This window comes from uncultured Chloroflexus sp. (assembly GCF_937951745.1).
Classification (GTDB): Bacteria; Chloroflexota; Chloroflexia; order Chloroflexales; family Chloroflexaceae; genus Chloroflexus.
Window position 1 is genome coordinate 1 of sequence record NZ_CALFBQ010000019.1, and the last position, 57,671, is coordinate 57,671.

Below are 57,671 nucleotides of genomic sequence, written 5' to 3' on the forward strand. Positions count from 1 at the left end.
AGGGGCATGGTGCGTGCGTCAAAGATCACCGCGCGCGGAGCAGGCGTCCGCCCTTTGATTTCGCACAACCGCGTGCGCAGATTATGGACGAGCGCGACGTGCTGAGCCTGTTGAAGCGTCGCAAAGACCCCAGCCTTCAGCTAGCGCTGGGTTTGCTGATAGATGGCGTACCACGGCGGCAGATCGTTGGGCATCATGCGCTAGGGCGCTTCCGTGCGATGCGCTAAGGCTGCCGAAGCGCGGACGATCCAGCGCAATCCGTTCAAGACCTCGCGCAGCGAGTGGGTGCGCTGCGGGGCATCATCGGTCATGAAGGTCGGGGAGGGAGCGCGGTGCGCTGAGCCTGTCGAAGCGACGATGGCCCACTCCGCGTCGCTCACATCGCTTGGATAGGGTTTGCGTGTCATGCTGAAAGCATACCACGTTTATTTCCGAAGTGCATAACAGACTCTAGGGGCCGATTTCTATGGTGGCAATTGCCACAAATGGCTGTGCGCGCCGAAGGGAGCCGGCTTTCTTTATGTCCGCCCTGAACACCAAGCCAGCCTTGAGCCGCTGGTGGTGAGTTGGGGCTGGCAACCGCCTACCCCGCTCCAAGGCAGTTTTCTCGCTTACCCTGAAGGCCGCCCGCTCCAAGCCTATTACGAGTGGATGGGCACCGATGATCCGTCAGCCTTTCTCACCGTGCCGGCAGCGATCGAGTTCCAGCGCCAGCATGGCTGGCCGACGGTGCGGCAAGCGTGCCACGAGCTGTTGCAAACTGCTTCACAACAGATCTTAGCGCTCAGCGACTTGCCACCGCTGACTCCCGCTGATGCGGGTTGGTGGGTGCAGATGCGCGCGCTGCCCTTACCACCGTGCGATCCGGCACAGGTGCAGGCGCGTCTGTGGCGCGAGTGGCGGGTCGAAGTGCCGTGTTTTAACTGGGAAGGCCGCCCGTTGATCAGGGTCTCGGTGCAGGCGTATAATGCTCCGGCAGATATTGAGCGGCTAATGGCGGGGTTACGGGCGGTGTTGTGAACCTTTGGGGGCTGGTACCACCGAGGGAGCGGAGGCGGTAGGGGCCAAGAGGAGGGGCGGCCAGCCGGAGCCGATGCCTCGCGCTTGCCCAGATGGAAGGGACAAACCCCCATACTCCCGTTCCTCAGCGGCACTCCCCTCTCGCCGTCAAATGGGAGCGAGGTTAGGGGTGAGAGCCTCCTCCATCCCTCACTGAGGGAAGGCTGGGGTAGGGGTTGGTACCACCGAGGCCACCGGGAATAGGTTTCAACCAGCAACAGCGCACCTTTTCGCATTGCTTTTGCAATATGCAGAAACATGCAAACCTATGATCGAACTCGACCGCGTCACCTACACCTACCCCGGCGCCGGCGCGCCGATCCTGCGTGATCTGAGCATACGGATCGCTGATGGCGAATTGTTGCTCGTCTGTGGGCCGAGCGGCGCCGGCAAGAGCACCCTCTTGCGCCTGTTCAATGGCCTCGTTCCCCACTTTTACGGCGGGCGGCTCAGCGGGCGAGTGCGCGTGTGGGGGCGTGATACACTCGCCCATCAGCCGCGCGATCTGGCCGATCTGATCGGTTTTGTGGTGCAAGACCCCGAAAGCCAGTTCGTCGTTGAGCGGGTCGAAGACGAGATCGTCTTTGCAATGGAAAATCTGGGGGTGCCACCGGCAGTGATGCGCCGGCGGGTGGAAGAGGTGCTTGATCAGTTGGCAATTGCCCATCTGCGCCACCGCCACGTCGCCACACTGAGCGGCGGCGAACAACAGCGAGTGGCGATTGCCGCCGCGCTCGCCGCCCAACCGCGTGCGTTGGTGCTCGATGAACCGACCAGCCAGCTCGATCCGCACGGCGCGGAAGAGGTCTTGACCGCGTTGCAAAAGCTCAACGCCGACCTTGGCATTACCATTGTGCTGTGCGAGCACCGGCTGGAACGGGTGGTGCAATACGCCGACCGCATTCTCTACCTCGCACCGGGTGGAAGGGTTGAGGTAGGTGCGCCGCGCGAGATGCTGGCTCGCATCGAGCTACGCCCGCCGCTGCAACAGCTTGGCGTTGAGTTGGGTTGGGAACCCTTGCCGTTGACGATCAAAGAAGGCCGGCGTTTTGTGACTGCTGATCTGCCTGTCTCACCACCATCTGCCCCCACGCCGCTGGAACATCAGCCACTAGCCCGTTTGCGGAACGTCACCGTGCAGTACGGCCAGCACGAGGCGCTCTATCGGTTGAATCTCGATCTACCGCGGGGTGCGCTCATTGCCCTTATGGGCCGCAATGGCAGCGGCAAGAGCACGCTGCTCAAGACGCTGATCGGATTGGTGCGGCCCGTTGAGGGGAAGATCGAAGTGGAAGGCCGTGATATTGCCCCTATTCCGGTGGAGGAGCTGGCTCGCCGGGTGGCGTATGTGCCGCAAGATCCGCGCAGTATGCTCTTTCACGACACCTTGCGCGAAGAGGTGGCATTCAGCTTGCACGGGCGCGGGTTGCAGCCATCGCCTACTACTATTGCCGAGGTCTTAGCGCGTTTTGACATTCATCATCTGGCCGAGCGCTATCCGCGCGATCTCAGCGGCGGCGAAGCACAGCGAGCGGCGCTGGCCGCCGGTTTGGCCGGCGACCCATCGCTCATCTTGCTCGATGAACCGACCCGTGGCCTTGATTATCACGCCAAGGCCAGCTTGATCAGCATGTTGCGCCGCTTGTGCGACGAAGGGCGCACGGTGGTAATGGCGACCCACGATGTCGAGCTGGCCGCTGCATGCGCTGATCGGGTAGTGTTGCTTAGCGAAGGCGAGGTTGTGGTCGAAGGCCCGGCTACCGAATTGCTCGGCAACAGCCTGATCTTCTCGTCGCAGGTCGCCAAACTCTTCCCCGGTCGCGGCTGGCTGACGGTCGCGCAGGCGCTGGCTGGATTGCGGGGTGGATGTATGTTTACCGCAGGGGACGCAGAGAGTGGGAAACATTAAAACCTTCGCTCCCTCTGCGCTCTTTGCATCTTGACGTTAGGAGCCTTGCGTTTCTTCGCGTCCTTGTGTCTTGGCGCTATCCAACTTTGCGTCTCTGGGCAGTCTTCGCGCCTTAGACCCCTTTGCGCCTCTGTGTGAGTCCGCCTCGTGTCTTCTTTACCCTCTCGCCACTACGGTGCTTGCCAACAGTGCCTTCACGCCGGCTTGCAGAGTGGCAAACGAGCGCATCCCATTCCACGTCGATCCAGTATGGATCATGACCTCGGCCATATCGGGCCGGATGCCGCACAATGCCACCTGCGCCCCCATCAACCGCGCCCCATCGCTCAGGTGGCGCAAGGCGCGGGCAAGGTCTTGATCGAAGACGGTCAGCCCGGTCAAATCCACCAGCACTGTGCGCGCATTGCGTTCAGCAATTTCCGGCAGAATCAGGGTAACCAACGTTTGGCAACGAGCCGCATCAAACGCTCCGATCAGTGGTACAAGCAACACCGTTTCGCTCAGCGGGATGATCGGCAAGGTTAGCCGGCGCAACAACTCATCGCGCTGCTGCAACTCGGCCAGCGAACGCTCGAGTTCGGCGGTGCGTTCAGCCAGTGCTGCCCGTGACGTTAGCAACTCGGCTTGCTGCCGCTCCGAACGGGTAACGTCGCGCATCAGTACCACGCTTGACTTGCCCTGTTCATCGTTGATCGCCACTTCTGACACCAAGACAATCTTGCCATCGGTTGCGTGTGCAAACCGGCGCCGGCCCCGCTCTTGATCCTCAGCCGTTGTCTGCTCGTGAAAGCCACTCTCGGCCAGCATCCGCTCAAACGCCTGTCCATCTCTCACGCAAGCCGGCACGAGCCGCTGCGCCGCGCGATTAGCAAACCGCACATGACGGCCAGCATCGAGGATGAGCACACCGTCGGGAAGATTCTCGATAGCGGCTTGCAAGGCGATTTGTGAAGGACGGAAAACTCCGTAGCGCAATGTCACCCAGCCGAAAGAAAGATGGAGTGGCAGCAAACTAACATAGGTGACTGCGACTAATCCCAGTTCACGAAACATATAGCCCATCAAAAAGGTAAACACCGCTCCGGCGGTTAGCCAAAGCGCCGGTGTGCGCATCACCGGATGGCGAATAGCAATCGTCACCAACATGGCGAGCGGCGCGAGCAGACAACCGATAATGTAGAGCGCAAACACCGGCCAGAATAGCGGGCCGCGCACAAAGCTGAGCACGCCCGTCTCAGCGCGAAAGACATCGCCACCCACGATATTCAACCGCCCATACCAATCTACGGCGAGAAAGACCGTCATAAAGGCATACGGTGCGATCATAGCCCAGCGCACCACTGGTTGCTGATAACGGTGCGGCATGAACAATATCATGATCAGCCAGACCAAAAAACCAAAGATCGCCGCAAGCAGTGAAGTGAGCAAGCCTGAGAGTAACCAAATTTCATCCGCGTTGCGGCTGGCAAAACGCACCGCACCGGCGCATGTCAACACCAACGAGCAGCCGGTAAAGAGAGCGAAAAGCCGGTTCGCTTGACCGCGCCAATCTTGCAGCAACACGTAGACGATGCTGGCAGCAAGGATGATGAGTGTAAAGAGCACGAGGAGTAGTTCCATGACAGCCTTCCTCGGTTCCTAAAACAGTGACTGTTTTGCGAGCATTTCGGAATCGTGGGTAGTATTGCGGCGCTGCAATGATGGCTCAAGCGGGAAGTATATATCTGCCATTATTATGGCCGTTTCGCAAGTGATTGTCAAAAATAGGTGAAAGAAAATTAGTTGCTGCTTAGCGAACGCTGTGACGAGATAACATTGCCTAGCAGAACATAAAAATTTGCTCGGTACCCAACTGGAATGCGAGAAGTAGCAGCTCTTCTCGCTACAACCTGCGCTAATGGTTTGGATACCGTCGTGAGATTCTCACGTCAAAAGCCCGCCAACCTTTGGTCTGACACCGATTATCGCGTGTGCTCGTACATCCCTCGATACACCCCATAAAACGCATATACTGCCCACACATAGTTGCGCGTTTCGCTAAAATCGATTGTTTCGACAAAGCGGTCGGGATCAGCAACTACATTGCCGCCGGCCCAGCGTTGCGCGTTGCCTAAGCCACCGTTGTAGGCTGCCAACGCCCCGTGCAAGCTACCATTCATGTCCTTGATCCGGCGGCCAAGGTAGAAGGCGCCAAAGCGAATGCTAATGTCGGGCCGGTAGAGATCGTCGAGCTGAAAGTCGCCGATGCCGAGGTTTTGCGCGATGCCGCGCCCGGTGTCGGGCATGATTTGGGCTAAGCCGCGCGCACCGACCCACGAGGTCGCCGCTGGATTAAAGAGACTTTCTTGGCGGATGAGGGCGTAGAACAAGAGCGGATCAACGCCGAATGCGGCTGCTTCCCGCTGCACGAGTTCAGGGTAAGGTGTCGGAAAACGCAGGCGGAGCAGAGCAGGTGGGAGTGGGTTAGCTGCCGGCGGCGTTAGCCGCGCCAGCCGCTCGGCGGCCAGCAGCGCCGGGTAGGTTGCGCCGGCCTGATAGGCACGCTGGGCCAGATCGAGCAAGCGCAGCGGTTGCTCGCCCGCTTGCCGCAACCCATCAAGCCATTCGCTATCGGCTTCGTTGTACAAGCCTACTTCACGCAAGAGACGCGCTCGTTCAGCGACACCGGCCAGCGCCGGTTGACCCTCGCTCGTGCTCCAACTCTGCACCCATTCGGCGAGCGCAATCCACTCGGAGGAATCGATCGGCGCTCCGATCGGCAGTGAGCCAGTCGGGATTTCGCCTAACTCTTCAGCGGCCCGCACCGCATAGTAGCTATCTGGCGCGGCAGCTTGCGCTTGCCGGAAGTAGTCAACCGCTGCCGGATCAGCGAGCTGCTGCGCCGCTTTACCGGCCCAAAATGCGCCGAGCGCCTGCCCGATCCCTTGCCCGCGTTGGGCCAGCGCACGCCAAAGTTCACCGGCGCCAGCGATGTCGCCGCTGTCAAAGCGGGCTAACGCCACCCGATGCAACGCGGCAATGCCGAGGGTTGTGGTTGGGTAGCGTTGTCCTAGTTCGAGCCGCACTTCAATCGCGGTCGTGCCGTCACCCAACCGGTCGTACAACTGGGCTGCCCGGTCGAGCGCCACTGGCGCGCGTGGTTCGTCGGGCCATGTCACGGCGTATTGCCGGTAGAGTTCGGCTGCTTCGGCCACCATCCCGCTCTGGCCGTAGGTCTGGATCCAATCAAGCGCTGCTTGCCGCCCGGTGTCGCTATTGGGATCGCGATCACGGGCCACAGCCAGATCAGCCAGCGCCCCGGCAAAATCTCCCAAGGCGCGCCGGGCTAGCCCGCGCTGGCGTAGCGCCTCGGCTTCGTTTTGCCCGGCAGCAATCGCCAAATCAAGCATGGCGATCGCATCGTTCCACCGTTCTACCGTGCGGTAGGCTTGGGCGGCAGCAAACGGATCGAGCGCCGGGTCATTGCCGGCCCGGAGGGCATCGGCGGCCAGCGCGGCGCTTACTCCGGCGTGAGTTGCAATCGCTTCGCGGCGCAGATCGCTGGCCGTGGCCGGGTCGCCGGCCTCGGCAGCTAAATCCGCCGCCCACGTCAAAATCCGGGCTCGGTAATCAGGCTGGGTGGCAAACGCGAGGATTTGGCGCGCATATTCCACCCCATCTGCCGGACGGCCCAGTGTAGCCGCTAACACCAGCGCTTGTTCATACGCAGCGGCACGCTGGCCTGCCGCCATCTCACCGGTGGCGGCGCGCAGGTAACGTGCCTCCGCTTCCGCTAAACGCCCCAACACGCGCAATTGGGCCGCCGCCCGCAGCGCCGCATAGGGCGCGAGCGGCGTACCGAGCTCTTCGTATTGGGTGTAAGCGACTACCGCTTCGGCATGCAGACCAGCCGCCTCGTGAGCGCGGGCCGTGAGGAAGAGCGCCGGGGCGTAGAGCGGCGTCGCTGGATCGGCCAACAATGGCCGCACCAATTCCGCCGCCGATGTCCAATTGCCGCGATCGCCATACGAGCGAGCCAGTAACAGACGGGCAACTGGCGCTTCGGCGGCAGCAGGAAAGAGTTGTAACAACTGACTGAGTAAGCCAGCCGCTGTATCATCGTCGCCAATCTCACTAGCGACTAACGCGCGCTGCCAGAGTTCAGTCGCCGTGATCGGCGGTGGAGTTGGCGTAGCCGGCAGAGAAGTGGGGGGGACCGTCGGTGATGGTTGCGCTACCGGCATCAGGCAGCCCGCCAGCATGCAGCAGAGAAAGCAAGCGAGCCACACTGCGGCGCGCTGCCGGGGCAACTGCGTAAGCGCCATACATGCTCCTTTCGTCACGAGAGCAGTATAGCATGGTGTGGTGGGCGTGGGCGGCTCTCAGATATTGTGTACTTCGACAAATCGCATGGCAATGTGGTGGTTCCACCCGCCCTAGCCCTCCCTCTTCGACAGAGGATACAGCACCCCTCTCCATCCAAAGCTTAAAAATGGACAGAACACCTAAGCGGGGCACTATAGGTCATTGCGAGGGGACGGGACGATCCCGCTCGGCGGGGCGTCTTGCCCCCGAAGCAATCCCCCGCTGTAGCGGAACGTATGCCTAAGCGGGTATCTTGCGTGCTCGTGGGAGATTGTTTCGCTGCGCCGGGGGCAGAGATGCGCGACTCCGTCCTTGCTCTCCCCCGCTGGGAATTCACGGGCGGACAGAACGCATACGTACCGGTACCGTTGATCGCCTTGGGATGCGCCGGTTCACCCTCACCCTCAACCCCACCCCCAAGGCGGAAGGTGAGGGTCGATCACGCCGGCGCAAAGGTCTTCAACGCCAAGCCACAAAGGGTGCAGCGGGTTGGGAATGGAACGGAGGAAGGAAGTAGCCTTTCTGATCGCTCCTCCCCATTCCCTATGCGCTATCGCTCACACTTGCGAGGGCGGGGGCAGGGGAGTGATGGTCATCAGCCCGCTGCGCGGGCGGATAACCAAGTCGCATCGCTCGGCTTTTTAGCCATGCTGGCAGGGGAGTGATGGTCATCAGCCCGCTGCGCAGGCTTCGTAAGCCTAGCCCGGCCCTGAAGGGCCGGATTCCTTATCTATCGCGTCAAACCGGCTGCGTATCTCCCCCCGTTCATATTGCTGATCAACGCCTGCGCTTCCGCCTCACTCAAGGCCGGGGCAAACAGCCAGCCTTGCCCGTGACTGCACGCTAATTGTTTCAACTGCTCGAACTGTTCCGGGGTTTCAATCCCTTCAGCTACCACTTCCATATTGAGATTGTGCGCCAATTGAATGATCGTCTGCACAATGTCACCTTGGCTCGATTTCACATCGAGCCGGTTGACAAACGAGCGATCAATCTTAAGTACATTCACCGGAAAGGTATGGAGATAACTTAATGAAGAATAACCAGTACCAAAATCATCAATACACAATTCAACGCCTAAACTACGAATACCTTCGAGTAAATGATTGGTGAAATTACCAAACTCAATAAAGGTATGTTCGGTGATTTCTAGTTTCAAATACTGAGGTGGCAAACCGGTTTGATGGAGAATGTACTGCAGCCGGTCGATGAGATCGGGCTGGGTAAAGATCCGTCCACTCAGATTCACACTAATCGACAAGCGCGGTTCGGTAGGATTCTGCTCATGCCAGCGCTGCATCTGCCGACAAGCTTCTTCCAATACCCACCAAGTCATCGGCACAATCAGGCCGGTTTCTTCGGCCAGCGGCAAAAACTCACCGGGAGCCAGCAAGCCGCGTTGCGGGTGTTGCCAACGGATGAGCGCCTCAAACCCGACAATCGCGCCGGTACGCAAAAGTACAATCGGTTGGTAAAAGAGACGGAATTCGTTTCGTGCGAGTCCGAACCGCAAGTCTTGTTCGAGTTGCAATTTGGCCAGCGCTTCGGTATGCATCGAGGGATCAAAGCGCACGTAGCATGCTTTGCCGCGTAATTTGGCGTGGTACATCGCAGTATCAGCATCGCGGATCAGGTCGGCAGGTTGGGCATAACCACTGCTGCTATAGGCAATCCTGATGCTTGACGAAATAACTATCTTGTGGCCTTGCAAGTAGAGCGGCGCTGACAAAGCGTGCTGGATGCGTTCGGCCACCTGCTCGGCTTGTTGTTCGTGCTCGATCGGCTCGAGCAGAATGGTAAACTCATCACCGCCAAGCCGGGCCACCGTATCATTAGGCCGCACCAATTCTTGTAGCCGCACGGCTACTGCTATGAGCAACCGATCACCGAATTCATGGCCAAGGCTGTCGTTAATAACTTTAAACCGGTCGAGATCGAGAAAGAGCACCGCGAAGTGGCGCTGCGGCTCACGGCGCAAGCGTACAATCGCGCGTTCAAGCCGGTCGGTAAACAGCACCCGATTGGGCAGACCAGTCAAGCTATCGTGTAGCGCATCGTGCTGAAGTTGCTGCTCGGCCTTTTTGCGATCGGTAATATCAGTCTGTGAACCGGTAATCCGCACTGCTTGGTCATGCTGATCCCAAACCGCTAACCCGCGGCAGAGCATCCAGCGATACGAACCATCACGATGCAGAATCCGGTATTCATGCTGGAAATTCGAGATCAGGCGACGGAAGTGGGCCATCAGCCGCACCTCGAACAACTCGCGATCATCTGGGTGGATGCGGTCAAACCACTCACTCGGCGTATCGCCAATCTCGTCTTCAGCGTAGCCAAGCATCTCTTTCCAACGCGGCGAAAAATAGATTGTACCCGCAGCAATATTCCAATCCCACAAACCATCGTTAGCGCCACGCGCGGCTAGCGCATAACGCTCTTCGCTGATACGCAAAGCTTCTTGAGAACGTTCGAGATCGGCAGTGCGTTCAGCAACCATCCGCTCAAGTTCGAGCCGATAGCGCCGCTCGCGGTCGCGCAACCGCTTGCGCTCCAGACTGGCATTGATCCGCGCATTCAGCAGCACAATATTGTACGGTTTGAAGACATAATCATCGGCCCCATTACCGATACAGGTGACGATATGATCAATATCAATATCAGCCGAGACGACGATGACCGATAGATCGAAGAGATCAGGGTCGCTTTTCATGTGGTTCAACACCTGTATCCCATCCATCCCGGGCATCATAATATCGAGCAGGACAATATCAAAGGCGTGCTGCCGCAGCATTTGCAACGCCGTTGGCCCATCGGGCGCCTCATCAATCGTGTGACCAAGGGCAGTAAGCTCACGCCGCAACAGAAAACGCAGCACTTCCTGATCGTCAACAATCAGAATCCTGCCGGGTTGCGTCTCAGCAACATCCGACGGGGGGCATTGGACGTGATTCATAGCCTACTCATCCTAAGCAGTGCGGCTAAGGAGGGCTTGCACTTTTTCTCGGAAACGTCCAAAATCGATCGGTTTGGTGTCGAAGTCATCACAGCCGGCAGCTAACGAGCGCAGCCGATCTTCATTCAGAGCGTAGGCTGTTAGCGCCAACACCGGAATGTGGCTCGTTCCCGGTTGAGACTTGATGCGATGGGTTGCCTGCCAACCATTGAGCACCGGCAAACCCATATCCATGATGATCAAGTCAGGTTGCATGCTACGTGCTAGCGCCACTCCTTGCGCACCGTCTACCGCCAGTATCGGTTCGTGCCCCATTAATTCCACAATACGCGCGATAAGATCGCGATTATTGGCATCATCTTCTACGATCAGAATCTTAGTCATAGCTGTAGCGCCCACCTCATCATATAATCCTTAGTCATGCAACCCGTTTAGTTTGAGGTAGTATTAGCAACAGACGATGCCGGATTGCGTTGCATCATCTGCTGGATGCGGATGACGATCTGTTCTAGATCCAATTCTGCCTTGCGTTGGATCGCACTAACGGCTTGGGCCAGCCGTTCGCGATCGTCGGCTGTCAGATCGCGGGCAGTCATGAAAATCACCGGGATGCTCTGCCCTACGGGATCGGCCCGCAAATGTTCAAGCAGTTGCAAACCATCCATCTTCGGCAGCATATAATCGAGCAAGATCAAGCCCGGTGGACGGGTAAGAGCATCCGTTAGACCAGTCTCACCATCAAACGCCACCTCAACCGGCCAGCCAGCGGTGCGCAGCGTGCGCGCCACGAGTTCGGCGAGCGCCTGATCGTCCTCGATGATCAGAATGTGGGACGGTGTCCCTTCCTCTGGGCGGCGGCAATAGCGTTTGACCACCGTGAGCAATTTCTCTGGCTCAATCGGCTTAACTAAATATTCGGCCACTTCCAACGTCAAACCACGTCGTGCCTGATCGTCAATCGTCAAGACCACGACCGGGATAGCAGCCACTTCAGGCGTTTCGCGGAGTTGGGCTAACACTTCGATCCCATTCAAATCAGGCAGTTTCAGATCAAGCACGATCAGATCGGGCAGCAGATCGGTTGCCAAGCGCAACCCTTCCGCGCCGGTCTCGGCAGTTACTACGTAGACCTCATTGCTTGGCGCTATCCGTCGGATCAGATCGCTAACTGTCGGATCGTCATCAATCACCAGCACGATAGCATTGCTAACCGGCACGGCAGTATCAACCGCCACCTGTAACGGCTCCCTCGCAACCTCTGCTGGCGGCAGATCGGCTAAGCTCAGGGTTGGCGCGGGCAACACATGACCCAGCTCAGCCGGTATCTCCATCGTGAAGACCGACCCTTTACCAACGGTACTTTGAACCGTGATCCGCCCACCGATCAGTTCGCACAAACGCTGGCTGAGTGCCAAGCCCAAGCCGGTACCGCCATACTTACGGGTCGGCGAGTCATCAACTTGCGAGAAGGCTTTGAACAGCTTACCGAGTTTGTCAGGGGATATGCCAATCCCGGTATCGGCCACTTCAAAGCGAAACCACGTCTGATCATCTTGCTCGTGGCGCGTGACGGTCAACGTCACGTCGCCGTCTTCGGTAAACTTGGCCGCATTGCTGAGCAGGTTGATCAACGCTTGTCGCACTTTGGTGGCATCGCTATTGAGCAGCCCAATATCAGACGGACAATCGACTTGGAAACGGTTGCGGTTTTTATCCATCTGGGGCAACACCGTATTCACCGCAGTGCGCACCAGATCGGCCACATCGGCATACTCAGCGCTGATCGTCATCCGCCCGGCCTCAATCTTCGAGATGTCGAGAATATCGTTGATGAGGGACAACAGATGCATGCCAGCGGCCCGGATGCGTCCCACATCGTGAGTCACGGTCTCGTAGATGTTCTTGTTGACCAGTTGTTCCATCAGTTGGCTATAGCCAATGATCGCCGTCAACGGCGTGCGCAGCTCGTGACTCATGGTAGCAAGGAAGGTGCTCTTGGCGCGCGAGGCGGCTTCGGCAGCATCGCGCGCTTTGATCAATTCTTGTTCAACCCGGCGACGCTCTTGAATCTCGGCTTTCAAACTCTCAGTCTGTTTGGCAATCTCAGCGTTGCGCATGCGTAGTTGATGCATCATGGCATTAAAAGCACGCCCCACCTCTGCCACTTCCCGCTCCGAGCGCACCAGCAGCGGGTGCGTTAAGTCGCCGCTGCCGATCCGTTCGGCGCCTTGGCGCAACTCGTCGAGCACGCGGAAAACAAAGCGGTTGAGCAAATAGTTGGTAGCCAGCAAAAGGAGGAGGCCAAACACAATCAGGCTTAAGGTAAAGGTTACTCCCGCTCGCGTTGACAGCTCGGTCGCTTCAGCTTCGGGCACTTCAGTGAATAAGCGCCACGAAGTGTCGGGGATATTGAGGGCAACACCAAGTGTCTCTTTACCAGCGAGGTTAATATAATATTGTTGGCTACCGTCGGGGGGAAGCGTGCGAAATTCAGGCCGATTGCCGATAGTGGTGTAGGCGAGCACCACTTGAGGATCAGGGTGAGCAATAATGACCCCATCCTCATTGACAATATATGCGCTGCCAGTGCGGCCAAACCGGATCGTCGCCACCGTTTCCCACAGCAGGTTCATGCGCAACCGTCCGGCTACTACCCCACCATCGTTGGTTGGGATGGCCATAATAATGTACGGCTCGGTATCTGCGGTAATAAAGAGCGGGCCAAGGTAGCGTTGGCCGGCCCGCGCTTGCTGAAACCAGTTGGACAGCGGGATCGTCACTAAATTACCGAGCAGAGGGCGATCACGGGTTATTTCCGCTATGATGCGGCCATCGCGATCAACCCGCACGATCTCGATCCACGCCGGTACCCGGTTCAAAATCTCTGGCAACAGATCAGGCGAGCGTTCGACTTGTTCGACCGACAACGCACCTACCAGCGTTAAGGTATCTTCGATGCGCAGCAGAAAATCGTCAATGGTGCGCACGGCGTTCTGGGCCGCCTCACGTTGGCGGCCAGCCCAGCCCTCATGTTCAATCGACTCGATGAACAGGAAGACGCCATACGCTGCTACCAGCAAGATCAAGGCTAGCATCAAGCTCAGAAAGAGCGTCAGCTTAGCCTGCAAGCTCGTATTGAGACGGTGCTCAAGAGAACGCAGCCAAATCTGCAAACGTCGCACGAATCACCTCTCCATTGCTGCCAGTAGTTGCTCCCACAACTGATGCCGGTATGCGGCTAGATCAGCCGGCAGTTCCAGCATATATTCCGCTCTCAACAAAGCTTCCCCGTTCGGAAAGATCCACGGGTGATGCTGCAAAGCCGGATCGATCAACGGCATTGCTTGATCGTTCGCAGTCGCCACGTAGATTTCATTCGTAATCAGCGCACACATTTCCGGCTGCAAGACAACATTGATGAATTGGAAGGCAGCCACTTTGCGCTCGCTTTGCGCCGGCACAACGAACGTGTCAATCCAAAGCAGTGCCCCCTCTTCAGGAAGAACGAATGTTACCGCCGGATTGAGGGCATAGGCCGCGAGCGCATCATACGACCAGCCGTACAACACCGGATAGTCGCCGTTGGCAACCAGCTCGGCGGCATTGGGCATTGACAGGTCAAGCTCCGTCACATTCGGCAAGAGCTGGCGCAACCGTTCGGCAGCCTGATCGAACACAGCCGGGTCGGTAACTGTGAGAGTCTGGCCCATTGCCTTCAGTGTGATCATGAAGAGTTGGTCTTCTTCGGGCCACATCGCTATCTTGCCGGCCAAGGCCGGATCCCACAGATCGGCCCAGCGCGTAATCGGGCGGTCGAGCAGATCGGGCCGCACCACCAGCCCGCCTACGCCCCATTGATAAACGACTGAATAACGGCTACCCGGATCGTAGGTCAGATCGCGAAAATTGGCGCTGACATAACGAAAATTCGGGATTTGGCTGTAATCAATCGGGGCCAGCAGCCCTTCCGCAACCAAGGTTGGAATCAGCGTATTACCCATTACTACAACATCGTATTCGGCGCCAGCGCGCAATTGGTCAATAACGTCAAATTGGCTTTCGTAGCTGACATATTCCACCGCGATCCCCGTTTCGGCGCGAAAGGCGTCGAGTACCGCTTGCGGCATATACCCGGCCCAGCCGGCCACAATGAGCTTTTTCAGTGCCGGCGTAGCGGATGGTTGCGTGGCCATTGGCGTGGCGCTGCACGCAGTAAGGAATAAGAGCAGGATGAGGTGCAAGGAGTGACGCATAGATTATGGTTTAGCAACGAAAAATGCATTCCAAATTTCATCGTACTTTGCCTGCGTTTCCGGATCAAGGGGCAATTCCAATTCAGCCCGTTGCAAGGTAGTAAGCGAAGGGAAAATGATCTCGCTATCGCGAAATTCTGGCTTAACGAGGGGCCACGATGCTTCATTCGCGGTTGCCGTCGCTAGTTCATTCGTCACTAACGCGCTGATATCCGGTCGCAAAAAGAAATCAATAAATTGTTCGGCGAGCGCCTGCTGCATGCTAACGGCTGGAATCACAAAACTGTCAACCCAGAGAATTGTCCCTTCACCGGGAGTAATGTAGGCGATCTGGTCGCTTTGGCGTTGCGCATCGAGCGCATCATACGCCCAGCCTAACCCTACTACGTATTCGCCGGATACGAGGTATGGGGTTACGGTTTCGACCCCTTCCCCAACCCAGCCAACCCGGCGGGCAAAATCGGGCGCTCGTTCAAGCGCGGTGGCAAGATGGGCAGGATTCGTGGTATTGATGGAAAAACCGAGCGATTTCAGCAATACGTTCACCGCATCGCGCGGTATTGGCCAGAGCAGAATTTTACCGTCAAGCGCTGGTTCCCACAAATCAGACCAGCGCATAATTGGGCGGTCGAGCAGATCAGTGCGTATGAGCAGGCCAGTGGTGCCCCACTGGTAAACCACCGAATAGCGATTGCCCGGATCGAACGCCAAATCGCGGAAGTTGGCGCTCAAGTTGCGCGTGTTGGGGATGTTGGCGTAGTTAATAGGGACGATCGCACCGCTGCTGATCAGATCAGGAATGAACTGGTAGCTGACTATCATCAAATCATACCCGGCGCCCTGTTCAAGCGCAGCAATTGCCGCTTCGGTGGTGTCATACCCGATATATTCCACCACAACACCCATTTCGGCGCTGAATGCGTCAAGCAGCTCTTGCGGCATATAACCAAGCCAGCCAGTAATAGTAAGTTTTCGTGCTTCGGGCATGGGTGTTAGTGGGGGAATGAACGAACATGCCATAAGAAGCAATAAACATATAGCTACAAAATTTTGAGTTCTCATCTTGACCCATCTTTAATAAACTATATTATGACATAGAAAGTGTACCATACCATTATTACCAATACCTCTTCACTAGCAACTAATAACCGTTGGCTAAGATGACAATTTGTTCATCAGGACAAGATTGGGTTAGAAATAAACAATGGTGGGGTGCGCGCCCCCACCATTAGGACATTATTTAACAAAACAGCTATCAATCGGCATTATCAATCTGCGCCCGCTGCAACGCGCCGCTGTAATCGATATACACGCTCTTCCACTCCGAGAAGACGTCGAGCATGGTCGGGCCGGCTTCGCGATGGCCGTTGCCGGTGGCTTTGACGCCGCCGAAGGGCAGGTGAATCTCGGCGCCGATGGTGGGTGCATTGATGTAGACAATGCCGGCTTGCAGCGCCTGCATAGCGCGGAAGGCGGCGTTGATATCGCGGGTGTAGATCGCCGAGCTGAGACCGTAGGCCACATCATTCGCCACTGCCACCGCTTCATCGAGACTATCCACCTCGATCACGCTTAGCACCGGCCCGAAGATCTCTTCGCGAGCGATGCGCATCTGCGGCGTGACGTTGGTGAAGACAGTGGGGGCAATGAAATGGCCGTAGTCGTAGTCACCGCCGGTCAGCCGGTAGCCGCCGCATAGCAGGGTGGCACCCTCTTGCTTGCCGATTTCGATGTAGTTGAGCACACGCTGCATCTGCTTCTCATTCACCAGCGGCCCCATCTCGGTCGCCGGGTCGAGACCGTTACCAATCCGTAACGATTGAGCGCGGGCGACGATCCGATCCACGAGCGTTCTGGCCACGGCTCGGTGGACGATCAGGCGACTGGTGGCGGTGCAACGCTGGCCGGTCGTGCCAAAGGCCGCCCACACGACACCATCGAGCGCCAGATCGAGATCGGCGTCAGGCATAACAATCAGCGGGTTCTTGCCGCCCATCTCAAGACTGACTCGCTTGATCCGTCGCGCACCGAGTTCATACACGAGCCGACCGGTCTCGGTGCTACCGGTGAACGAAATGACCGGTACATCGGGGTGTTCGACCAGCGGTTGGCCAGCTTTGGGGCCATAGCCGGTAACGATGTTGACCACACCGGGCGGCAGGCCGGCCTCCATCAAGCACTGAACCAAATTGTAGGTACTGACCGAAGCGTCTTCTCCCGGCTTGATCACGACGGTATTACCGCAGACAATCGCGGGGAGCATTTTCCACGACGCGATCGCCATGGGGAAGTTCCACGGCGTGATCAAACCCACTACGCCAATCGGCTGGCGAATGCTCATCTGAAACTTGTTGGGCAGTTCCGAGGGGGTGGTGACGCCGTGCATGCGGCGGCCCTCACCGCCGGCGTACTGGGCCATACCGATCGCTTCCACAATATCGCCGCCGGCCTCGAAGAGCGGCTTGCCCATTTCGCGGGTCAGATCGCGGCTGTACTGCTCTTTGCGCGCTTGCAGCAACTCGGCGGCGCGGAGCAGAATCTCACCGCGCTTGGGCGCCGGCACTTTGCTCCACGTGGCAAACGCCACCTTTGCGGCTTCAACTGCTGCGTGAACATCACGCTCATCGCTGTCGGCAAATACTCCCACCACATCACGGGTATCGGCAGGGTTGCGGCGCTCGAAGGTCTTGCCGCTCTGGGCAGGCACAAACTCGCCGCCGATGAGATTGTGAAAGATCCGCGGTGCGGACATCTTCGTCCTCCTTGTGTCAAGAACTGGTAACGCTCTGAATTATAGCACGGGGCAACTTGTGGTATGCTGTAACGGATATTGGGCGATCAAGAGGGGAAGCGGGCAATGGCAGAGTTAGAGATGCGGGTCGCAATTGCGAAAGTGCCCCGCGCTGGCGAGATCGAGAGCGGCGACACACTAGAGATGATTGAGCGTCCGGGAGGCGGGTTTTCGTTTGTGCTCGCCGATGGGCAGGGTAGCGGGCGAAGCGCCAAAACGTTGTCGCATCTGGTAGCTACGCGGGCAATTGCGCTGCTCAAAGATGGCGCTCGGGATGGAGCCGTTGCGCGCGCTGTCCACGATTACCTTTATACCTATCGGATGGGGCAGGCAGCAGCGACGCTCAATATCCTTTCGGTCGATTTTGCCGCGCACAAAATCTTGGTGACACGCAATAATCCAGCACCGTTTTTCGCTGTTACGCCGCAGGGCTTGCGCAGCTTTAACGCGCCCTCGGCGCCGATCGGCTTACAGCCGCTGATTCGGCCCCAGATCAGCGAATTGCCGATTACGGCCTACACGTATGTCGTCATGTTTACCGATGGCCTGCTACGGGCGGGTGAACGATCCGGCGAGGATTTGGGGCTGCCGAATTACCTTGCCGCGTGGCCGGCACGCGAGGGGCGTGATCCGCAAACGCTAGTGGATAGCGTGATGCAACGGGCGCTCGAGCTTGATGATGGCCAACCCAGCGATGATATGAGCATCGTGGTGCTGGCGATCTTGCCGCGCAGCGATGCCCCCGGCTTGCGACGCCTAATGGTGAGTGCGCCGATCATTGCTACCGGCCATTACGAACCGCCCGATGAGCCGGAGATTGAAGAATAACAGGGTACGGCGGCGATGGATTGGCAGGATGATGAGCGACGACAGCCACGGGTGAGTGCGCGCGAACGGGTGGCCGCTCTGCGCGCGCAACGGCGACGGGGCTGGTGGCGCTTCCTCAGGTTTGGCGGTTTGGCGCTGGCAGTACTGGTGACGGTGTGGGGCTTGGGATGGCTTTGGAACGCCTTCGCCGCCAGTATGCGTCTGAGTGATCCGCGTCCGGTGACTGGTGGGGCGACGCCGGCGAATACCGTCTTTCGCCAGCCATTTACTGTCTTGCTGCTTGGCATTGACCAGCGCGACGATGGCGCTGAAGGGGTGCGTAGCGACACCCTGATCTTGGCCTACGTTAATCCGAATGAACGCTGGGTCAGCCTGCTCTCGATCCCACGCGATACGGTGGCTGTGATCCGCGGGCTGGGCGAGCAGAAGATCAATGCGGCGTATAGCTACGGCTATCACCATGCCGCCGATCTGTACGGGCGCGGGGTTGACCCGGCGGCGGCTGGGGCGGCGCTCGCTACCGAGACGGTGGCCACTCTGCTCAATCTACCGATCGATTATGTCGCCCAGATTGATTTTGCCGGCTTCGAGCGGCTGATTGATGCGATCGGTGGCGTGGTCATCGATGTGCCTTACCCCTTGCTCGATAGTAGTTTCCCGACCGCTGATTATGGGTACGAACGGATTTTCATTCCTGCTGGCTTGCAAGTGCTCGACGGCGCGACAGCGTTGCGTTATGCCCGCTCGCGCCATGGATCGAGCGATTTTGACCGCGCCCGCCGCCAGCAGGCCATTGTGCGCGCGGCGCTGGCGACAGTGCGCTCGCGCGGGATGCTCGATCAGGCCAGCGCTCTGTCAGCATTGCTAGCCGAAGCCCGGCGTAGCATCAAGACAACACTGCCGATTGACGATCCAGCGGCGTTACGCGAACTGATTGCACTGGCCCAGTCGCTCGAGGCCGATCGGATTGCAACCTTCAGCATTAACCCGCGTGAGGTGGCAGTTGTGGCCGAAATCGGCTCAGACATCTACTGGAACCGGCGCGATTTGGCGGCGTTGGTCGAGCGGGTGCGGGCCGGGCCGCGGCTCGATCATGAACCAGCGACAGTGCAGGTGCTGAATGGGACGCCGGTGAATGGGCTGGCGGCGCGGGTTAGCCGGGCGCTGGATAATGCCGGCTTTCACACCTTGCCGCCTGCTAATACCGAGCGCCGCGAGACGACAGTCATTATCGATTATGCCGGCAAACCGACGGCGCTCGCCCGCTTGGCCGCTCATCTGGGGTTGCCGGCGACGCAGGTCTTTGCCAACCCGCCGGCTGATGCGCCGCCCCAACCGCTCGGAGCCGATATTGTCTTGCTGTTGGGGCGTGATTACAACCCGGCGTGGGCCTTGACCCCGTGATATGGGGAGCCGCACGTCCGTGCGGGTGCGCCCCAATCGCTGCGGGCCGATATGCGCGCTGACCATCTGGCGTGGGCCGTGACGCCGCGATCTGATGCTGGGCTTAGGCATGATAGGCGGGGACATTGATGATGGGGAAGCGCACGGCCGCGCGGCTCTACGAGGATATACATGGTGTTATCGGAAACAATGCTGTGGTTGTTATTGGCGCTGGCGCTGGTGGCGCCACCGATCGGCGCTATCATCCTACGGCTGCTGCAAAACCGCATCAGCAATGCTGGGATGGCGGCAGGGGCAGGCTTGTTGCTGCTCATCGCAGCAGTGGCATCGCTGACCATCGCCCGTTCTTCGTTGCCGCCATTGCGGATCGGCGATCTGACTTTGCTACCGGCGTGGTCACCGCCGGTCATCGAAGCAATTGAAACTCAAGAAGCGCCTGATCTGCCAACCGTCACCCCGCCGCCAGCGGTGCCAACCTCAACCCCGCGGCCAACGCAGACCCCAACCCTGACGGCAACGCTGGAACCAACGCTAACTCCGGAACCGACACCAACGCCGGAGCCAACGCCAACACTGGAACCAACGCCGGAACCAACCCCGACACCGGAACCACCTGCCGCCGGGCCGCGCCGTTATACGGTGCAGGCTGGCGACACCCTCCGCGCTATTGCCGAACGATTTGGGGTTACAATTGAAGCGATCTTGCAGGCGAATAATCTGACCCCGGCGCAAGGCGACAACCTGCGCGTCGGGCAAGAATTGGTGATTCCATGACTACGATTCGCACCGTTGAACGGCGCCCGCTAGTCGAGACCGGGCCGGCGCCATTGTTGCTGATGTTGCACGGATTTGGTAGCCACGAACGCGATCTATTTGAGCTGGCCGATTTGATCGACGACCGGATGCATATTGTCAGCGCGCGTGCGCCGATTGCACTGCCGTGGGGCGGGTTTGCATGGTACGAACTGAGCGGCGCTCCCGGTCGCTTGATTCCCGATCCGGTGGGGAGGGCGCGAGCGGTTGAACTGTTGATTAAGTTCGTCAGCGAATTGCCGGGCCGGATCGGCACCGATCCGCAGCGCACCTATCTGTTTGGCTTCAGCCAAGGCGCGATCCTTAGTCTAGCGTTGGCGTGGCGCATTCCCGAAAAGCTAGCCGGCGTGATAGCAGCTAACGGTTATCTCGATCCGGCCTTGGCAACCGATCCGCCAGCGGCAGGGTTGGCCCGGCTGCCGATCTTGCAACTGCACGGCAGCTACGATGATGTTATCCCAGTCGAACAGGCCCGCGCCACCCGCGATCTGTTGGCTCAACACGCACCGCGCCACCATTACCACGAAGACCCGGTCGGGCATAGCCTGCACCCGCACGGGTTGAACCTGATGCAGCGCTGGCTAGCCGAGCAGCTCGATGGCCCGCCGCCGCACGAGGGGTAAGACAAGGGTGCGAAGGGTATAACGCAAAGGCGCGAAGAGTAGGGATGCATCCCTGCTATGGAGTACGAAGCTTGGAAGTTGGGAGTGTAAGGTTGGCTGTGTACCTTAGCGTCTTTGCGCCTTTGCGTTATGATATCTTTAGCGTCTTATTGTTCATTTAGACAAGGTGCGCGATGCCGGTTGATCTTTCGCACTGCGCCAGTTGCGGACAACCGTTAACGAATGGCTATTATGTCTTGATTGACCGACCTGACCGGTTTTGCCCGCAGTGCATTGCGACCCGGCCCCGTTGCGACACCTGCGGCGCGCCGCTCGGTAATCGCTTTTGGAATTTGCACGATGGCCGGCGGCAGTGCGACACTTGCTATACGGTTGCGATCTACGATCCGGCGCAGGCGCAGCAACTCTTTCAGCAGACGGCCAGTATGCTGACCGAAGGGCTAGGCTTACGCCTGAATGTCGGGGTAGCTTTTCGGTTAGTCGATGCCCCCACTATGACTCGGCTGCGCGGCCCGGTGCAGCCCGGTTTACATACGCTTGGTCTCTATCAGCGCCAGAACCATATTCGCGTCATTTATCTGCTCTATGGGCTGCCAAGGCTGGTATTTCGTATTACCGCTGCTCACGAATATGCTCATGCGTGGCAAACCGAACATTGTCCGCTCTTACGCAACGAGTTTTTGCGCGAAGGGCATGCCGAATGGGTGGCGTATCGGCATCTGTTGCAGCTCGGTAGTCAAAAAGCAGCCGCCCGCATGCTCGATGAAAACCATCCGTATCATCAACCGCTGCGCCATCTGTTGGCCCTTGAGGCACAATTAGGCGTGGCAGGGGTGAATGCGTATTTGACGCGGGTGGATGGGTGATAGATGCGCGGCGAGAAGATGTCCTATCATCGCTATCCGGCCAACGCGGTGAAGGATGATTGACAAACAATGAAAGGAAAGCGCATATTTAGCACTCTGTGATCGAACTGAAAAAAATATGGAGACTAAAGGTTGTCCAAATAACAAAAGAGACGATTTTGAAATAAACAGACAAAATGCAGCTCAACATGTTGCTCTAAATATTGCGTGATTTCTACTCGTACATTCCGTTGTTTCTCATATACTCTTCATATTTTTACTTATGCACATCTGGTGGCTTGATCCCTTTCACGGCGGTTCACATGCGGCGGTCGCTAGCGGTTACGCCGCGCACAGCGCGCACCACGTGACACTGATTACGCTCAGCCAAGCCGGCGGTTGGCGTTGGCGCATGCGGGGTGGAGCGGTGACGCTCGCCCGGCAGGTGGCCGAGCGCCGCGATGCGCCTGATCTGATCGTGACCACCGATATGCTCGATGTAGCTACTTTTCGGGCCTTGACCCAGCGCCAGGTGGGGCATGTGCCGGTAGTAGTCTATTTTCACGAAAATCAATTGACCTACCCACTACCGCCGGGCCGCAAGCGCGACTACACGTTCGGGTGGATCAACTTCACCAGCGCACTGGTCGCCGATGCCGTGATCTTCAATTCTGAGTTTCACCGCCGCGACTTTTTGACGGCGCTGCCGGCTATGTTGCGGCGCTATCACGATTATCACGAATTGCAGACGGTTGATCAGATTGCAGCCAAAGCGCAGGTGTTACCACCCGGCCTTGATCTGCCGTCGCTGCTGCCGCGCCCGCCGCGCGATCCCGCCACGCCACCAGTGATCCTGTGGAATGCGCGCTGGGAATACGATAAGCAGCCGCAGGTGGTGATGGCGGCGCTGGAATATCTGGCGGCGCAAGGGATCACCTTCCGCCTGATTGTGACCGGTGAGCATATTGACCCCACGATGCCTGATTTGGTGGCCGCGCGCGAACGGTGGCAGGCGCAGACGATCCATTGGGGCTATGCCGCCAACCGCGCGGCCTATCTCCAATTGTTGCTACAGGCTGACATTGTAGTCTCGGCGGCGATCCAAGAGTATTTCGGAGTAGCAATCGTCGAGGCAATTGCCTGCGGCTGCATCCCACTTTTGCCGGCGCGGCTCAACTATCCCGATTTGATCCCGCCAGCATGGCAGAACGACTGCTTATACGCTACCGATGACGACTTGCCGGCGGCGCTCGCTCGGCTCATCACTAAGCTGCCGGAGTTACGACAACGCGATTGGCCGGCGCTAGCCGCGCCGTACCGCTGGGAAACGCTGGCGTCGCGCTATGATGCGGTGTTGAATGAGATCTGGGCTAAACAATCTTTTGGCAAGGGGTCGCGTTGATGCGCGTTGGTGGAGGAGATTGCGGCGGCTTCCTGCTCCTAAACCCTAGCGGGGAAGTTGGGAGAGAGCCAGATGTGTACCAATTAGAAAGAGGTAACTTCATGCGACATGAAGATCAGGTGGCGCTGCGCAAGCTTATCGACGAAAGCCATACCGCCGCGCTTGGCACTGTTACCGGAGACGGTGCGCCGTTTGTTTCGTATGTACTGTACGCCGTCGAGCGGCGCGACGGACATGCGCCAACCCTCTTGCTGCTGCTGAGCCGGTTGGCAGCGCATACGGGCCATCTGCTGGCCGAACCGCGCCTCTCGTTGCTGATCACCGCTGCGCCGGGCAGCGTCGCCGATCCGCAGGCGCTGGCGCGGGTAACGCTGCAAGGCACGGCGCAGCCGGTTGGGCGCGAGGCGCCTGATTATGCGGCAGCGCAAGCATGTTATCTAGACCAACTGCCCGGCCAGCAGCATCTCTTCGCCTTACCCGATTTCACCCTGTTTCGGGTTGAGCTGCGCGAAGCGCGGTATGTCGGTGGTTTTGGCCGCGCCTTTACCCTCGACGCGGCTAAGCTGGCGGCAGCGTTGACGGTAAGTGTAGCGAACCCGGCGTAAAGGGCGATCATCAGTGCGTATCCGTGGTATCATGGAAAAAGTAGGCAGAGATCAAGGCATCGGGCCGCAACCCCATCTTGCCATAGTGTCAGCGACGACGCGAACTGCTGGGACAAGCTGACCTCGGCTACGATGCTCTTCAATATCATTGAAAGACATAGGTGCAGTTGTGCCAGACCAAGAACGCCGTTCGACCACCTTGCTCTTAATCCGCCATGGCATGAATGACTGGGTGCATGGTCGGTTAGCCGGTTGGTTGCCGGGGGTGCATCTGAGCGAAGAGGGCCGGCGGCAAGCGGCGGCGCTGAGCGAACGGCTGGGCGATTTGCCCATCACAGCTCTGTATACCAGCCCGCTCGACCGTTGTATCGAGACGGCGCGTGCGATTGCCGAACCGCGCGGGTTACCGTTGCGGATTGTCGAGCAGATCGGTGAGGTACGGTACGGCGAGTGGGAAGGGGCCGAATTGAAAGAGCTGTACAAGCACGAGCTGTGGCCCGGAGTACAGCACTATCCGAGTGGGACGCGCTTTCCTAAAGGTGAGACGCTCGGTGAAGCACAGATGCGGATGGTGAGTGCGCTTGATCAATTGCGTGCTCGTCATCAGGGTGAGCTGATTGCCGTTGTGTCGCACGCCGATCTGATCCGGTTGGCGCTGGCGTATTATATTGGTATGCACATCGATTTATTTCAGCGGCTGGTCATCAATCCGTGCTCGTTGAGCGCCGTCGCCTTCGAGCCGATGGGGCCTCGCCTGCTGGCCTACAATGAGACCGGGTCGCTTGAACATCTTCGCCCTAAATCACCCACACCGCCGGCCGAACCGGCGGCAACGTCCCCGTCGTCAACGGAGGCAGTGTAGGATTATGGCAGAGTTTACGTTTGACTTGGAATCGGTGCATCGCATCACCGCTGGTGCGGTCGGGCCGCGTGGCCGGCGCGTCTTCTACTTGCAGGCCCGGCGTGGCAGTCGGTTAGTCACTTTGTTGGCCGAGAAAGAGCAGATCCGCGAGTTGGCCAACGCGATCAACCGCTTGCTCGAAACAATCGGCGAACGGAATCCCCGCTTAGCAACCTCTGACGATCTGATCGTGGCCGATATGAGCCTCGAAGAGCCACTTGAGCCGGAATTCCGCATTTATCAATTGGGCTTGGGCTACGATAGCGAGCGCGATCGGGTGGTGTTGCTGGCGCAAGGTATGCCAGAAGGCAACGACGAAGAACCGCTCTCGGCCCGTTTTTACGCCACCCGCGAGCAGATGAAGGCGTTGAGCATTCACGCTGAGCGGGTCGTCGCCGCTGGACGCCCGATCTGCGGTAATTGCGGTCGCCCGATCGATCCGAGCGGTCATTTCTGCCCGCACCGCAACGGCCATGGGCCGGTGTATAGCTGAGCCGCTGTTGCGTCTTGGCGTTGAGCGGCCAATCCATCAGACGGCAAGGGGACGGTATGGAGCTTGATCGCAGCCACTCGCGTGAATTGAGCGTCGCCCGCGTGTTGACGGCGCTAGCGCAGGGTGAGATGAACATCGAAGCGGCGATGCCGTACAGCAGCAACTACACCTTGCTTACCAGCATTGTGTACGAGGACCTGCATCTGTTGGCGGTGTATAAGCCGCAGCGCGGCGAGCGCCCGCTGTGGGATTTTCCGCGTGGCACACTCTACCGGCGCGAGGCAGCGGCGTATGTGGTCAGCGAGGCGCTCGGCTTTCATTTCGTACCGCCGACTGTGGTACGCGATGGGCCATATGGGGTAGGTATGGTGCAGCTCTTCATTGACAATGATGAGGAGGTGCATCTGTTTACGATGTTGAAGCAGGGCGGTTACGAGCAGGAGATTAAACAGCTCTGCGCGTTTGATTGTCTGGTTAACAATGCTGATCGTAAGAGCGGCCACTGCCTACAAGGACGTGATGGTCGGTTATGGGCAATCGATCACGGTATCTGCTTTCATGTCGAACCCAAGCTGCGCACGGTGTTATGGGATTTTGTCGGTGAACCGTTGCCTGATGAGGTGATGGCAGCGTTTACCGCCTTTCGCCAGCAGCTCGAGCAGAATGATCAGGTGGCGCAAGCGCTGCACATGCTGCTCGATCGAGCTGAGGTGCGCGCATTGCGCCGCCGACTGAACAACTTGCTTGAGAGCGGTCGCTATCCGCCGCCCGGTCCCGGCCCGCACGTGCCTTGGCCGCCAGTGTGATGATTTGGCTCCCCTCCCAATCCCCCCGCTAGGGAAGTGGTGCTGTTTACCGCCGAGGACGCGGAGGACGATCACTATCCCAATGATGCCGTGCCCTTGGTGGGGCCAGACGGCCGTCCGGCGCTAGGGCGGCTTGGTCCCCTTTGCGGCTTTGCATTAGACCTTCTGCACCCTTAGCGGGGCCGGACAATCGTCCGGCCCTATGGTGTCTTTGCGTTACCCTACGCCACCAGCTCGAAAGGCGCGCTCAGCCGGATGTCTGCCGCCGAACGGCCCACCAACGCCACGAATGCACCCGGTTCGGCTACCCACCCCGGCCCTGCTGGATCGTAGTAGCTCAGCGCCTCGCGATCAATGGTGAACGTGACCGTTGTCGTTTCGCCGGGTTGCAGCGCGATCTTAGCAAAGCCTTTCAGCTCTTTGTCGGGGCGCATCAGCCGCGCTACGCTGTCACGCACGTAGAGTTGCACCACGTCCGTGCCGGGGCGTGAGCCAGTATTGGTGACATCAACGCTCACGGTGATTGTCTCGTCGGGTCGCATCGTTGTGGCTGAGAGGCGGAGATTGCGGTAAGCAAATGTGGTATAGCTCAACCCAAACCCAAACGGGAAGAGCGGTTCGATGCCTTTGCGGTCGTAATAGCGGTAGCCAACAAACAAGCCCTCGCCGTACAGGACGTGGCCGTTTTCGCCGGGGTAATTGATGTAGGCCGGATTGTCGGCCAGCCGCTTGGGGAAGGTGGTGGGCAGGCGTCCACCCGGATCGGCTACTCCAAAGAGGACATCGGCAATCGCATTGCCCGCCTCTTGGCCGCCATACCACGCGAGTACCACAGCTGCTACTTCGTCGAGCCAAGGCATGCGCAATGGAGAGCCAGCATTCAGTACCACGATAGTACGTGGATTGACCGCAGCTACTCGCTGAATGAGTTCGTTCTGTCGGCCCGGCAGCTCCATATCGCTGCGATCAAAGCCTTCGCTTTCCCACTCTTTGGTCAAGCCGGCAAAGACGATTGCCACCTGCGAGCGGGCGGCCAACGCCACTGCTTCCTCAATCGGATCATCCTCCCGTTCCGGCCAGAGACCAACCTGCACCGCGCGCCAGTTGCCGGGCGCTGGCCAGCGGTACTCGACCACCAAGCGGTAGCGCCGACTCGCCATCAGCGTTACCGTCTGGCGTTGCTCGTTGCCGTCCATCAGCTCTTTGTTCCAGCCATCTAGCACCAGCTCATCATCGAGCCAGAGCCGGGCTTGCCCAATGCACGACAGCCCTAGTTGGTAGCGTCCACTCTGCGGCGGCAGTAAATCACAGCTTAGCCGGGTCGCGAAGGTGGCAAGGTTCAGATATTCGATCTGGTCGCCAAACCAACTCGCTTCGAGGGTCATCAGGCGATCGGTACGCACCGGCGCGCCGCTGAGGTCGAGATCGGTAAAGTAGTCGATCCGTACCCCGGACTGGTTGCTGCCGGGCACCCGAATCCACTCCGGATCGAGGTTGGGCAAGCGGCGGAAGATCGGCGTGCCGATGGCATAATCAATGACGCATTGCGCGCCGGCGCGAGCGCGGATGCCCTGCAACGGCGTGACGACATAGTGCGGCGCGACTTCCGAGCTGCCACCGCCCATGATCGCAGCCCAATGCGCATTGGCCCCGATCACGGCAATCGTTTGCGGGAGTTCGGGATTGAGCGGCAACACCTGCCCGTCATTCTTGAGCAACACGATCGACTCGACGCCGGCCCGCCGGATAAGCGCGCGGTGTTCAGGCCGGTCGTTAGCCTGTTCCGCCGCCGGCGTAGGGTTGGCAAAGCCGCCGACCCGCTCAATGGTACGCAACAACCGGCGCACCTTATCATCGAGGTCAGCCTCGCTCAGATCTCCCCGCTCAATCGCCGCCAGCACATGCTCACGGCTTAGCCAGCGCGCCGGCCCCGGCATCTCTAGATCAAGACCGTTGCTGGTGGCGCGCTCGCTGTAGGTGCCGTACCAGTCTGACATCACCAACCCATCGAACTGCCATTCGCCCTTGAGAGTCTCCACCAGCAACCGACGGTTTTCGCTGGCCCAGACACCGTTGATCCGGTTATAAGCCGACATGATCGTCCACGGCTTGGCCTGCTTGATCGCCATCTCGAATGGGCGCAGATAAATTTCACGCAGTGGTCGCTCACCCACGTCAGAACTCATACTAAATCGCTCGAATTCCGAATCGTTGCAGACGAAGTGCTTAATGCACGCCCCCACACCTCTGCTCTGCAAGCCGGTGATGTAGGCCGAAGCCATCACGCCGGTGAGGTAGGGATCTTCGGAAAAGCACTCGAAGTTACGCCCGGCTAGGGGCGAGCGATGAATGTTAACGGTTGGCGCGAGCAAAATGTGTGCGCCCTTGTCTTTCGTTTCGGTGGCCAGCGCCTCGCCGATCTCGCGTATCAGTTCTGGGTTCCACGTTGCGCCCATCGCCACGCCGACCGGGAAACAGGCCGAAGGATGGGAGCCGTTACGGCTAGCGCCGCGTGCGCCGTTAGGGCCATCGGTAACTTTAATTGCCGGAATGCCGAGGCGCGGGATTGCGACGGTGTGCCACGCATCGGCCCCGGCCACGAGCGCAATCTTCTCGTCGAGTGTGAGTTGCGCAAGGAGTGTTTCGGTGTGATTAGTCATGATGTTCCTCTGGGTGAATGTTAAGGATAGCCGCAAAGAGACGCAAACAGATCTTGATGTCGATGCTCGCCGATCCGCCGGCGCCCATCGATTGTCATCGCTAGAGCGCGGAACGCCCGCAATCTTGCGCATCATGGCGAACAATATGCACCCGCTAGCCGCCTGTCAACCAACTCAACTATGGCGCGGGCCGTTCACCCGTTCTTTTGATACACCCGTACATAATCAATCAACATCTGCTGCGGGAAGACGGTTGTTTCATCGGGATACCCCGGCCAGTTGCCGCCTACCGCCAGATTGAGAATGATAAAGAACGGATGATCGAACACCCACTCGCCCGGCGTTTGATCGCGGCGCAGGGTATGGTAGAGCTGGTCGTCAACGTACCACCGGATTTCGTCCGGCTCCCATTCCACAGCATAGAGATGAAAGTCATCGGCTAACGACACTGGGCTGGTAAACGATTTGGTAATCGCGTTGCCGGCGGAATAGCCGGGGCCATGCACCGAGCCATGCACGGTCATCGGGTCGCCAATGTTCTCCATAATGTCAATCTCGCCGCAGTTGGGCCAGCGCGCCGTCGCAATATTCTCGCCGAGCATCCAGAAGGCGGGCCAGATTCCTTTGCCGCCGGATGGCAGCTTGATGCGCGCCTCGATCCGGCCATACGTCCATGCGTGTAGGTAATGGGTCTTGATCCGGGCGGACGTATATTCCCACGCTAGATACTCTTCGTTACGGGCCTCGATCACCAGCGCGCCGTTTTCGATCCGCGCGTTTTCAGGCCGGTCGGTGTAAAATTGCAACTCGTTATTGCCCCAGCCACCGGCGCCCTTGTCAAACAGCCAATTGCGCGGATTGAGCGCCTCGCCGTCGAACTCATCACTCCAGACCAGCGTCCATGGCGAGACGGTTGGCACCGGTTTCAACGGGGCTGGCGCTGTCGGCGCGGTCGCGCATCCTGCCAGCAGCAGCACCAGCCAAAGCAAGCAGAGATGTTGAGTTATTTGCATTCGTAGGTACAACACCGTCGTATTCCTGTGTAAACGGGTTACTGGCTAAGGAGTCAAGCCAAATCCATACGGAAAGAGCGGCTCGCCATTGCCGCTTCCCAACGGCAATTGGTCTAGACTACGCGGCCAAGTCACCGGCAAGCGTCCGCGGAAGGGCCGGTCGCCGAAGAGGACATCGGCCACGCCGGCGCCTTCACTACCCGGCAGCCACGCGACGACTAAGGCGTCCCAACGGGGTAGCGAATCGGTAACGATGAGCGGTCGTCCGGCAATGAGCACTACCACCAAGCGCGCACACGTTTCTTCCATGCGGTACAACACTCGTTGTTCGTTGATCGGGAGGCTCAGGCTGGCGCTATCGCCGCGCCCTTCGGCGTAAGGCAACTCGCCAACCACGGCGATGCATACCGCATCGGCGGCGCCCGGATCACCCGTAAAGCGACCGTGTTCGTTGTATTCAACGACTGTCTGCGGTGAGACCGCAGCCTGAATACCGGCCAAAATAGTGGTGCCGGGAATAATAGAACCAACCCGTCCCTGCCACTCGATCGTCCAGCCGCCAGCTTGGATGCCGAGATCGTTGGCAGCTTGACCACCAATGTAAAGGTGTCGAATATCTTTAGTCAACGGGAGCAGTTGCTGTTCGTTTTTGAGTAACACCAGCGACTCGGCGACTGCTGTGCGGGCTAGTTCGCGGTGCATGGTGCTGCCGATCTGCGGTAGCAAATTGGTCTGAGCAAAGGGCTGCTCGAACAGACCCATCGCGAACTTGACGGTCAAGATGCGGCGCACAGCGTCGTTGATCCGCTCTTCGCTCACTGCTCCCGCCTCTACCGCCCGCGTCAAAGCGTTGATAAAGCGCCGAGCATCGTAAGGAACCATGTTCATATCAATCCCGGCATTGATGGCGGTTATCACAGCGCGATCGTAGTTGGGGTCAATCTGGTCGATGGCTGCCCAATCAGAGACGACAAACCCACTGAACCCCAACTCTTGCTTGAGCACATCGCTCAGCCAATACGAGCTAGCATGCATCTTTTGACCGTTCCAGCTCGAATATGACGCCATGATCACCTGTGCTCCGGCTGCGATGGTGGCGCGGTAGGGCGGCAAATGCACAGCGCGCAGGATGGCTTCGTCACCCATCGTTTCACCCTGATCAAGCTGGTAGTTTTCGGTCGTTGATGACCCCCACGCCGTGCCGCCGTCGCCGAGGTAGTGCTTGGGAGTTCCGATCACCCGATTAGGGGCAGCGATGTCAGGGGCTTGCAACCCGCGCACGAAAGCGGCAGCCAGTGTGGCCACGTGGTCAGGCCGTTCGGCATAACCCTCATACGTTCGCCCCCAGCGCACATCTCGCACGACCATGACGCCCGGTGCATAGTTCCAGAAAACCCCGGTTGCCGCCATCTCGGTAGCGGTAGCTCGCCCAATCTGCTCAACCAGCACCGGATTGTTCGCTGCCCCTAGCCCGATGTTGTGTGGAAAAATCACCGCACCGTAGAGATTGTTATGTCCATGCACGCCGTCAGCGCCATAGATGATTGGAATGCCGAGCCGCGTGCTCAGTGCTGCGTGTTGAAAGGTATTGACCATCTCGGCCCATGCTGCCGGTGAGTTGTCGGTGGCGGGGTAGCCGCCACCCCCACTGAGCACACCGCCAATAAACAGATCGCGCACCTGATCAGCCGTAAGACTATTTTTCTCGATCAGGGTCATCTGCCCAATCTTTTCGGCCAGCGTCATCCGTTGCAACAAATCTTCGACCCGTGCAGGAATAGGTACTGCCGGATCACGATAGATTGCGATGGTGACGGTTGGCGAGGGGGCCGTCATGGCTCCACCGCATGCGCTGAGCATTGCCAACATCCATGGAAGCAAGAGGAACGATCGCCATCGCATACGCTGCCTACTTTTCAATATTGGTAATCACCACACCTTCGAGGAAGATGCGCTGGGCAAAGAAAAAGACGACAATGGGAATGACTGCCGAGATGAGCGATGCCGCCTGAATCAGGTTGGCCGACTGCGAGTAGAGATTGTTGAACGCGGTCAGGCCAACGGTAATCGGGAACTTATCAGGATGGCCGGCCAGATAGATCAACGGGCCGAAGAAGTCGTTCCACGCCCAGAAGAAGTGGAAGAGGGCGACGGCGGTGAGGGCTGGACGCGACATCGGCAAGATAATCGAGAAAAAGATACGGAGCGGGCTAGCGCCGTCGATCTGAGCTGCCTCTTCTAGATCGCGCGGAATGCCAAGGAAGAACTGGCGCAGCAAAAAGACGTTGGTACCCCACGAGAAAAACGCCGGCACAATCAACGGTAACCACGTGCCCACCCAGCCGATCTGCAAGAAGACAAAGTAGGTGGGAATCAATGTCACTGCGCCGGGCAGGATTACCGTCGAGAGCATAATCATAAAGAGAATGTTCTTACCGGGAATGCGAAACCGGGCAAAGCCGTAAGCGACCAGCGCCGCCGACAGTACTGCGCCAAAGGTGGTGATACCGGCGTACATCAGTGTGTTGCGCAACAGGTTCGGAAAGTTGATCGTGTTCCATGCCCGGGTGAAGTTATTCCATTGAATATCGAGTACCCATGAACGTTCGAGTTGTCGCCACTGCCCTTGCCATTCAAACGGCCCTGCCGCCGGATTTTCTGGATCGACAAACAAGCTGCTTTGGCGGCCGGGACGGTAGAGCGCCAATTCCCGAATCTCGCCATCAATCGGGACGAGATACACGTCATACGCCTTGCCTTCGTATTCGAAGGTACGTTCGCGAGCCGGCCACCACGGCGCGCCGGTTTTGGCGATCTGGCTGTCGGTTTTGACGGCCGTGGTGATGCCGTAGACCATCGGGATCAAGAACAGGGTCAGCACTGCGATGGTAAGGCTGGTCAGGGCGATACGTGTAAGCGCGACTCGCGTCGCTTTGGGCAAGGTCGTCAATTGTTGTGCGCGTACCATCACCGTTCCTCCCCTGCGTAAAAGACCCAGAAGCGCGAGGTGCCAAAGAGCACGATCGTAATGATCATGGCGATAATCAACATGAGCCATGCCAGCGTCGCGCCGTAGCCCATGCTAAAAAAGCTGAACGACTGCTTGTAGAAGTAGACCATAAAGAAGCGGGTCATGCCTTCAGGGAAGCCGGTGCCGCCATTGAGGACGAAGGGGGCGAGGAAGTATTGCAACGAACCGATGACCCCTAACACCAGTTGATAGAAGATGACCGGTGTAATTAGCGGAATGGTGATAAAGATCAGGCGTTGAAACCAGTTGGCGCCGTCAATCTGGGCTGCTTCGTAGAGTTCGGTTGGCACGCCTTGCAAGCCGGCCAGAAAGATGATCATCGCATTGCCGACACCCCATAACCCGAACATCGTGTAGGCATAATAGACCAGATTAGGGTCGGCCAGCCAGCGTAAGCCTTGCGTGCCGGTAGCGCGAATGCCGGTTAGTCGCTCGATGATCACATTGATCCAGCCGGTCTGTTCATTAAGGACGCCATTCCAGATGAGCACTGTTGCTACGAGCGGGATCATGGTCGGCATGTAGAACAGCGTGCGGTAGACGCTCTTGCCCAAGACGTGCTCGGAGTTGAGCAACACCGCCAGAAAGAGTGAGAAGAGTAACGAGATTGGTAATGAAATGGCGGCAAAATGAAATGTGCGGCGCAGCGACAGCCAGACCTCGGTATCTTGAAACAACGCCCGCTGCCAATTGGCAAAACCGATAAAGCGCGCTTGATCAGGTGTGGCTGGGTTGAAATCGTAGAGCGAAAAACCGAACGATGCAATCATTGGCAATAGGTAAAAGAGCAGAAAGCCAACGATCCATGGACTAATGAAGAATAAGCCCCAACGGATCTCTTTCTTTTCTAATCTGCTCAGCCGACGCCGTTTCGTTGTGGCGGTCTGCTTGCGTAATATGCCGCTGAGTTCTGGTAAGGGAGCCATTGTCACGCCTCCTTGTCGGCAGGGTGGGGCAGGGTGGTACGAGTATACCGTTCTACCTTCAACCCAACACCTTCCTCATCTTGCGCCGTTGATATAGTGCGTCAACGTGGTCTCGTCATTGATGACGGCCCTGCGACTGCCTAGCAGGGCCGCCGTCGTGTAAAGTGATTATCGCTTCGCCGCGTCGAAGATTTTTTGCAGGTCGGCTTTGAGCTTGGCTACCTCGGCGTCAAAGTCGGCATTCGGCGTGTTGGCAAGGTAGTTCCAGAACTCGTTGTAGCGGTCGGTCGTCTCTTGGAAGCTCGGCATCCAGCTCTCGTGGTTGGGATTGTCGGCATACGCCATCGCCTCCACCACCACATCCCAGTTAATATCGGTCTTGTTGGGGAAGCTGGTTTGATTATATCGGGCGAAGTAGTTGTCTTGCAGCGAGAGCCGGGCCGGCATACCGCCGTAGATAGTCAGTAGTTCGTTGACGTGCTCGGCGCTCAGCATGTAGCTCAATACCTCGAAGGCAGCGTCGGGGTACGGGCACCCCTTGAGAATACCGAAGGTATCGGCATGCATCTTGGCCGTAATGGTGCCTTTGTAGCTCGGCGTCGCGGCCAGATTCCAGTCGAAGTTAACATTGCCTAATGCCCACGGCGCAACGTACCACATATGAATGTGGATCATCGCCAGATTACCCGATGAGAAGGGACCGCCGGGGCCTTGCAGGAAGTCAGCGCCGCTGTAAGGGCCATTCGGAATGAACCAATCTTTCCACCAGCCGTCATACGTCCACTTCCACGCTGCCTTCCAGTGCTCTGGAATCTGGGCATTGCCATTCTCATCAACCAGCGAGCCTGAGCCAAAGAAGGTACCGATACCGCGTAGATCTGTCCACTGGTTCATCCAGCCAAACTGTACGATCTTTTCAGGGTTGAAGTCGGGCGATGTCGCATCGTTGCCATTGACGTCCACGGTCAGCTTCTTAGCCAGTTCCGTAAGCGTTTCGATGTTCCACTCGCGTTCAACCCCGTTCTCGTCAATCCATGGCGCACCGTGGGTCGCCGGTGGATACGGCAGGCCGGCCTCGTCAAAGAGGTCTTTGTTGTAGATGATGAACGAGGGGAAGATCGCGAATGGAATGCCGAGCTGGCCCTCTTCTTTGACCTGATAGAACTTGACCAGATTCGGGTCGAAATCACTCAGATCGTAGTTGTATTTCTCGATCAATGGTTGCAGGTCGAGCCATGCGCCTTTGAAGCTGTCGCGTCCCCGGATGCCAACCGGACCAACGAGACAGGGAGCGTTGCCGGCAGCAATCTGAGTGGCGAGCGTATCGAAAGCGACGTTGTTGTCAACGATCTCAAGCAACAGTTCGATCTTGTCTTGACTGGCGTTAAACCGCTCGACGAAGGCATTCTGCGGCGGGATAGCGCCTTCATCGGTGCCAGCACCCAAGCCAACAAACCAACGTACTTTGACGCGGTTGGAGGTTGAGGCTGTGTTTGGGGCGGGAGCGGTAGTAGGCGCGACTGCGGCAGTTGGTTCGCTGGCTGCCGGAGCACTGGTTGATTGGGCCGGCGTCGTTGCGCCACCGCTGCCACAGGCGGCATTGACCAGTGCAGCCACGATCAACATGAGACTAACAAGTAACGGTTTCAGCGATTTCATTGAATCTCCTCCTCTGGAATGAGTACGCCATTGCTATTTACGTGCCGAAATGGGTTTGAACTGATGGGGAGTTGGGCGGCTGCAACGACTGGAATGCATGGTGCTCTTCCCGCATCCCCGGCGCTGGATTCATTGCCTGATCGCTTGCACCTCCTTTCAACGTTGGCGAACGCAACTGTCGCGGATCACCAATTCGGTTGGCAACATCACCCGCTGGGTCACGGGTGCGAGAGGAGCGGTCACGAGCCGGTCGAGCAGCAACCGGGCTGCTGTCTGACCCAATTCGCCGATCGGCTGACGCACGGTAGTGAGCGCCGGGGTCATCGCTGCCGCCAGCGGAATATCGTCAAACCCGGCCAAGCCAATGTCACCGGGAACGCTGAGGCCAGCGGCCCGCAACGCCTTCAACGCGCCGAGCGCCATCATGTCACTGGCGGCAAAGACCGCATCGGGGATCGGCACAAGGCGCAAGAGCGTCTGCATCGCGCTAAACCCACTCTGCTCGCTGAAATTGCCTTCGACGACGAGTTCGGGCATCACCGGCAACCCGGCGGCGTACAGCGCATCGCTATAACCGGCAAACCGGTCACGGCCAGCCACAATATTCATCGGGCCGGTAATGGTCGCGATCCGGCGATACCCTTGCCCGAGCAGATGCTCGACCAGCATGCGTGCGCCGTGACGATTATTGACATCCACATAGGGAATCGCCTGCTGCGACATAATCCGCCCCACCGACACCACCGGGATCGTCTCTTGGGCTAGCCACTGTAAAAGGAACTGGTCTTCGACCGCAGAAGCGACAATCGCGCCTTCAAGAAACCCGCGCCGGCCAAGGTGGCGATACGGGTCGCCGTCAGTCGTGGTGGCCAGATCGAGCATGATCGAAAACTGCCGTTCATTGCAGACGTGGGCAATCCCCTCGATTAGCAGCGGGAAGTAGGGATCGGCAAAGAGGGTGTGGATCGACTGCGGAATAATGATCCCAATCACCTGCGAGCGGCGGCTGGCCAACGAGCGCGCCGGTAAATTGGGCTGATAATTCGTCTCGCGGATCGCCTGCCACACCCGCTCGCGCACTGCCGGATTGACGTGTGGGTGATTGTTGATCACCCGCGAGGCAGTTGCTCGCGAAACCCCGGCCCGCCGGGCGATGTCGTCAAGGGTGATATTCATCGCTTGCCACCGCTGACTGGAAACGCTTCCAACTAATCGTATAGTACCGAAACGGCGGTGCGGTGGCTTTTCAAAAAGCGCGAATCAGTTGCACAAAACCGTGAAAGCGCTTTCAGGGTGAAGTTGTGCTCGCTACTTTTTTCATTGCGTGTTCTTTCTTCTACTAATACTCATCTGGATGGGTTAGTCTCGACTTAACGTAAAGGTGGTTGGGTGGTGCTTGATTGGATTGCTTAGTGCTCAAATTGATCGCTTCCTGCCGCCGTATGGGTTGTTCATCCATATCGTTGGTCATATGTCGCTCTTAATCATCCTCTCGCAGCAGGTACGTGATTTCCTCTGACAGAGGGCATTGCGTCCGGTAAGCGCTTCGTCCTGCCGCGATCGCGCAATGAGGTTGCTTGGCTGAGGAGGAACGCGACGATGACAAGTAGTCGTGCCAGTTGACGATGCCACCGGAGTTGCAATGTACACTTCACTCGCCCAAAGCATAACCCTCGCCGCAAGAGGCAATGCGGCATTGCCCGCACCGGCAGCGGTGAATCCCGGTGATGTCTCCCCGGATAACCTTGCCTTCCGGTCGGGCGAGTATGTCCGCTTCGCCCCGCGTGGTTGGCGCGGATCAGGGAAGAGGGAGTCACGACGTTACTCGTGGATGATCCGGTGCCAAACGCTACCGCCGGTAGTCCGCCGGTGGGTTTTGGCGGTGACGGTGCCCGGTGCGGATGAACTATTGCCTCCAGCCTCCAGTCAAAGGCGCAGGAGCACCAGACGGCTGGCTCCGCAATGGCGCAGAGGCACGGAGAATGCAAAGGTCGCAGAGGGGGTTGGAATAATCCTCACCCTCTGCGTCCTCGGCGTCCCCTGCGGTAAACGTTAACTAGCCTCACTCTAGTGCCTCCCCCTACAGCGGAGGGAACAAGCGGCTCCCCCTCGCTCGTCGTCAGGAGGGAGAGGGGGGCGGGGGGGTGAGGGCGACCATCGCCAGCAATCGTTTTGTGGCTACTCCCTTCCTCCCCGCAGCAAACTTACCGCTGCACCAACGGCACATGGAGAAAGACGCGCTCGACAGCTCCCATATCGCACGCGCCACCCTGTGGTCGGCTCACGCCGCGTTGGTCAATCGAGTTACCAATCCCGCACAAACCGCTATTTATCGCCGGCGAACCGTGTTGCAAGGCGCGGGTCGGCGTAAAACCGCCGTTATTCGCCAACGCACCTAGCAATGGATCAAGCTGCAGATTATTGCCGCCATCGGTGCCGCATGAACCATTCCATACCCCAGCGGTAAAGCAACTTTGCACATCGCTATACGAAATTGTTGGGTTGCTCGAAAAATTGTGGATTCCACTACCATTCGTGGCAGAATTACCCCAAATGATCACATTCTTAAGCAACGGATTGCTAAAGCTGTCGTTGTACATGCCGCCGCCATTCGTGCTGGCACTATTACCCGCCACAGTAATGTTGGTCAAGGTCGGGCTGCTGTTGCTGTAGAGGTAGATCCCGCCGCCAAAACTGTTGGCGCTATTCTGGCTGAAGGTGACATTCACCCACGTTCCCGTCGCGCTCTGCAGAAACACGCCGCCGCCGTAATCAGCCACATTCGCATAGAAGGTCACGCCGGTCATAGCGAGGGTCAGGTTACGGCTAAAGATCCCCCCGCCCCAATTGGTAGCGGCATTGAGCGAAAGCACGACATCTTCCAGAATGATGGTGCTGTCAGCGTTAGCCATGCCGCCGCCATTCCGGTTCGCATTGTTGCTGAGGAAGGTGACGTTTTTGAGGTAAGCGGCGCTGAAGCTGTTATATATGCCGCCGCCATCGCTGTTGGTATCGCCCATGGCGTCATTGCCGCTGAACGTGACATTGCTCAGCGTTGTTCCACTGTTTAGATTAGCCATGCCGCCACCTCGGTGCGCCCGGTTACCCTGAAAAGTAACGTTAAACAAGCTGGCAGAACCACCGATATTCACCATACCGCCGCCGATCTGAGCGTTATTTTGCCGAAAGGTGACATCGATGACGATTGGAAAGCCAAATTCATTTGCGATCCCGCCGCCTTGGCTAGCTGCATTACCGCCAATGATCAGATTGCTCAAGCTGGGACTGCTATTAGAGAGCCACATACCCCCGCCTTTGTCGGTACCGGCGTTGCCGCCAGTGATGGTGAAACCATCGAGGATGGCCGTATTATTGACCCCGATCGCCGTCACGACGTGATAGCTATTCGTGCCGTTGATGCTCGTGACGATGCTGTTGCTGTTATAGGTGTCATTATCGTCAATGTCACCGGTAAGAACTGTCCGGTGAGCAGTAGGGTTGCGTTCGTTCAAGCTCGCTTCGTTGCCGGCAAACCCGCCGTATATCGCGACGTTGCTTTTGAGCGCAAAGCTATCGCTCTGGGTGAGACCGGGTTGATAAAATCCGGCCGCAACCCAAATCTCGCTGCACGACAGGTTTGTAAGCGCCGATTGGAGGTCATTGTACGCATTCGCCCACGATGAGCCGTTGTTCGCACCCAACGCATTCCATTTCACATAGCAACGAATATCCGCCGCCCGGATTGGCGCAGTATCCACGCCGCCAGTAAGTACTACAGCTAGAATTATCAAGAACCAGTGCTGACAGGCACGGATGGTCATACGTTCATCCCCTATGTATCGAGTGTAATATGTCTGAACCTTGCTCACACAGAGACACGGCGGCACGAAAGTGAGTGGTAAGCTGCGCTGCGCGCTCATCACGTTGCCGGTGCCCAGCCCATAGCCACCTAGCTCTAGTCCGCTTCAGATATATGCGAAGACAAGCGAAAGAACGTTATCTGCTGCACGCAATCATTTGAATGTGCAACTCCAGCGGCCCTTCAACCGGCCAGCCTCAAACGTGCCGGACTTTCCATCCGCTGCGACGATCACTGTCCCTTCGCCCGCAAACATCTGCGGCTCATCGGAACGGCCAAGCCCGACCTCAAAACTGGCCGGCGACGGTTGATTGGGCTTCACGCCGCCGGAAGCCGAGAGGGTAAAAACGCCGACCGGCGTGGGCGGGTCTTCACCGGGCCGCGCGATAAACGAGACGACAAATGGATCGGCTGCTGGATCGAATGAGCACATCGCAAAACCGGCAATCGATACGATATTCAGACTCTCTAGGGTGGTCACGCCAGCCATATTCGCCGGCTCCTCGATCACCACCTCCATCCCGATCAACGCACCGGGCTGAGAGGCAGGCTGTTCGGCTACATCACCCGCTGGCGGCGGCGTGAACGCTACCAGCCGATCGGTAAGCAACCGGCCTATCGCGATAACTTCTTCACGGCTCAGCTTATAGCCGTAAAGAGTGACACTCCAACCATTCACCACGGCATACAGCGAGAATTCGCCGTCGCTCTCAACGATCGCTGCGCTCTCGCCGATATCGACTTGCTCGACGGTTTTGCCAGAGTCTTGGTTGAATTGGATCACCTTGGCAAAGGCTTCAGCGCCGGGATTGCGCAGGTCAATGCCGAGATTGGCGTTGCTCTGATCTTGGTCGTTGAACACATAAGCGCAGGTGGCGAAGAAGCGATCGTTCCCCGGAAACGCATTCAACAATGGCACGCCGGTGATGGCCGCCAACTCATCAGGGTTGAAGACAGCGCACGGTTCTGCCGCACGCGGGTCAAACTGACCGGCTACCGTCGGTGCGGTTGTGGGTACTGGCGCTTGGGTGGGGGCAGGAGCCGGCGCCGTGGTGGGTGCCGGCGCTTGGGTGGGGGCAGGAGCCGGCGCGGTAGTGGGTACGCTGGTGGTAGGCGTCCCGCCCCCGCAGGCGGAAAGCAACAGCAAGACAACGAGTAACAGGAGCGTTGGACGCATACGAACACCTCTAGGAACGTGACTGCTGATACAAAAAGCACCCAGCCTGCAAGCATGGCCGAGCATTCGTAGTGTAGCAGGCGAGCGTCCTCAAAACGTCCTCGACTCCAAGGCACAGCAGCAAAGCATGCACTGCGGTTATACAAGCCTCACTAGAGGCTCGAAAACTTCAGTGCAGCGAATCTGTGCCGGCAAGAAGGGGATGGGTAGTTTTCGCGATAGCCCATGGCAGACGATGCCATCGTAACGCGCGTTCCTTACAGAGGGGAAACTTTGTCAGCCGATGGAGATAGGCATAGCAGCACCATCAGCAACCTATGCCGCGATCGCGCACCGCTCGCCGGGGTTCCTTAAAGTAATTGAGACTGCCCCAGTGCTACGAGCTTGCCCGCCGTTTGCGCTGCGCAACCACCTGCACCGACGAATGGGAACTCAGACTATCGAGGCAGTACTGACGCAACCGGCCAGCCTCTGGCAACCCGAGTGGGATCATAAGCGGTGCAAAAGACCGGTGCGCGATAGCTTGTACTTCAGCCAACGCAGCCTGCGCCCTCACTGTATCTCCTAGCTGCAAGCAAATGTCGCTTAGCACCAGCAAGCTCTCGCCGAGCAACGGCATATCAGGACAAGCACGCGACAGCATCACCGCCTGCTCGGCTGCTGATGCAGCTTGAGCTACGTGACCGAGCAACAACCAGCCATTCGCTTGCGCTAATGCCACCACCGCTTGCGTCGGCAATTCTCCGGTATGCTTGGCCTGTGCGCAAAGTGCCTCAAGTTCGGCAAAGAGGTCGCTGTTTGGCGTCATCACCAAGCGCCGGCCCAGATAACGTGCGCGTGCCAACATGACGCACGTTGGCACATTAATCTCTCGCGCAGCATGATACGCCTGCTCATACATCGCCAGCGCCTGTTCCGGTTGAGCAAGCAACTCCCAGATTTGTCCCGCCAGCAAGCTGGCAATATACAGAACGGGATAGATCCGGGCAACTTCAGCTTGCTTGATCAATTGCGCGAGTGACCAATGTGCCGGTTGGCCTTGGGCGAGATCAACGATTGTCAAGTAGCTCTGCATCAAGAGCATACCGTACTGACTTTTCACATGCGTGGCGATGTGCAATCCGCTGGTAAAATCGTGCCGGGCTGCATCACCTTCGCCGATACGCACATAGACCCAACCGCGACCGGCAAATCTGCCCCACATCCCCGGCTTATACGATTCACCGGCAATCTCGATCGCGCGGGTATACACCCGTTCTGCCTCATTGTAACGGCCACAGTTCAGCAGCATCTGGCCGATCATTGTCAATGCCGCCGCTTCTAATCGACGCAAACCACTCCGTTGAGCAATCGCGACCGTCTGCTCAAGCACGTTACGGGCATGAGCATACTCTTGCGCAAAAACCAAGGCCGTACCAAGATGATTCAGACTTTGTGCCGTCTGCACGATAATCCCCGCCGCAGACTCATCACTCGACTGAATGGCTTCAACGCTAACGCACGCTTGACGCAGATCGGCAATTGCTTCCGCAACATGGCCCAACATCAGAGCACTAATACCGCGAATATTGAGCGCGCGCACCAGATTGGCAGTGTCGTCGAGCAATAATGCCAGCTCCAGCGCCTGCGTTGCCGTGGCATACGCTTCGCTGGCATAATCGCGGGTATAGAGCGTGTAGGCTCGCATGACTAACGCCTGCATATAGAGCGATGGAAACTCTTGGCTCACAACCACTGCCTGCTCGAGCAACGAGAGTGCCAACGCCGAATCACCTTGATACAGCGCCACAATACCCCGTTGAATGGTGCTGCGTGCTTGCAATTCTCGCTCGGCCCGACTCGCACCGAACAGGAGCGACTCGGCACGGGTAATGGCTTCAATTGCCAGTGCAAACACCGCCAGATCGGTGCTCTCACGAGCATGATCGAGCCAATACCGAGCGGCTAACAACCGGCAACCAGCTTGCTCGTAATGATCCGCAATCCGCGCAGCATATCCGCTCTGACCGGCATATACTGTTGCTAACGCACACGCAGCCCGCTTGTGCAACGCGATAGTACGATCAGCAGGAATATCGTTTACGATAAGTTCGTGAATCAGATGATGTGAAAAAGCGTAGTCATCGGTGCCGTGAATAACTGTATCCACTAAGAAGCGGCGCGAACTCAACTCATCGAGCGCTGACGCATATACCGCTGGCCGCCAACTAAGCATCTCTTGCAACACCGCATCGGCGCAGGAAAAACCCAAAATCGCTGCTGCTTCCAACATCTGGCGATTGTTCTCGCTCAACTCGCGCAACCTCAGCCTGAGCGAGTCGCGTAGACCGGTCAGACCGTTCTTCACCACACGACTCGCCTCGCGCAGACTTACTACCGCCTCTTGCAGCAAGAGCGGCAACCCACCTGTATACCGTTGGATATCGTCCAGCATTGATCTATCGATCGATTGTCGGTCAAAAGTATTAACAAGAAACTGATCGGTTTCCTCAGGCGTAAACGGTTGTATGGTTATATCATGCGCATGATGCTGGCGGCGCAATCTCCGCTTCGTCGCCATCAATGCAGGAGTAATAGCACCAGAACGGTGCGTAACAATAATCAGGAGGGGCAACAAACGACACAAATCAGCCACTTCAACCAACACCTCAAGCGAGGCTTGGTCGATCCAATGCACATCTTCGATGATCAGCAAGAGCGGCCGAGCCAATGCCAACGCCCGTACCCCTTGTCGAATCGCCAATCGCAGCTCAACAGCATCGGGTTGCTCCGGCGCAGTCAATTTGGGATGCAGGGCTGCCAGATCAGGAACCAGCGGCAACAACCGCTCGATCCAATCACCGGTCAGCGTCACCTGTGCCAAAGACGGCGCCGCTGCGGCAAAGATCTGCCGCCACGGCAAATAGGGCTGCTGCTCACTCATCGTGTGGGTCGGTTGACAATAGCCCCACAACACATGCAGTTTGGGTACACGTGCTACATCGTCGCACCGCCGTACCACTTCTTGCACTAGCGAGGTCTTGCCAACACCGGTTGGCCCGGAAATAACGACGATTTGCCCCTGACATTGCTCGGCCTGATGGATGAATTCGAGTAGTTGCCGGAGTTGGGCATCGCGTCCGATAAACAGTGGCTTCAACGGCAACCGACGGGAAGGCGTCTGAGCAGGTGCTAGGCGGTGATGCAGAATATCGTCATACAACGCCATCGTTTCCGTGGCCGGTTGCGTGCCTAATTCACGTGTGAGATCTCCTGCCAGTGTGCGATAGATATCAAGCGCTGCGGTGCGCTGGCCGGCCAGTGTTGCCGCAGTCATTGCCCACCGTACCACCTCTTCATCCCACGGATCGAGGGCCAGCGCGTGACGCGCCCAAGCACCTGCTCGCTCCCAATCACCACGATCCAGCCATACTCGGGTTAGCGTTTTAAGCAGCAGGAGGTAGCGCTGATGAAGCATCGTGCGCCGACTGAGAATCTCGTCATCGGTATCAATACCGGGGGCCAACTCACCGTGGTATAGCGCTGCCGCCGCCTCCATCTCTGCTACAGTTGTCCATTCCTGTTCAAAGGCAGTGACATCGACATAGCAATCAGATGGTGCATTCCAAGCAATTTCTTGTGTAGACACGACCAACCACGATCGCATCATCGGCGGCAACACTTCGCGCAAGAGATAGAGATGTCGGCGCAGATTCGCTAATGCCTCGGCCGGTTCGACATCGGGCCATAGCATAAACGCCAGTTGTTTGCGCCCAAACGGCCGGCGCGGACTTAGGACCAGCCGAACTATCAATCGGCGCAGGCTCTCGCGGTGGGGAAATGTAATGCATTCTGATCCGGTCTCAAAACGAACGTCACCGAGTAGAAAGATGCGAGCGGAGAGGGTGACCAAACCCATAGATGCTCTCCGAGACGCGGAACGGATAGGCGACACTGCACATTATAGCTTGTCTCACCACGAGATGCTAGGGGAACAATAGAAGAAGGAGGACGCATAAGCGCGAATACGTGTCTGTTCGCTTATGCGTCCCTCTCTCGTTCACTCTTACCCTGCGGCAGCAATACCCTGAATACCGCCTTCAGTCATCTTGTAAACATCGAGCAGCTCATCAACCTGTTCGGCGGTGAGCAACCCTTTCTCAACCACCACCTCTTTGATCGTCTTGCCGGTGGCCATGGCCTCTTTCGCCACCGCCGCGCCATTCAGGTAGCCGATCACCGGATTGAGCGCTGTGACCAGAATCGCATTCTTGGCTAGCCAGCCCGCCGCCTTCTCGCGGTTAGCGGTGATCCCGACCACACATTTAGTGGTAAAGGCGTTAATCGCGCCGATCAGCACATGCATCATCTCAAACAGGTTGTGCGCGATAATCGGCATCATTACGTTCAACTCTAGCTGACCAGCCTGCGCCGCGAGTGCCACCGTCAGATCACAGCCTTGCACGTGATAGCATGCCATGTTCAGCATCTCAGCCAGCACCGGGTTGACCTTACCCGGCATAATCGACGACCCCGGTTGCACGGCGGGCAGGCGAATTTCATCGAGGCCGGTTGCAGGGCCGGACGAGAGCAGGCGGAAGTCGTTAGCGATGCGGCCCAGCGTAATGCATAGCGTGCGCAGACTGGCCGAGAAGTCAGCAGGATCGGCCATGCTTTGCATCGACTCAAACAGATTGCCCGATGAGCGCAGTTCGTGGCCGGTTAATTCGCTCAGCTTCGCCACCATGCGAGCGTGGTATTCGGGATGCGCATTCAGGCCAGTGCCAGTGGCGGTGCCGCCGATGCCTAGGCGACGCAACCGGTCAGCAGCAGCGACAATTCGCTCTTTGTCATTGCGCACCGCCTTCGCATACGCGCCAAACTCTTGACCAAGCCGTACCGGCACGGCGTCTTGCAGGTGAGTGCGGCCCGACTTCACCACGTCGTCGAATTCGACCGCTTTTGCTTCTAGGGCATCAGCTAGATTATCAATCGCACCCAGTAGTTCAGGCAACCGCCACAAACATCCAAGCCGGATCGCGGTTGGAATGGTGTCGTTGGTCGATTGGGCCATGTTCACGTGGTCGTTCGGGCTAACCGGCTTCTTGGGGTCGTCAAGGCTATAGCCCAAAATCTGATTGGCGCGATTGGCCAGTACCTCGTTGACGTTCATGTTGTGCGACGTGCCGGCGCCAGCCTGAAACGGATCAACCACGAACTGATCGGCGTGCTGACCGGCTAAAACCTCTTCGGCGGCTTGAATGATTGCATTGGCGATCTGCGGATCAAGCAGACCCAAATCGCGATTGACTTCAGCCGCCGCCCGCTTGATCATCGTCTGCGCCCAGACAAAGGCGCGGTAGGGGCGCATCCCGCTCACCGGAAAGTTTAACACCGCCCGTTGCGTCTGCGCGCCGTACAGTGCATCAGCCGGCACCTGCATCTCGCCTAACGAATCGCGTTCAATGCGGTAACGCTCAGCCATGAGTTTAGCTCCTTTCATGCGGCAGGGGCGCTCATTGCGCCCTGTTTGGCATAGGGCATCTCACTACAACCCGATTGTAAACGCAAAGATGTAAAGGGGCAAACGTAAAGGCGCAGAGGAAGCAGCGACATAAATGCCAAGGTGCAACGGAAATAAGAGCAAGAGACAAAGCGCGGCATGATCCCAAACAACTATCCCTGCTGCACCCTTCATACCTCTGCGTTTCCCTTCCTTTGCGACTTTGTTGCGTCTTGGCATCCCTAAAAAACCCCTTACAGTTTGACAAATGCCTATTCGCAACGATCCACTCATGTGCTATAATCAGACCAAACCGCCGCGCCATTGGGCGCGATTTATGTCGATATAATACCAAAAAACCGACACCTCAATCAGCATTTCGGACAAATGTTTCAGGTTTAGATCACCTATCTGCCCTTGATCACGCTTGTCAAGTGTAAAGATTTTTTAACGCGAGCATACCATGCGCGACTTTGTTCACTTGCATGTCCATTCCGAATATAGCCTGCTCGACGGCTACGCCACCACCAAAGGTATTGCCCAGCGCGCCGCCGATTTGGGCATGGATAGCATCGCCCTCACCGACCACGGGGTGCTGTACGGCGCGATGGAGTTTTACGAGGCAGCCAAAAAAGCCGGTATTCGCCCAATCCTCGGCGTCGAAGCCTATATGGCCCCCGGTTCGCTCAGCGACCCCGTGACCAAAGGGGCCAAGAATTATTTCCACCTGCTGCTGCTGGCCCAAAACGAGACCGGCTACCGTAATTTGGTTAAGCTCACCACCCGCGCCCACCTTGAAGGCATGGGCAAAGGTGTCTTCGCCCGTCCCCGCATTGATCGCAATCTGCTCGAAGCCCACCACGAGGGCCTGATCGTCACTTCGGCCTGTCTGGCCGGCGAGGTATTGCACTATCTCAAGAGCGGCGATCGCCGCACCGCCGTCGAGACAGCGGCCTACTACCGCGATCTGCTCGGTCCCGATCGCTACTACATCGAGCTGCAACTGCACGATAATACGCCCGAACTTGAATCGCTCAATGATGAATTGGTGCGCATTGCCCGCGAACTTGGCATTCCCCTCGTTGCCACCAGCGATGCCCATTTCGTCCGTCCTGAAGATAAAGCGACGCAGCATAAAGTGATGGCGATGGGCATGAATATGACCTTCGCCGAATTCTGTGCACGCGAATATGCGATGGACGAAACCTACCACATTATGTCGGGCGAAGAGATGTGGGCGCGCTTTAAGCGGTACGGTACCGAGCCATTGGAAAATACCCGCCGCATCTCAGATATGTGCCGACTCAAGCTGGAGTTTGGCCGCGTCCAGTTGCCGGTATTCGAGCTACCTGAAGGACATACTGCTGCGTCATACCTGCGCCTCGTCTGTGAAGAGGGCTTGATGCGCCGTTTTCACGGCCAGCCGCCCGACGAGTATATGCGCCGGCTGGAGTATGAGCTGGACGTGATCAATAAGACCGGCTTCCCCGATTATATGTTGATCGTGTGGGATTACGTCAAGTTTGCCCGCTCGCGCGGGATTCCCTGTCTGCCGCGTGGCTCGGCGGGCGCGTCGCTTGTGCTCTACGCTCTCGGCATTACCGATGTCGATCCGGTCAAGAACAAGCTGCTCTTCGAGCGGTTTCTCTCGCCCGAACGGCTTGAGATGCCCGATATTGATACCGACTTCGCCGATTCACGCCGCCAAGAGATTCTTGATTACATTGCCCAAAAGTATGGCCGCGAGAATGTGGCCCAGATTATCACCTACGGCACCCTCGGCGCCAAGGCGGCTATTCGCGATATGGGCCGCGTGCTCGGCCTCGATCCCGGCGAGGTTGACCGGGTGGCGAAGCTGATCCCGTCGCTGCCGGTTGGCACCACCATCGCGCAGGCACTCGAGCGGGTGCCTGAATTAAAGCAGATATATGAGACCCAGCCCCACTTGCGCGAGCTGATTATCGAAGCGCAGAAGGTGGAAGGCCGCATGCGCTCGGTTGGCACCCATGCATGTGGCGTGGTGGTCAGCCGCACCCCGCTCGAAGAGATTGTACCGCTGCAACGCACTACCAAAGACGAGAATGCGCTAATGGCGGCGTTTGAGGGGTCAACGCTGGCGAAGATGGGTCTGCTCAAGATGGATATCCTCGGTCTCACTAACTTATCGGTGGTGGCCGAGGCGCTGAAGTATATCGAGCAGACCACCGGACGCCGTATGTGGCTTGATGAGATTCCGCTCGATGATCAGAAGGTGTTTGAGGCTTTGGGTCGCGGCGAGACCAAGAATGTGTTCCAACTTGAATCAGCGGGTATGACCCGCTACCTGATGCAGTTGAAGCCAACCCGGGTTGAAGACCTCTACGCTATGGTCGCGCTCTACCGGCCCGGCCCGCTCGAGCAGATTCCGGTTTATATCCAGAACAAGAACAATCCTTCACAGATTCGGTATCTCCATCCAGTGCTTGAGCCGATCTTGTCTGATACCTACGGCGTGATTGTCTACCAAGAGCAGATTATGCAACTGCTCCAGACGGTGGCCGATTATACGCTTGGTCAAGCCTATATCGTGATCAAGGCCATTAGCAAGAAGAACAAGGAGCTTATGGCCGAAAACGAGGCGATCTTTAAGCAGGGGTGCCAGCGCAAAGGCATTAGTAAAGAGGTGGCCGACCAGCTTTGGGAGCTGATCCTACCCTTCGCCGGTTATTCGTTCAACCGCCCCCACGCCACCCTCTACGGCTTGCTCAGCTATCAGACGGCATGGCTCAAGGTCAATTATCCGGTTGAGTATATGACCGCGGTGCTGACCGGCGCCGGCGGCGTGATTGAAGATGTGACCAAGGCCGCGCTTGAAGCGCGCCGGTTGGGGGTGGCGGTGCTGCCGCCCGATGTCAACCGTTCGCAGAAGGGCTTTACCATCGAGCCGCTGGCGAAGCCATTGCCCACCGGCGTCACTCACGATCGCGGGATTCGCTTTGGTCTGATGGCGATTAAAAATGTCGGCGAGGGGCCGGTCGAGGCGATTATCGCTGCCCGCGAGGCCGGTGGCCCGTTCCAGTCGCTCGAAGACCTCTGCGCCCGCGTCGATCGTCACGCCCTCAACAAGCGCACGCTGGAAAGTTTGATCAAGGCCGGCGCGCTCGATTCGCTGCCCGGCACTCGCCGCCAAAAGCTGGCCATCCTTGATCAGGCGGTCAACGCCGGCGTTGAAGCACAGAAGGCGCGTGAAATCGGCCAAAGCAGCCTGTTCGATATTTTCGGCGAGAGCAGCAATAGCGGCCCGACTGTTGCCCGCATCCCGCTGCCGCTCATTACCGAGACTCCCGCCGAGCAGAAAGAGGTGCTGCTGTGGGAGAAAGAGCTGTTGGGACTGAATATTTCAGACGATCCGATCGCCAAAGCGCTAGAAGGGATTGACCTCAGCGGGGCCACCGAGCTTGGCTCGATCAACGAAGAGCTGATCGGCGAGACGCTGACCTTCGTTGGCGTGTTGAGCGGTGTGCGCCGGATTGCAACCAAGAAGGGTGATTCGATGCTGGTGGCGATGCTCGAAGATCTCACCGGCAGCATCGAGATTGTGGTCTTCCCCAAGGTACTGGCGAAGTCCGCCGATCTCTTACAGAACGATGCGGTTGTGCGGGTAACGGCGAAAGTCGATAACCGACGTGATACGCCGCAGTTGGTGGTTGAGAGCGTGGAAGCGCCAAGTACGATTGATGTCGCCGCTAGCGCGCAACCGGTTGAGATGGATTTGGAAGGGATGGGTGAGGAATTGATCGGCGATATGGTGATTGAGTTGCCGGTGCCCGCATCCGCCGCGCAACCGGCGCCAACACCCCCTGCTGCTCCCGCCAGCGCGCCCGCCGCCGCTATGCCTGCCGCTGCCCCGCCAGCGGCCAAGCCGCCGGCAGTGCGTCCGCGCCAGCCGGTTAAGCTAGCCAGCAACGGCAATGGTAACGGGCATAGCAATGGCAACGGCCACGGGAAGACAGTCGAACCGGCCCGCGCCGATGGCCCGCCAGCGCGCAATCTGCGCATCTACCTGCCGCGCAGCAACGACTTCGACGCTGACGTTGCCTTGATGCAGCACATCCACAGCTTGCTTAGCGCCAACCACGGCCATGATCAGGTCACGCTTTACCTGCCCAATGGCGTCGGTATGGTGGTGCTGCAATCTCAACAAACTATCGAACTATCAGAGGAGCTGATCAAAGAACTACAGCAGATACTCGGCCACGAGCGGGTATTGGCGGCATAAGTAAAGCCGCCCGACGGTGCGGCTCAGGTGCAGCAGTTGACAAACGCAAAGACGCGAAGGACGCAAAGGCGCGTCAAGTGATTGTTGTTAGACCAATCCCCGGCGCTATCCCCCCTCCGGGTGCAGAGACCCCCACCTAGTAAAGCCGCCCGACGGTGCGGCTCTCTCCCGCGCGGCCGTGCAGCTCACGACGCTTCATGGGGATGCGGCCACCGCAAACCCGCCCACGAACGTCTGTTGCGAATGATGACTAAACAACACGAACGAATACTCACCAGCAGGGACATCACGCAGCGACAGCTCACCACTCACCCGCCCATCACCATCGGCGCGCACCGTTGTTACCGCCACCGGCGGCGCACCATCAGGTGGGTTATACCAAATCCCTACTGGCTCGCCGGGAGCAAAGCCAGCGGCAGCATAGGTGAGCGTTGAACCAGCCACCGTAATCTCCGGCGCGCGCCAGTGGTTCAATTCTGGGCCGGGGCCAATGGTGGTGCGCGGCACATTACTCTGCCCGTGGCCAAAGTCAGTCACGCTGTCACGGTAGGCCAAACGAGCCACGCGGCCAATCGCAACCCCATGCGGCGCATCATCCCGCACCCGGAAGCGGATAGTCATCCTCACTAGATCACGGTTAGCGGCCAGCGGGCCGGTGCGGATCGTAATCAACCCCGACTGCACCTCGCTCACCCACACCCCAGCCCGGCTCGGCGTCGCATCAAGCAAGATCAACGTATTGTCATCAAAGGGTAGCTCGATCGTTGCATCAAACACCGACCCACGGCCATAATTCTCCAGCACCAGATCGAGCGTCACCACCTCGCCGGGCCGTGCCACATCATCCACTCGCTGCGCTAAGGTAAGACGAGCCGGACGCCCGCCGCGCGCCAGATCCACCGTGTACTGGACATCATCGATCAGCCACGTGTCGCGCGTGCCGCTAACCTCAATCGTCGCGATAGTCTGGTTCGGCGGCGCGGTCAGCGTCACCCGATCAAGCTGACCGGTAAAGGTATTCGGCACAACCACCGCCGTCCCCAACACGATGCCGCCAGCAGCGAATGCCGTGAAGGTGAGCGGGTCTGAGGTGGAGGCTGCCGCACTAAATGCAACCACACCCGCCGGTAGTGCAATCGCTCCGGTACCGGCACCGCTCACCCGCGCAAAACCGTTGCCATTCACCGCAAAGGCGCAGGTGCCGCCGAAATCAGGGCATGACGCGGGGAAAGGTGCGTTGTAGCGCCCGCTGCGCAGATCGCCAAACCGCCAGCCAAATTGAAACACTAGCCCGCCGTAAGCGTCGATCGATTGATTATCAGGAAAACCTTCAAAATCGAGGGTAAATGTTCGCTGCGATTGGGCAGCCGCCACCGATACCGAAAGCAGCGAGCAAACGATCAATACGATGGCAACATAACAGCGCATGCAATCCCCCCTCGCAGCAGCGGCGGTCGCTTTCTATTATAGGGGGTAGCACCGGATACTTAGATGGCAAATTTGTCAGGAATGGAACGCCAGAGATAACGGTTTTGCGAGTAATACGCTTCCCGCACAGACTGGCGCTTGGCTGACCGCCGAGCATGCCGGGGAAACGCCGATCGACTCCAAATCTCGTCGTCTCGTGTGCGCCTCTAAAGACGTATGGGTCAACACTTTGCCCAGACCCGCTCCCAATATGCTCCTCTCCTTGACGAAAATCCAAGCGATTGATCAACTTAGCTGCTACGCTGCCTCAAGAATAAAGTTGTTTCCTTTCTATAACATTTTGCAATTTTAGGATATTGACAATAACACCTTCACGACATAGGCCAAGAACCATTCAACACAGTGTATGGTGCATTCGGAAGGAGATCGATGTGACCGAGCCACAATCGCAGACGAATCGCTCCAAATCCCTCTGGCCATTCTACCGTGATGACGTGAAGGGCAAGATGGCCGAGTTAGTCGAGGCCATTCTGGACAGCGCGCACGAAGCTGATGCAACGAAGCAGAAACAATACCGGCTGGTTATCTTCATTGATGACCTTGACCGTTGCTCGCCCGAACAAATGGTGCGCATGTTTGAGTGGCTGAAGGTGCATATGCTGGTGGAAGGATGCACCTATGTGCTGGCGCTTGATCACATTGCCGCTGCTCGCGCTATTGTTGGCCGATACCGCGAATACTTAAGCGAAGACCAAGATCTTGCTTATGGGTTGCGCTATCTAGAAAAGTTGATCGAGGTGGAATACGAATTAGGCATTGCGCGCAATGTCGAGCAGATGGCTATTAGGCAAGTACATCTTCCACACAAAGTGCCGTACCGAAGAGTTAGTGAAATGGCCCAACAATGACGCGGTGGCGACTTCCCCGGTGTGCAGCAAATTGATCAATTACTGTCACTACGCTCGCTGCTCGTACCGCGCACTATGCTCAAGATCGTGAACCGGTTTAAGCGGGTGATGGAATTTATCAAGAACATCCGCTAGCAAACCAATTGCCTGAGTCGTATCCGTTCTGGGTATTGTTCTTGATCGCTATGTACTACCGGCTCAACCCAGACCATCTTGATGATTTCGTGCGCGGGCGCGGCGTGATGTATGAACTGTTGAAGAATCCGGGATCGGTGCAATCAGACAAATGGGGAACAGGCCCGTTTCGTGAATGTTGCCAGTATGCCGATCGTTTCGGCGCATCGGCAGGATCAAGTTTACAAGTACTTCGCGTAGAACATCTCCTTGCCTTGGCGTCAATCGTCCGTGAAAGCACATTTGATAGTCAGTTGTGAATAATAAGCGAACCTCTTTGCGTATCACGGCGCCTATATGCTCTGTTAGGATGAAGCATATGGGTACTGCTGCTTCCCGCTGCCACTATCGTGAAAATCCCCCATTCCCTCTAGCCCCACGCAATGCTATAGTAGCAGTACGATCTGTCTGCCGGCAGTGCAACCTCTCTGCAGATAGAGCGTATATGCATGCAACCTTCACGGTTGCTCAAATTCGATACCACAAGGTCGTTTACCGTCTTAAATGGCAAGACGGCAGGAAAGCGCTCGTTGTAGGGAGGCTGTATGTTTTTCGCTCACCGGTACTGGTTCGTCGCCTTTGTCGGTCTGCTCATCGTTGCCCTCACCGCTTGCAGCGGTGGCAATGCCACGCCGACCGCAACCCCCACCCAAGCCGCTGCCGCTCCCACCCGCACCCCTCGCCCCACCCGCCCGCCTGAACCAACCGCCACGCCACGCCCATCGCCGCCCGCTGCCTCAACCCAAAGCGGCCAATTAGCGCTGGTCGATATTGGCCCACTCGTAACCTATCGCCATGCGAGCGGCGTGTTCCGCATCGATGTGCCTAACAACTGGACGCTGCAAGACAATAGTTCGCCCGATGAGCTGTTGCTGATCTGGACGGACCCAACCGGCAATGGTGCGATTTTAGTGAATATCTTTGAGGATAACCGTAGCTTTACCGATCGCCAGTTGGTCAATCTACTCAACACCTTCCTCGCAGATCGCTTTGGCAATCAGCCCGACTTTCTCTACGAAGATCCCCGCCCCCAGAATGATGGTAGCCAACTGGTAGTCTGGTCGTATACCGCCACCGCCGATAACAATCTCAAAGTCACCTTGCTCGGCAACAGCTTTGTCGAACAGCGTGGCAACAAGGTCTCAATCTTGACCACCCTCGTGCCGGATGAGCAGTTTGACACCTTGCGCAACCAGACCGACGACATCATCAAGACGTATGCCATCGATCCCAGCGCCACGCTCGGCAGCACTACCATCGGCGGCGGCAATACGAGCAGCGGCAGTCTGGCCCCGGTTGAGATCGGCCAGTTGCGCACCTATTCGCACCCGTCGGGTGTCTTTAGTATCGATCTGCCGGTTAACTGGACGCTCACCGACAGTAGCCGGCCCGGTGAGTTGATAATGGTCTGGACCGATCCCACGAACAATGCCGTGATTATCGTGGATGTACTCGAAGATCGCACGCAGTATAGCGATGATCAATTGGTGGATAAGTTTGGTTGCCTATCTCGTGAATGTATTCGGCAACCAGCCCGATTTCTTCTACGAAGACCCTCGCCCACAGAACGACGGCAGCATTCTACTTGTCTGGGGATACACGTCCACCGCATCAAATAATGTGCAGGCGTCAATGTTGGGCAACAGCTTCATCGAACAGCGCGGCAATAAAGTGGCCGTATTGACTACACTGGTGCCGGAAGAGCAGTTTGACACGCTGATCGACAAGACGAACGCGATCATTAACACGTACCGGATTAACCCGGACGCGCGGGTGCCATAAGCAGGCTGAGCGCCCGTAACCAACCCCACTATTCCCGGCGGCTGGGAATAGTGGGGTTGGAGTGTGTATGTGTAAGGTAAGTCCGACCCTTCATAGACAACAACATTCGCCTTATCGTTCGTCCCCACAAATATAGCCCAAGTTGTGACGAAGAATGCGTTGCAGATTCTCAACGAGACGACACGCAGATTACGCATGTTTGAACATCAAGACAGGAATACAATACGAACAACTTATATTAAGCAAAGTAATGAATTTGCCGCATAAACGCCCAAGATTTTTGCAACAGACCTGCACAGCAAACATGAAGATGATCGAAGTTGCTGTCGATAGTGATGAACCGTGCTAGATGCTCCGCTGGCATCGCCTTAGACAAGATAGTACCGCAGCTCACACCACTTATTCAGTTTAGCGTTAGTATATTAGATCGGAATTCGTTTCAATAATTTATTATTTAGATACTTCTCTCCACAAGGTCGCCTTCCAACTTATCAATAACTCGCATCAGCAACCATCAGGAAGGAGATCGCAATGTCCCGCTTCATTCGCCGGATCAGTCTCGTGTTCGCCTTGTGCTATAGCGTAGCAACAGCCTTCCCGACAGCCGTTTCGGCAACTACCACGGCCGATCTCATACCGGTAGCAACGGCTACGTTTACGAGGCCCGGCACAGTAAGGGTTCTTGTCCCGCTTAGCGGCGATCGTATGCTGATAGCGGGGGAATTTATCGCAATTGGCAACCATCCCGCCCAAGGGATAGCCATCTTGGACGCCGACGGTTCGATCGATCCATCGTTTCGAGTTGACCCACGCCTCAAGATACGGCTTATTAACGCGGCAGCCGTGCAGCCGGACGGTAAGATACTGATTGGCGGATGGTTTAGGATTCAGTCATTACCCGGATCGCGCTATCTCCTCCGCCTGCATGCCAATGGCCAAATTGATGACTCATTGCGATTCGAGACTCTTGGTATCGTGCATACACTTTTGTTCGATAACAACAAGATCGTCGTCGGCGGAAACTTCTGGCAACCTACCCCTTATCTTGCTCGGCTCAATCTTGACGGCTCCGCCGACACGTTGTTTCAACCGGGAACAGGCCCCAATGCCGCTGTGTACAGTATTGCCCGCCAAAACGATGGCAGATATCTCATTGCCGGCGATTTCACAACGTACAATGACGTGACGCAAGCCGGACTAGCGCGGTTGCAGCCGAATGGCGCGCTTGATACCGATTTCGTGCCGAGAGGTTGGCGAATCAGCCGGCGGATCGCCGTCCTGAAGGATGGAACGATAGTCGTGGGATCTTCGACGCCGTGCAATGATGAGTCGTTTGCATGGTATACGCCACAGGGTATACGCAAACCACTTCCCGAAACGCCGCCGTCGTGGCTGGCAGAGATCACCGCGCTGCTGCCGCTGCCCGACGGGGGTTTTCTGGTTGGCGGCTGGTATACTTTCAGTTGCGTACAGGGATCACCGGTAATTCACCGCGGCGAGGTATGGCGTTATGCCGCCAATGGCACATTCCACACGCTTACACAATTTAGTGAGACTTCTGATGTATTTGCTCTCGCCTTGCGGGATGATGAGAAACTGTGGGTTGGCGGCAACAGTGCGCCACAGCACGCAAGCCAAATCGGAATTTTCAATGGGTTGGCACTGCTTGATCTTGCCAATGATGGCCTCGAACGCATACCCGCCTACAATCTAGTGGTAAGCAACGAAGCCGACATTATGGGTATGAGCCTCTATCCAGACGGGCGTGTGCTGGTGGTTGGATCGTTCTCGCATGTGAACGGGCAACCCCGTTACGGGATCGCCCGCCTGCTCGCCGATGGCCGTCTCGAGCCTGATTTCGCGCCGTTCGCCGATCAACCGCGCAGGTGGGGCAGAATCGCTTTAGCGTTGGCTGATGGCCGCGCCCTCGTGGGGACAAATGACGGATTATATCTCATCAATACCGATCAGCAAGTCACAAATCTATCAGCTCTGAACAATTACAATGATCCATGGGTGTTAGCCCAGCAACCCGATGGCAAGGTGCTAATCGGCAACAACGGCTCGCTGCGCCGCTTGCGCGCCGATCTCAGTGCGGTAGATATGGACATCAGTACGAGTGGAGCTGTCTACGATGTGGCAATCATTGCTGGCGGCAAGATACTGGTTGCCGGCACGATGGGGGTGATCCGGCTGCATAATGATGGGACGATTGACAATCAATTTACTGCCCCCGCCTTTACCAACGACGCCGGTGATCCATCAACAGTGAATAGTCTGGCCGTCTTAAGTGATGGCTCGATCATCGCCGGCGGGATCTTCACCCGAGTCAACAATACAGCCCAACCAACCATAGCCCGTCTCACCAGCACAGGCGCCTTTGACAACACATTTCCGGGACTGAACGGCGTCCAGTCGGTCAACACGATCTGCGCCCAAAACACCGATAATGCAATCTGGCTAGGTGGCTCATCTTCAGCGGGTCAGCCGCTTATTGCCAACATCTCGGCAACCGGCGCCCAACAGACTATCGCCACCTATACCGCGCTTAGCAATATCGGCTCCATTAGAAGTGTCTTATGCGCTTCCGATCACATGCGTTGGGCCGGCGGCACATTTTCGCTGATCGACAACCAGTCGTTTTACGGAGTAGCGCGCTATCTACAGGTTCGGAGCCGGGTGTTTACGCCATTAGTGATACGGTAAGCGGTACCCGTGCAAAGAGAGTGAAAACCATAAAGTGCGGCAGCCAAGCTGCCGCACTCCAGCCGACTGTCGTTGTCTTAACCCTTCGCCGCCGCGTAATGCTCGGCCACCTTCGCCCAATTCACCACATTCCACCACGCATCAACATAGGCGGCCCGCTTGTACTGATACTTCAGATAGTAGGCATGCTCCCAAACATCAATGCCGAGGATGGCTGTCTTGCCCTCCATCAGCGGATTGTCTTGGTTCGGCGTGCTCATAATGCTCAGGCTGCCATCCTTGCCGGCAACCAGCCATGCCCATCCCGAACCGAAACGGCCCAGCGCCGCCGCCTTGAACTGCTCTTTGAAGGCATCGAAGCTACCGAAGGCCGCGTCAATCGCAGCGGCTAGCTCACCAGTGGGCGCACCGCCGGCGTTCGGCCCCATAATCTCCCAGAAGAAGGTGTGATTCCAATGCCCGCCACCGTTATTGCGTACCGCAGTGCGGATAGCTTCGGGAATGGCTTCCAGATTGCTCAGCAGCTCTTCGATCGTCTTACCCTGCAAATCGGGGTAGTTGGTCAAGGCGTTGTTCAGG

The 57,671-nt window shown here is 57.6% G+C and carries 41 protein-coding genes and 1 pseudogene (1 of these 42 running past the window's edge); 20 read left to right on the forward strand and 22 right to left on the reverse strand.

Annotated elements, in window-relative coordinates; all coding sequences use genetic code 11:
• Positions 1-227, forward strand: a 227-nt coding sequence (locus tag Q1A59_RS05990; protein WP_299644344.1) for a hypothetical protein, incomplete at its 5' end; no start/stop codon positions are given.
• On the opposite strand, the gene Q1A59_RS05995 is transcribed toward Q1A59_RS05990, so the two are convergent.
• A complete protein-coding gene (locus Q1A59_RS05995) occupies positions 201-407 on the reverse strand; it encodes a hypothetical protein (protein WP_298490289.1) in 207 nt (68 codons plus the stop codon). The two genes, Q1A59_RS05990 and Q1A59_RS05995, sit on opposite strands and share 27 nt — an antisense overlap.
• A 49-nt stretch (positions 408-456) precedes the next feature.
• Here Q1A59_RS05995 and Q1A59_RS06000 point away from each other — a divergent pair.
• A pseudogene (locus Q1A59_RS06000) lies at positions 457-1,020 on the forward strand (aminotransferase class V-fold PLP-dependent enzyme); the annotation flags it as partial.
• 307 nt (positions 1,021-1,327) lie between these two features.
• Positions 1,328-2,968, forward strand: a complete 1,641-nt coding sequence (locus Q1A59_RS06005; protein WP_298400912.1) for an ABC transporter ATP-binding protein — start codon at positions 1,328-1,330, stop codon at positions 2,966-2,968.
• Between the two features lie 156 nt (positions 2,969-3,124).
• Here the strand turns inward: Q1A59_RS06005 and Q1A59_RS06010 are convergent, their stop codons facing one another.
• The 8 genes from Q1A59_RS06010 to Q1A59_RS06045 form a co-directional block, all read right to left on the reverse strand.
• Positions 3,125-4,588 (reverse strand): STAS domain-containing protein, encoded by a 1,464-nt coding sequence (locus Q1A59_RS06010; protein ID WP_298400914.1) that lies wholly within the window; start codon positions 4,586-4,588, stop codon positions 3,125-3,127.
• Positions 4,589-4,929: 341 nt separating this feature from the next.
• Entirely contained in the window at positions 4,930-7,272 is a 2,343-nt protein-coding gene (locus Q1A59_RS06015; RefSeq protein WP_299644347.1) for a transglycosylase SLT domain-containing protein, read from the reverse strand.
• A gap of 770 nt (positions 7,273-8,042) precedes the next feature.
• Positions 8,043-10,265 carry an EAL domain-containing protein gene (locus tag Q1A59_RS06020; protein ID WP_299644350.1) on the reverse strand — a complete coding sequence of 741 codons (2,223 nt, stop codon included), beginning with the start codon at positions 10,263-10,265 and terminating at the stop codon, positions 8,043-8,045.
• A 12-nt stretch (positions 10,266-10,277) separates the two neighbouring features.
• Entirely contained in the window at positions 10,278-10,649 is a 372-nt protein-coding gene (locus tag Q1A59_RS06025; protein ID WP_299644353.1) for a response regulator, read from the reverse strand.
• Between the two features lie 47 nt (positions 10,650-10,696).
• The gene (locus Q1A59_RS06030; RefSeq protein ID WP_299644355.1) at positions 10,697-13,447 is read right to left on the reverse strand and encodes a response regulator; all 2,751 of its coding nucleotides are present in this window, start codon (positions 13,445-13,447) and stop codon (positions 10,697-10,699) included.
• Between the two features lie 3 nt (positions 13,448-13,450).
• On the reverse strand, positions 13,451-14,458 hold the full coding sequence (locus Q1A59_RS06035; protein WP_299644358.1) for a PotD/PotF family extracellular solute-binding protein: 1,008 nt from the start codon (positions 14,456-14,458) through the stop codon (positions 13,451-13,453).
• Positions 14,459-14,521: 63 nt separating this feature from the next.
• Entirely contained in the window at positions 14,522-15,505 is a 984-nt protein-coding gene (locus tag Q1A59_RS06040; RefSeq protein WP_298482705.1) for a spermidine/putrescine ABC transporter substrate-binding protein, read from the reverse strand.
• Positions 15,506-15,773: 268 nt separating this feature from the next.
• Positions 15,774-17,270: an aldehyde dehydrogenase family protein gene (locus Q1A59_RS06045; protein ID WP_298400934.1), complete on the reverse strand. Its 1,497-nt coding sequence runs from the start codon at positions 17,268-17,270 to the stop codon at positions 15,774-15,776.
• A 105-nt stretch (positions 17,271-17,375) separates the two neighbouring features.
• On the opposite strand from Q1A59_RS06045, the gene Q1A59_RS06050 reads away from it, so the two are divergent.
• From Q1A59_RS06050 to Q1A59_RS06095, 10 genes are all read left to right on the forward strand, one after another.
• Positions 17,376-18,137, forward strand: coding sequence for a PP2C family protein-serine/threonine phosphatase (locus tag Q1A59_RS06050; RefSeq protein WP_298400937.1), 762 nt, complete (start codon positions 17,376-17,378; stop codon positions 18,135-18,137).
• 15 nt (positions 18,138-18,152) lie between these two features.
• Positions 18,153-19,541, forward strand: a complete 1,389-nt coding sequence (locus Q1A59_RS06055; RefSeq protein WP_298400940.1) for an LCP family protein — start codon at positions 18,153-18,155, stop codon at positions 19,539-19,541.
• 171 nt (positions 19,542-19,712) lie between these two features.
• On the forward strand, positions 19,713-20,315 hold the full coding sequence (locus Q1A59_RS06060) for a LysM peptidoglycan-binding domain-containing protein (RefSeq protein WP_298400943.1): 603 nt from the start codon (positions 19,713-19,715) through the stop codon (positions 20,313-20,315).
• Positions 20,312-20,977 carry an alpha/beta hydrolase gene (locus Q1A59_RS06065; RefSeq protein WP_298400946.1) on the forward strand — a complete coding sequence of 222 codons (666 nt, stop codon included), beginning with the start codon at positions 20,312-20,314 and terminating at the stop codon, positions 20,975-20,977. Before Q1A59_RS06060 ends, Q1A59_RS06065 begins: the two co-directional genes overlap by 4 nt.
• Before the next feature lie 173 nt (positions 20,978-21,150).
• On the forward strand, positions 21,151-21,843 hold the full coding sequence (locus tag Q1A59_RS06070) for an LIM domain-containing protein (RefSeq protein ID WP_298400949.1): 693 nt from the start codon (positions 21,151-21,153) through the stop codon (positions 21,841-21,843).
• 262 nt (positions 21,844-22,105) lie between these two features.
• On the forward strand, positions 22,106-23,224 hold the full coding sequence (locus Q1A59_RS06075; RefSeq protein WP_298400952.1) for a DUF3524 domain-containing protein: 1,119 nt from the start codon (positions 22,106-22,108) through the stop codon (positions 23,222-23,224).
• A 101-nt stretch (positions 23,225-23,325) separates the two neighbouring features.
• Positions 23,326-23,829, forward strand: coding sequence for a pyridoxamine 5'-phosphate oxidase family protein (locus Q1A59_RS06080; RefSeq protein WP_298400954.1), 504 nt, complete (start codon positions 23,326-23,328; stop codon positions 23,827-23,829).
• A gap of 169 nt (positions 23,830-23,998) precedes the next feature.
• Positions 23,999-24,691: a histidine phosphatase family protein gene (locus Q1A59_RS06085; RefSeq protein WP_298400956.1), complete on the forward strand. Its 693-nt coding sequence runs from the start codon at positions 23,999-24,001 to the stop codon at positions 24,689-24,691.
• Between the two features lie 4 nt (positions 24,692-24,695).
• On the forward strand, positions 24,696-25,223 hold the full coding sequence (locus Q1A59_RS06090) for a DUF3090 domain-containing protein (protein ID WP_298400958.1): 528 nt from the start codon (positions 24,696-24,698) through the stop codon (positions 25,221-25,223).
• Positions 25,224-25,279: 56 nt separating this feature from the next.
• The gene (locus tag Q1A59_RS06095) at positions 25,280-26,029 is read left to right on the forward strand and encodes an SCO1664 family protein (protein WP_298400960.1); all 750 of its coding nucleotides are present in this window, start codon (positions 25,280-25,282) and stop codon (positions 26,027-26,029) included.
• Between the two features lie 221 nt (positions 26,030-26,250).
• On the opposite strand, the gene Q1A59_RS06100 is transcribed toward Q1A59_RS06095, so the two are convergent.
• From Q1A59_RS06100 to Q1A59_RS06130, 7 genes are all read right to left on the reverse strand, one after another.
• Complete coding sequence (locus Q1A59_RS06100; protein ID WP_298400963.1) at positions 26,251-28,689, reverse strand: glycoside hydrolase family 3 C-terminal domain-containing protein; 2,439 nt, start codon at positions 28,687-28,689, stop codon at positions 26,251-26,253.
• A 194-nt stretch (positions 28,690-28,883) separates the two neighbouring features.
• Positions 28,884-29,702, reverse strand: coding sequence for a glycoside hydrolase family 16 protein (locus Q1A59_RS06105; RefSeq protein ID WP_298482697.1), 819 nt, complete (start codon positions 29,700-29,702; stop codon positions 28,884-28,886).
• A gap of 45 nt (positions 29,703-29,747) precedes the next feature.
• The gene (locus tag Q1A59_RS06110; RefSeq protein ID WP_299644368.1) at positions 29,748-31,604 is read right to left on the reverse strand and encodes a glycoside hydrolase family 3 N-terminal domain-containing protein; all 1,857 of its coding nucleotides are present in this window, start codon (positions 31,602-31,604) and stop codon (positions 29,748-29,750) included.
• A 7-nt stretch (positions 31,605-31,611) separates the two neighbouring features.
• Positions 31,612-32,670, reverse strand: coding sequence for a carbohydrate ABC transporter permease (locus tag Q1A59_RS06115; protein ID WP_298400971.1), 1,059 nt, complete (start codon positions 32,668-32,670; stop codon positions 31,612-31,614).
• Positions 32,670-33,659 (reverse strand): carbohydrate ABC transporter permease, encoded by a 990-nt coding sequence (locus tag Q1A59_RS06120; RefSeq protein WP_298400974.1) that lies wholly within the window; start codon positions 33,657-33,659, stop codon positions 32,670-32,672. Before Q1A59_RS06120 ends, Q1A59_RS06115 begins: the two co-directional genes overlap by 1 nt.
• A gap of 168 nt (positions 33,660-33,827) precedes the next feature.
• Entirely contained in the window at positions 33,828-35,318 is a 1,491-nt protein-coding gene (locus Q1A59_RS06125; RefSeq protein ID WP_299644371.1) for an ABC transporter substrate-binding protein, read from the reverse strand.
• Between the two features lie 156 nt (positions 35,319-35,474).
• Positions 35,475-36,494, reverse strand: a complete 1,020-nt coding sequence (locus tag Q1A59_RS06130) for a LacI family DNA-binding transcriptional regulator (protein ID WP_298400978.1) — start codon at positions 36,492-36,494, stop codon at positions 35,475-35,477.
• Positions 36,495-36,714: 220 nt separating this feature from the next.
• On the opposite strand from Q1A59_RS06130, the gene Q1A59_RS06135 reads away from it, so the two are divergent.
• Positions 36,715-36,837, forward strand: a complete 123-nt coding sequence (locus tag Q1A59_RS06135) for a hypothetical protein (RefSeq protein ID WP_298400979.1) — start codon at positions 36,715-36,717, stop codon at positions 36,835-36,837.
• Between the two features lie 685 nt (positions 36,838-37,522).
• Here Q1A59_RS06135 and Q1A59_RS06140 read toward each other — a convergent pair.
• From Q1A59_RS06140 to Q1A59_RS06155, 4 genes are all read right to left on the reverse strand, one after another.
• Entirely contained in the window at positions 37,523-39,139 is a 1,617-nt protein-coding gene (locus Q1A59_RS06140) for a choice-of-anchor Q domain-containing protein (RefSeq protein ID WP_299644374.1), read from the reverse strand.
• Positions 39,140-39,331: 192 nt separating this feature from the next.
• Positions 39,332-40,354, reverse strand: a complete 1,023-nt coding sequence (locus Q1A59_RS06145) for a hypothetical protein (RefSeq protein ID WP_298400984.1) — start codon at positions 40,352-40,354, stop codon at positions 39,332-39,334.
• A 376-nt stretch (positions 40,355-40,730) separates the two neighbouring features.
• On the reverse strand, positions 40,731-44,252 hold the full coding sequence (locus Q1A59_RS06150) for an AAA family ATPase (protein ID WP_299644377.1): 3,522 nt from the start codon (positions 44,250-44,252) through the stop codon (positions 40,731-40,733).
• A 147-nt stretch (positions 44,253-44,399) separates the two neighbouring features.
• A complete protein-coding gene (locus Q1A59_RS06155; protein WP_298400988.1) occupies positions 44,400-45,818 on the reverse strand; it encodes an aspartate ammonia-lyase in 1,419 nt (472 codons plus the stop codon).
• Positions 45,819-46,299: 481 nt separating this feature from the next.
• On the opposite strand from Q1A59_RS06155, the gene dnaE reads away from it, so the two are divergent.
• On the forward strand, positions 46,300-50,094 hold the full coding sequence (dnaE, locus tag Q1A59_RS06160) for a DNA polymerase III subunit alpha (protein WP_298400990.1): 3,795 nt from the start codon (positions 46,300-46,302) through the stop codon (positions 50,092-50,094).
• 195 nt (positions 50,095-50,289) lie between these two features.
• Here the strand turns inward: dnaE and Q1A59_RS06165 are convergent, their stop codons facing one another.
• Entirely contained in the window at positions 50,290-51,522 is a 1,233-nt protein-coding gene (locus tag Q1A59_RS06165) for a hypothetical protein (RefSeq protein WP_298400992.1), read from the reverse strand.
• Between the two features lie 431 nt (positions 51,523-51,953).
• On the opposite strand from Q1A59_RS06165, the gene Q1A59_RS06170 reads away from it, so the two are divergent.
• The 5 genes from Q1A59_RS06170 (at position 51,954) to Q1A59_RS06190 (ending at position 57,092) form a co-directional block, all read left to right on the forward strand.
• A complete protein-coding gene (locus tag Q1A59_RS06170; protein ID WP_298400994.1) occupies positions 51,954-52,430 on the forward strand; it encodes a P-loop NTPase fold protein in 477 nt (158 codons plus the stop codon).
• A 185-nt stretch (positions 52,431-52,615) separates the two neighbouring features.
• Positions 52,616-52,864, forward strand: a complete 249-nt coding sequence (locus tag Q1A59_RS06175; RefSeq protein ID WP_299644382.1) for a hypothetical protein — start codon at positions 52,616-52,618, stop codon at positions 52,862-52,864.
• Between the two features lie 285 nt (positions 52,865-53,149).
• Entirely contained in the window at positions 53,150-54,223 is a 1,074-nt protein-coding gene (locus tag Q1A59_RS06180) for a hypothetical protein (RefSeq protein WP_299644385.1), read from the forward strand.
• 13 nt (positions 54,224-54,236) lie between these two features.
• Entirely contained in the window at positions 54,237-54,386 is a 150-nt protein-coding gene (locus Q1A59_RS06185) for a hypothetical protein (protein WP_298400999.1), read from the forward strand.
• A 531-nt stretch (positions 54,387-54,917) separates the two neighbouring features.
• Complete coding sequence (locus Q1A59_RS06190) at positions 54,918-57,092, forward strand: delta-60 repeat domain-containing protein (RefSeq protein ID WP_299644389.1); 2,175 nt, start codon at positions 54,918-54,920, stop codon at positions 57,090-57,092.
• Between the two features lie 77 nt (positions 57,093-57,169).
• Here the strand turns inward: Q1A59_RS06190 and Q1A59_RS06195 are convergent, their stop codons facing one another.
• Positions 57,170-57,671, reverse strand: the 3' portion of a protein-coding gene (locus Q1A59_RS06195; RefSeq protein ID WP_298401003.1) for a superoxide dismutase. The gene runs 113 nt beyond the window's last position; only the last 502 of its 615 coding nucleotides appear in the window; its start codon lies off the right edge, out of view; its stop codon occupies positions 57,170-57,172.

Excerpts from the sequence above, each read along its gene's own strand:
- Q1A59_RS06115 (WP_298400971.1), bottom strand. The coding sequence starts at position 32,670 with ATGGTACGCGCACAACAATTGACGACCTTGCCCAAAGCGACGCGAGTC.
- Q1A59_RS06035 (WP_299644358.1), bottom strand. The coding sequence starts at position 14,458 with ATGGCCACGCAACCATCCGCTACGCCGGCACTGAAAAAGCTCATTGTG.
- Q1A59_RS06025 (WP_299644353.1), bottom strand. The coding sequence starts at position 10,649 with ATGACTAAGATTCTGATCGTAGAAGATGATGCCAATAATCGCGATCTT.
- Q1A59_RS06015 (WP_299644347.1), bottom strand. The coding sequence starts at position 7,272 with ATGGCGCTTACGCAGTTGCCCCGGCAGCGCGCCGCAGTGTGGCTCGCT.
- Q1A59_RS06140 (WP_299644374.1), bottom strand. The coding sequence starts at position 39,139 with ATGACCATCCGTGCCTGTCAGCACTGGTTCTTGATAATTCTAGCTGTA.
- Q1A59_RS06100 (WP_298400963.1), bottom strand. The coding sequence starts at position 28,689 with ATGACTAATCACACCGAAACACTCCTTGCGCAACTCACACTCGACGAG.
- Q1A59_RS06190 (WP_299644389.1), top strand. The coding sequence starts at position 54,918 with ATGTCCCGCTTCATTCGCCGGATCAGTCTCGTGTTCGCCTTGTGCTAT.
- Q1A59_RS06080 (WP_298400954.1), top strand. The coding sequence starts at position 23,326 with ATGCGACATGAAGATCAGGTGGCGCTGCGCAAGCTTATCGACGAAAGC.
- Q1A59_RS06165 (WP_298400992.1), bottom strand. The coding sequence starts at position 51,522 with ATGCGCTGTTATGTTGCCATCGTATTGATCGTTTGCTCGCTGCTTTCG.
- Q1A59_RS06065 (WP_298400946.1), top strand. The coding sequence starts at position 20,312 with ATGACTACGATTCGCACCGTTGAACGGCGCCCGCTAGTCGAGACCGGG.
- Q1A59_RS06095 (WP_298400960.1), top strand. The coding sequence starts at position 25,280 with ATGGAGCTTGATCGCAGCCACTCGCGTGAATTGAGCGTCGCCCGCGTG.
- Q1A59_RS06125 (WP_299644371.1), bottom strand. The coding sequence starts at position 35,318 with ATGAAATCGCTGAAACCGTTACTTGTTAGTCTCATGTTGATCGTGGCT.
- Q1A59_RS05995 (WP_298490289.1), bottom strand. The coding sequence starts at position 407 with ATGACACGCAAACCCTATCCAAGCGATGTGAGCGACGCGGAGTGGGCC.
- Q1A59_RS06070 (WP_298400949.1), top strand. The coding sequence starts at position 21,151 with ATGCCGGTTGATCTTTCGCACTGCGCCAGTTGCGGACAACCGTTAACG.
- Q1A59_RS06120 (WP_298400974.1), bottom strand. The coding sequence starts at position 33,659 with ATGGCTCCCTTACCAGAACTCAGCGGCATATTACGCAAGCAGACCGCC.
- Q1A59_RS06110 (WP_299644368.1), bottom strand. The coding sequence starts at position 31,604 with ATGCGATGGCGATCGTTCCTCTTGCTTCCATGGATGTTGGCAATGCTC.
- Q1A59_RS06155 (WP_298400988.1), bottom strand. The coding sequence starts at position 45,818 with ATGGCTGAGCGTTACCGCATTGAACGCGATTCGTTAGGCGAGATGCAG.
- dnaE (WP_298400990.1), top strand. The coding sequence starts at position 46,300 with ATGCGCGACTTTGTTCACTTGCATGTCCATTCCGAATATAGCCTGCTC.
- Q1A59_RS06010 (WP_298400914.1), bottom strand. The coding sequence starts at position 4,588 with ATGGAACTACTCCTCGTGCTCTTTACACTCATCATCCTTGCTGCCAGC.
- Q1A59_RS06060 (WP_298400943.1), top strand. The coding sequence starts at position 19,713 with ATGGTGTTATCGGAAACAATGCTGTGGTTGTTATTGGCGCTGGCGCTG.
- Q1A59_RS06020 (WP_299644350.1), bottom strand. The coding sequence starts at position 10,265 with ATGAATCACGTCCAATGCCCCCCGTCGGATGTTGCTGAGACGCAACCC.
- Q1A59_RS06090 (WP_298400958.1), top strand. The coding sequence starts at position 24,696 with ATGGCAGAGTTTACGTTTGACTTGGAATCGGTGCATCGCATCACCGCT.
- Q1A59_RS06150 (WP_299644377.1), bottom strand. The coding sequence starts at position 44,252 with ATGGGTTTGGTCACCCTCTCCGCTCGCATCTTTCTACTCGGTGACGTT.
- Q1A59_RS06055 (WP_298400940.1), top strand. The coding sequence starts at position 18,153 with ATGGATTGGCAGGATGATGAGCGACGACAGCCACGGGTGAGTGCGCGC.
- Q1A59_RS06040 (WP_298482705.1), bottom strand. The coding sequence starts at position 15,505 with ATGCCCGAAGCACGAAAACTTACTATTACTGGCTGGCTTGGTTATATG.
- Q1A59_RS06050 (WP_298400937.1), top strand. The coding sequence starts at position 17,376 with ATGGCAGAGTTAGAGATGCGGGTCGCAATTGCGAAAGTGCCCCGCGCT.
- Q1A59_RS06145 (WP_298400984.1), bottom strand. The coding sequence starts at position 40,354 with ATGCGTCCAACGCTCCTGTTACTCGTTGTCTTGCTGTTGCTTTCCGCC.
- Q1A59_RS06185 (WP_298400999.1), top strand. The coding sequence starts at position 54,237 with ATGTTGGGCAACAGCTTCATCGAACAGCGCGGCAATAAAGTGGCCGTA.
- Q1A59_RS06180 (WP_299644385.1), top strand. The coding sequence starts at position 53,150 with ATGTTTTTCGCTCACCGGTACTGGTTCGTCGCCTTTGTCGGTCTGCTC.
- Q1A59_RS06005 (WP_298400912.1), top strand. The coding sequence starts at position 1,328 with ATGATCGAACTCGACCGCGTCACCTACACCTACCCCGGCGCCGGCGCG.
- Q1A59_RS06105 (WP_298482697.1), bottom strand. The coding sequence starts at position 29,702 with ATGCAAATAACTCAACATCTCTGCTTGCTTTGGCTGGTGCTGCTGCTG.
- Q1A59_RS06175 (WP_299644382.1), top strand. The coding sequence starts at position 52,616 with ATGTACTACCGGCTCAACCCAGACCATCTTGATGATTTCGTGCGCGGG.
- Q1A59_RS06130 (WP_298400978.1), bottom strand. The coding sequence starts at position 36,494 with ATGAATATCACCCTTGACGACATCGCCCGGCGGGCCGGGGTTTCGCGA.
- Q1A59_RS06045 (WP_298400934.1), bottom strand. The coding sequence starts at position 17,270 with ATGTCCGCACCGCGGATCTTTCACAATCTCATCGGCGGCGAGTTTGTG.
- Q1A59_RS06075 (WP_298400952.1), top strand. The coding sequence starts at position 22,106 with ATGCACATCTGGTGGCTTGATCCCTTTCACGGCGGTTCACATGCGGCG.